The organism is Prevotella sp. HJM029, from assembly GCF_000599605.1.
Classification (GTDB): Bacteria; Bacteroidota; Bacteroidia; order Bacteroidales; family Bacteroidaceae; genus Prevotella.
On sequence record NZ_AZHT01000019.1, the window covers coordinates 1 to 57,671 of the forward strand.

A 57,671-nucleotide genomic window follows, 5' to 3' on the forward strand; every position below is an offset into this window, starting at 1 on the left:
TTGGATTGACCAAATAAACAGGCATAAAAAAAGCGGCAGAAGAGAAATTCTTTTGCGCTGCGAAGGTTGCATTATGATGTAAACTATTCATCACTTCACTTTTTTGTTTCACGAGCGCAAAGTTATAAACTTTTGACGAAAGCGAGAAAACTTTTTGTAGGAAAAATTGCGAAATGGTTTAAAAGAGCGGTGAGAAGGGTGGCAACGAAAAGCGCCTCTACCTTTTAAAACTGTTGGGCAGAGGCGTTTGTTGGTCATCGCATAAGCAGTTAGGACTCTTTGTCTTCCTTTGCTTTTGCATGCTTTGTGCCATAACGATCGATGAGCACATGTTTGCGGCCGATGATTCCTTCAAAGTAAGGTGGTTCGGAACGGAGCTGCATATCATCGTAGATGAATTCGGCGATGACGGTGTCTTTTCCGTCGGGCAGAATGAGTCCCATCTTTTTATTCTTCTCGGCAATGACGGGCATGAGGCACAAGTCGTCGATATAGACATAGGGTGTGCGCAGGAAGTCGTATAATGGGTGAACGAGAATTTTTCCTTCATGATTGCGAATGCCAAACTTTCCATTCTGCTCAAAAATCTCATGGAAGCGGATGTACTTCTTTTTAATGCGTTGCAGATAGGCCACGATGCGCCGAGGATTGTTAATCATGCTGTGCCAATAGCTATAGGTGTCGCAATAATTGGCTGCAGCACGCATGATAACCATCTTCCAATCCAATCCGCTAATGGCTTTTCGGTTGCGGTCGATGTAGTTGGCAATCGCTTCTTCGCGTTGTGGAATACTAAGCTTGGCCAGCGAAGCTTCAAACTTCTCCATCATGACTTTCGATCCCGACATCCCTTTGATGTAACGATGAATTTGTCTACTCATTTCGTTACAAACGAATTTATCGATTTCTGATAACTCTACTTTGTCTACATAGCGTTCATCAAAATTCTCAGCAGTTATTTTACACATGGTGAACTTGTTTATGTTTCTCCCAAAAGTAATAGTTTTTTGTGGAATGGCGAAAAAAGTTGCTCGAAAATCTCAAGAATGCCTGTAAAAAACGCTCGATTAACCTCTCTTAACCCCATTTTGGGCACATTTGTGCTGTAGGCGATGATGGTTTTATTGTAAATTTGCACCATAATATTAACAAAAACAAAGAAAAGATGAAAACGATTTATGCATTTGAACAATGGCCATTAGACTTGTTGGTTGATTATGTGTTGAAGGTGCATCATCGGGGCATTCGCGAAGATGGGCCGATGATTTTAGATAAGCTCATTGCTGTAGCTGAAGCACATCGCAATGATGCTCCGAATTTATTGAAGGTAGCCGACCATTTCCGCAATTCGCTCTATGATTTAGACACGCATTGCCACAAGGAGGAACAGGTGCTTTATCCTTATATTATGGAGATGTGGCGTGCGCATGATTTAGGTCAGCAGGTTGCAGCGTTCCACTGTGGTTCAATTCAAGGGCCAATCCAAGTGATGATGGCCGATCATGACGATGAGTTGGCTCGTCACGCGCGTATTGCTGAACTGACAAACAACTACACGGCACCAGCTGAAGCCGATGAGGATTGGCGTGAGGTGCTGGGCTTGTTGCGTGATTTCCGTGCGGCTTTGGAGGAGCACACGGCGATGGAGAATGAGGTGGTATTCCCCATGTCTTTAAAATTGGAGCAGTTAGCTGTGGAGTAAAGGTATCTGCACGTCGTTTTAAAAACGATCAAATCGTGCTATAATCTGCTATAGATTGTGGCACGATTTGCATTATTTTTCCTTGTGATGTGGTTGCTATTGCAGCGCTATGGTGCAAGCTTTATGTTTTATGCAAAAAGTAGTGAGCCAATTTTTGCGACCAGCCAAGCTAATAAGGCAATCATTAAGGCGATAAGTAGGACGAGCACAACAAGTGTTATAGCAGCTTGTCGAGCCTTGGTGTTCACTTGGTGCATGATGAAGGGGTCGTCGTTGAGAAAACCATCGATAAGAATCATGTTCTTTTGGTTTGAGCGATAGAGGAAGTCTATCACGTTGCCAATATAAAAAGGAAGCAGTCCCAAAAGCACGTCGCATAGCATATTATTGAGCAGAGCCAGTGTGAGGGGAATAGACCGTAGCTTGAAAGCCCCAAAAAAGATGTGAGCAAGGGCAAAGAATGCGGCCACGAAATCACCTATCCCTCCAGGGATGAGTCCCAAGATTGCATCTAATTGATAGGTGTCTGTGAGGCGTGTTAGCGTCACAATCTGTTGGTAAAGTCGACTCTTCTTGAGTGCTTCTTTTTCAGTTGGCTTGGTCATCAAATGCTATAATATGATCCTCGGTTGCTAATTCTCGATATATCTCCGTCATGGCATTGTAGGTGACGTTCATGTTAACTTCGTTCCCACATGCCATTTTAAAGAGTTCATAGAGGTCGTTGGGCATCTCTTTGATTTGTGTTTCTCCACGCATAACGAGCAGGTTGGTGAGAATGAGCCTATAGACAGATGCTTGATCAAGGCTGACTTTTTGTGGATTAGCCAATTGGAGAGCCTTGACATAGGTTTTTATAATAAGCCTTACCAAAAGGTGAATGGCTGTGGGCTCATCGATGAATGCAAGCTGAATACCTTTGTTGTGCATAGTATAGCTGTTTCCTTTTACATTTAAGCGTCCCTGTAGAAGCAGGGCAAAGTTGTGCTGATATTCGCTGACAACAGCTTCATAAAGTCGGGGCGTCCTACACACAATTTTGAGATATTGTTTGGCATCTGGAGCTTTATCTTGAAATGCTTCGCACAGTTTCTCGGTTAAAGTTTCAGCCTTTCTATAGGTGAGTTTTGCCAATACAGGAGCCACAAGCTCCATAAATATGGGATTTAGGTGTTGATAAAAAGCAATCATGAAGGTTTTTTCTTCTTGAGTTGTATATTGCTTTTTTTTGTTATCCGTAGTCTTTCCATCAAGGATGCCTGTTGCAAAGGCTTCGAAAAAGGCTTTCACGTAGGAAAGAGCCGCTTGATAGCAGTTAATTTTCTGTGTCATGTTCCCTCCTTTTTGGGGGTAAAGATAGTTTATTTTTTTGTGATGCGCAAGCAGCGGCCTTGATATTTCGCATGAGGCCTTGATATTTTGCTCTTTTCACAGCGCTTCCTTTAAAGAGTTTACGATATTCATCTTCAGTTAAATTTTGCCATTGTTCTTGTGTCATGGCCATCAGTTCGGGGCGTGGTTGCAGTTCGGGGATGTCGTTGGGTATGGCAAATCGATTCCATGGGCAGGCTTTTAAACATTCATCGCAACCATAAATCGTGTTGCCTAATGCGGCAGAAAAGGGCGCTGCAATATCAGAACGATTTTCAATGGTCTGGTAGGAAAGGCAGCGAAAGGCATCTATTTCGTTGTCAGATGTGATGGCTTTCGTGGGACAGGCTTGCAGACATTTGGTGCATTTCCCACATCGATTTTTAGCCGGTTCGTCGTAGAGGAGTGGTTGGTCGACGAGTATCTCGCCCAAGAAAAACATGCTTCCTGCGTTCGGAATAATCAGTTGATGATTTTTTCCTATCCAACCTAAGCCTGCATGTTCTGCCCAATAGCGCTCTAAGATGGGGCCTGAATCAACGAAGATGCGGCAGCGTTTTGCTTGTGGATTTTGACTGATGAGGTCGTCTTCAAAACCACAACTCGCCGCCAGCTGGCGCAGTTTGTGTTTCATAATATCGTGATAGTCTTGCCCAAGGGCATAGTTTGCAATATGATATTCCTGTGGCGCAAAGGTATGTTTAGGCGCATAGTTGAGTGCCACACAAATGATGCTCTGCGCATTTTTGAGTAACAACCGCGGGTCAAGCCGCTTGTCAGTGTTGTTGTTCATGTAGCCCATGCCCGCAAACTTCTCATCATTGAGCCATTGTTTCAGGTGTTTGGCTGTCTCTTCGTCTACGGGTTTAGCTTGCGCTATGCCACAAGCAAAAAAGCCGAGGCGTTGTGCTTCGGCTTTGATGTGTAGGGTTAGGGTTTCTATGTCATTCGAATGTTTTAAATTCATAACCTTCTTTGATGAGCCATTCAAGGGCTTGTGGGAGTGCTGTTTTCAGCTTGTCGATGCTCTTGAGTGAGTCGTGAAAGGTGATGATAGAGCCGTTTCTGGCATATTTTTTCACATTGTCGACAACATCTTTAGCTTTCATCCATTTAGAATAATCACGTGTAACGAGATCCCACATGATGATTTTATATCTTCGCCTGAGCCACCAATAGGCTGTGTAGCGCATCCATCCGTGAGGTGGACGGAAAAGGTGTGAGTGGATAAGCTCGTTGGCCTTTTCAGTGTTAATGGCATAGGTGATGACCCAATGCTTGAAGGCTCCGATGTGATTGAAGGTGTGATTGCCCACTTGGTGTCCATCAGCAACAATTTGATTATAGAGATCGTGATAGCGCAACACATTCTCACCAACCATGAAAAATGTGGCTTTCACATTGTAGTGACGGAGTGTTTCGAGAATGAAGGGGGTAGACTCAGGAATAGGACCATCGTCGAACGTGAGGTAAACCGCATGTTCGTTCTTGTCCATTCTCCAAGTCGCACCGGGATAAAGCCAGCGCAACCATTTTGCAGGTTGTTCTATGAACATGGTTGCGCTGTGTTTTTATTTTCCTTTCTGTATGGGTACATAGCCACCTTTTTCGCGATAATTGACGAACTTATTTTGGAGAATCTTGTCGGTCTTTCTCGCTAACGTCTTACTGATGAGCGGTGCAATTTTGCTGCATTCCTGCATGATGGTAAACTCACGCAGACAATCGTTCATTGATATATCGAAGTTGTTGCCAGACAAAGCAAGATAAAAGTCCACGTATTGTTCGCTATTTTTCCATACTGCGTTGAAGAGTTGCTCAGCTTTTTGCTGCTGCCCTAAGATGGCATAGCATTCGGCCAAGTCAAGGCTTCCACTGACATAGTTATGCGGAATATTGTAGGCTGGTAGAACTTCGAGACATTTGTCGAGTACTTTCTTTGCCTTTTCATATTTGCCTTCCTTGATAAGTTCTTGTGCCAATTGTGCGAACAGCCTGCGGTGGGTGTAGCACATGCGCATGACAGTTTCGTCCACATAAAGGCCTTTCTTTTGTAAACCGCCAAACTTATAGCGTGTCATCACATTGCGATAAGTTTTTTCGGTGTCGAAGTTCTTAACACTGCCGTTCTTGCCATTGTTGGTGGTAGTGAAGGGTGTGATACGATTTGCCAGACCTTCTTGTACAAAGTTATCGCCCAGATTCATATAGCTGCTGGCACCAACGGTGAGTGCCACATAGACAGGACGCGTCCAGTTGCTACGCGAGATGATCTCGAGCATCATCAAATCGTTTTTGTAAAGGGCATTCTTTCCCGAGAGTGAAATCACCATTTGGTTGGGTATTGAGTCTGAAGCCAACATCATGCCGCTCTTTTTTACTGCCGCTTTGTCGATGGTTACATACACCGTGTCGGTAGGAATGACATGCATGTTGGCATCTTTTGAGCGCACCCAATATTTCATGATGTTCTTCAACTCGAATGGATTGTCACCAAATTGTGCCTTCGCCTCTGCAGGATGGTCTTTGTAGAACGAAAGAATCTGCTGCTTCAATTCGGGCTGCACGGTGATATAGTCGTTCGTTCCCGCACAGAAATCCAAGCGTGGCCAGCTAATAGGCAAGCTGGGTGAGTTGTAGGCCGGACGCTTCATTTGGTCAATATACCAGTCGGTGGCTAAATAACTTAGATTGCACACACGTGCATCGCGGCGCACACCCTCGACTTCTTGGTTGTACCAAAGTGGAAAAGTGTCGTTGTCGCCGTTAGTAAAGATAATGGGATAACCTTTATCTTGTAGGGTCATGAGATAGTTCTGACCGAAGTCGCGGCAAGTGTAACGTCCGCTTCTGTCGTGATCATCCCATGTTTGGCTGGCCATTTGAATGGGCACTAAAAGTGCGAGTACTGAAAGACCTGCTGCGACAGATGTACCTTTTACATGCAGGTAGCGCTTGGCAAGATCGTAGAGCGCAGCAACGCCCAGGCCACACCAGATAGCAAAAGCATAGAATGAACCAGCATAGGCATAGTCTCGTTCTCGTGGTTGCACTGGAGTCTGGTTTAGATAGATGACAATGGCGAGACCCGTCATGAAGAACAAAAAGAATATTACCCAAAATTGTCGAATGCCACGTTTGCCTTTGAACGCTTGCCAAAGTAATCCGATGACGCCGAGTAGGAGTGGTAAGCAATAAAAAACGTTGTGCCCCTTGTTGTTTTTCAGTTCATCGGGCATTTTGCTTTGGTCACCCAACCGCAAATTGTCGAGGAAAGAAATACCTGTTATCCAGTTGCCATGCTCCAGTTCACCATTGCCTTGGATATCGTTTTGCCGACCTGCGAAATTCCACATGAAATAGCGCCAATACATGAAATTGCATTGGTAAGTAAGGAAGAATCTTAGATTTTCCAATTGGTTGGGCATTTTTACATTTATGGTTTCGCCACATCGATCATAACTCACATCGTGTCCATCAATGCCCCCCATCCATGCTTCATAGTCTTCTGCATGGTCGTTATCATACATACGTGGGAAGAGCATGTTTTGAGCATATTTGTATTTGCTCTTGTGGCTCACCACAAAGTAAGAATCCTTTTCGCTGGCATTAGCTTTTTCCTTACGTCCATAGATGGGCGCACCCTCGTCCATATCGGGAAGACAGCGATCACCATTAATTTTTAAAGCAACTTGTGAACTATAGGCTTGTCCGTAGAGTAGTGGGCGATCGCCATATTGATCACGGCTCAGATAGCTGCCCAAGGTGAAGATATCCTCGGGCGAATTTTGATCCATTGGGGGATTGGCCGTGGAGCGAATCACGATGACGGCATACGATGAATAACCAATCATGATCATGAGCAGGCAGAGCAACGAGGTGTTCTTGATGCGTGCGGTGACCAAGTTCACCTTTTTACCATCCACCACATGTTTGTAGTTGAGCACAAACCATAATGCTGCTAACACAACAATGCCTATGCAGACGGCCGACCAGCCATAACCATAGAATGGGATGCCCAGCATACCTACAGCAGCCACAAATGAAATATTACTACGTTGGTTACTCTTGTTAGCATAGCTTTCGTAGATGGCCCAAAGCACGATGCCCACCAAAAGAATAATGTAGATGATTTCGCCTGTATTGAAAGGACAGCCGAGGGTATTGACGAAGAACAGTTCAAACAATCCGCCTACGGTGATAATACCTGGCACAATGCCATAGAGTACGCCAGCCACAATAACGAAAGAAACAATCAAAGCAATGAGTGATCCTTTGAGTTCTATGTTGGGGAACTTGCGATAGCAGAACACCAGCACGATGGCGGGAATACAAAGTAGGTTCAACAAGTGCACGCCGATACTCAAGCCTGTCATATAGGTGATGAGGATGAGCCAGCGGTCGCTGTGAGGCTCATCAGCATGATCTTCCCATTTCAAAATGAGCCAGAAAACAATTGCTGTGAAAGCCGATGAATAGGCATACACTTCACCTTCAACAGCCGAGAACCAAAAGGTGTCGCTGAAGGTGTAAATCAATGCTCCCACCAAGCCCGATGCTTCAATGATAATCCATTTTGAAAGGGTCAGCTGACTCCAATCTTTCAAGATGAGCTTGCGAGTGAGGTGGGTGATGCTCCAAAAGAGGAACATGATGGTGGTGGCACTCAGCAGAGCACTCATCGTATTGACCATGCGTGCCACATTCGATGGGTTGCTCACAAATTGTGAAAAGAGATTGGCTGTGAGCATGAAGAAAGGTGCCCCAGGGGGGTGACCTATTTCGAGTTTATAACCTGTAGTGATAAATTCTGGGCAATCCCAGAAGCTTGCTGTCGGTTCAATGGTCGAACAATACACGATGGCAGCAATCAAGAATGCGAGCCAACCTAGCGCATTGTCCACTAATTTGTAGTGTCTCATTTATTTTAATTAAAATATTTCTATTCTTGAAACTATGCCTGCAAAGGTAATACATTTCAAGAAGAATGGTTAATCTACACCATAGAAATTTGTTGCTGTGTGATTGTAGCAATGTTTTCTTGCTACAATTTTCTTAAAATCTGTTTGTTTTGAATGTTAGTAGTATTTCTACAAGTACACAGAAATGTGACGCGAACCATGCAGGAATATTCACAAGCAATTTGCAAAAGATGAAAAAGAAAGCAGTCATTCTGTTTAGAATGGCTGCCTTTTGTTTCGAGGTACCTAGCAGAGTCGAACTGCTCTACACGGTTTTGCAGACCGTTACCTAACCGATCGGCCAAGGTACCATTGTTTTTGTGGTTGCAAAGGTAGGGTAAATAATCAATCTAACCAAATATATTGCTTATTTTTTTGATTTCTTTTTGCATTTCTCATATAATCCACATCCTGCACAATGGTAATCTTTACAAGCTAAATTTTGCTTAATACTTTTGTAGATGCGCCATGTGGCATAACCTATGGCTGTGATGAGAATTAGGATAATGATGAGATATTGGATGTTCATATTATGCTCTTTTTTTATTATCATGTTGAAAAGACACGACGTTTTTTTATAGAATTGTTGTTGCAACAGTCTATTTCTTTTTGCAATATTCGTCATTTTCTATGGATTGAGCAAATAAAAGCTTAAAAATGATTTGTGTATTCAAAATTATTCTCTATCTTTGCCCATGTATTTTTCATGGTATTAGATTATTAAGGTTAAAAAGGTTAGATTGGTTGTCGCGAGATAACCAATCTTTTTTTTATAATTGTAATTGTAAATAATTAATCGGTATTGCTTTTAGCTCTTTTCTTTTTTATACCTTTGCAGCGTGAAAGTAGTGCTCCAGCTTTACCGCTGATACATTCGTGTATGAGAGGAAAGTCCGGGCAGCGCAGGACGCTCCACTTCCTAATATAGAAGCTATTGGTGACAGTAGGAAATGACAGAAGAAAATAACCGCTTTTCGATGCCGCCCTCTTTTTAAAAGGGTTGCGTGCGAGGAGTAAGGGTGAGAAGGTGGTGTAAGAGACCACCAGTCGGTTGGTGACAATCGGGCTGTGTCATCTGGAGGCTGCAAGTTCATGTAAACCACAGTTTGAGGGCTGTCCGCTCGATGCGTTTCAATGCAACTGTGGAGGGTAGAATGCTCAAGCCTTGGGGTGACTCATGGCTTAGATAAATGGTAAAGCGCCATCTTTGGATGGTTACAGAACCCGGCTTATTAGGGCACTACTTTCGTTTTTCATTCTTGAAATGATTTCATGCGATAGGCCTTGCGATCGAGTTTCCCGTTGAAGGTGCGTTTGATGGCCGTCACTTCTTCGTATTGCATGGGCACTTGATAGGTTTCTAACCGTGTTTGCAGCCATTGTGCTAAGGCACGTTTATCCAATTTTGCACCAGGTTTGCACACAACCAGCAACTTCAGTGCTGTGTCGGTGATGGGATGGGGAGTGGCAATGCAGATGCAATCAGAGACGCCGGGATGGGCAAGTGCTGCGGCTTCTACATCAGTAGGCGCCACTTTGTAGCCGCCAATATTGATGACTTCGCTGTGACGACCATCAATGAAAAGTCGACCTTGGGCATCAATATGGCCCAAGTCTTCGGTGAAGAGTTGCCCATCGTGTTTCACTTTCTGCGTAGCTTCCACATCGCCGATATATTCAGTCATGAGTGTTGGCCCCGCACAGGCAATCGTGCCTTGAGGCGTTATGGAAAAAGATGCGTGTTTCATCGCTCGCCCAACACAGCCTGGTAAGCACTGAACTCCGTTGAAATTGTGGGTGGCAATGATACCTGTTTCGGTAGAAGCATAGGTGTTATAAAGGCGTGTAGTGGGTAGCAAATTACATAGTTCTTCCATGTCGCAAACTTGTATGGGTGCAGCCCCCGTTTCTATGAAATCGAGTTTATGAGCTACTTGTCTGAGCTGTTTACGTGCAAGATGAATGAGCATACGCAAATGCGCCGGTACCATGAATGTAGCAAACTTGTTGGAAGGATAATCGAAGGCATTGAAAAAGGCATTGAGATCATTCAAACCCTCAAGCAAATAGATAGTAGCACCTTGCATGAAGGTCGGATAGAGTTTCGACAAGCTACCCAAATGATTGATAGGTCCACAAATAATAAAGACGGTATCGGCCGTATAGCCTTGCGCCGTGATTAAGTTCTCCGCATTGGCGATGATAGCTTCATGACTGATGAGTACTCCTTTCGCTTGGCCTGTGGTGCCCGTAGTATAGAGCACGTCTGCACTATTAGCGGGAAAACTAGTCTGTTCAAGTTGCTGTTGTAGGGCTTTTCGGGTGTCGTTACCAAGGCTATTACTCACGGGAACGGCTACAACGCCTGCACGATGCAAGGCAAAATAGTTGATGAGAAAGTCGGGTGTTTGGCTGCTTTCAAAGAGTTGTGCCTTATTAGCAAGTGCTTTGAATGCGTCTGCGCGCTGGTTAATGGCCTCGTTGAATGCCGCATAAGTAAGCTGTTCGTGGGGGGTTGCAATCGCTATTTTTTGGGGATGTGTTGTTGCGTGTTGTGCAATCAGCCTTTCAATTGTAGTTATCATGAGTTTGATGTTTAAACTTGCATGCACCAATGATCAATCATTTTACGTGCAATGCTCAATTTATCTGGCAAGGCAGGTAGATTATTTTTATCGAACCAAGCACCATGCGATAATTCTTCCTTTTGTAGATGGATATTTCCTGCAACGTAGTCGGCTTCGAATCCCACCATAATTCCACTTGGATAGGGCCATGGTTGGCTACCGAAATAGCGTAGGTTAGAGATGGCTATGCCCGTTTCTTCTGCTACTTCGCGATGCACAGCCTCTTCAAGTGTTTCGCCAGTTTCGACAAAACCTGCCACCAAGCCATAGTAATTGCCTTTAAAATTGCGTGCATGGACGAGTAAAGCCTCATTACCTTTGTGCACCAAAACGATGATGGCAGGACTTAGGGAAGGCCAAACCTCCCTGCCACATTGTGGGCAGTATTTGCTGATTGATGTGTTCATGCGTAGCGGCGTGCCGCAAGTCCCACAATATTGTGTATTGTTATCCCAATAAATTAGTTCGTGACACTTCCCTGCTTTGAGATAGTGTTCGTATGGAAGTAGATGGAAACTTTCTCGCAAATCAATCCATTCAAGTGTAGACCCTTTGATAAAAGGTGCATAGAGAGCAAAGGTTTTGATGGGGGTGCCATCATCCATTGTTCCAACTTCCATGACAGACGAAGATTTACTAAGTTCAACTGGAGCCTCTCCACCAGTGGGGACGGAAAAATTCTCGCCTTGTTTTGTCAATAATAGCTTATCTTTATAGAATATAAACCAAAGAGGTTGCATTATTTCAAATCTTTAATATCTCTGGGATGTTCAAACAATAAAAGACTGTCGCGCTGTGCTGCAGGCTTAGTCCATGCCTCAGGAATAAATTTCCAATTATGGTTGGCTTGTGGATGAACCGTGCCCAACTTCTCAATTTCCTTCATTAGATAGTAGCGTTGGTCACGCGGACTTCGATAAACAATACGTGTTTTTAGACTGTCTTTAGCTATACCAGCACCCTTTGTAAGCAGTTCGCCCCCACCATTTCCACGATAACTGTTGATGGCAACATTATACCAGGCGTGCTCATCGAAGGGTTGTCCGTTACTCATACGCAGAATTTTTACCTTCTCACCATTTGGCTTTGTCACATCAACCACGTAGTCGATGCCCGTTGCAGCATCGAAGTTAAAGGTGAAATTCTTGAAACCCAAACGTTGTGCATCGCCACGTGTGTTAGCTAAGAGCAGTAAGTGGTCGGTAGGCGATTGCATGGTGTTAACCCATTGATCGTAACTCATCTCAAGATGCTTGCGAATTTCCTCGCCCGTGAGCCGCATCACATAGAGTTGATTCTCATACTTATAGAGTTTGAACATATCGCCTACGCAAACAGGGCCAGCCTTGATGGTTGCATCGAATTGCAAGGGTGCGTTGAAAGCGATGTCGGCGTGGGTGATTTGCAGCATGAGATTGGCGATGAAATCGTTGAAAGCCGACGAGCCAAAGTAACTATCACGCGTGGTGATGGTATTGGTGAAGGTGCCGATGTTGCGACTGACGAATTGTGCTACCTGTTCAAAATGCGGTGTGAAATGGGTCATATAGGCTTTGTCAATAGGCAAATCGCTCACATCAACGAGTGTTCCAGTAATGGTTTTGTGGGTGACACGCCCCTTTTCAAACGTCAGTTGTACGTTGGCCTGCGCCACAGTTAACGCATTATTTGCCGGATTGATGCACAACACCTTCTTCCCAACCTTGTTGGTAAGTGTTTGGTTGTAGCGGGTATGGTCGTGGCCAAACATGACAATATCAAAGCCAGGTACCTCGCATGCCACTCTTAAACTGGCATCTTCTTGATAACTCTTTGTGGTAATTCCACCTTCACGTCCGCTATGAAAAAGACCGATAACTAAATCGGGATGCTCTTTTTCTTGTACAATCTTCATCCATTTTCGTGCCGAAGTCACCATGTCGTCGAAACGCAACCCTGCCCAAATATCTTCTGTGAGCCAGTTGGGTATGGCGGGAGTGAGCATACCAATGATTGCGATTTTCACGCCATCACGGTGTAGTATGGTGTAAGGCGAGGTGTAAGGACGCCCCGTTTTCTTGTTAATGACATTACAAGCCAGCATGGGACATTTTACCTCTTTCATCCATTTATCATACACTTCGTGCCCTGGTTCGATGTCATGGTTACCGATGGTTTCGGCATCATAACGCATATAGTTGATAACTTCGGCAGCGATATTAGGCTTTTTCGTTGCTACAAAGTTGTAGTAATAGCTTGTGGGTTGGCCTTGCAAAATGTCGCCGTTGTCAAGCAAGATAACATTTTTCCCCGTTTGCTGGCGCAACTGATTTACATAGTAACAGATGCGTGCCATCGAACCTTTCCGTGTAGCATATGGTGCAAAAAGGTCATCATTCTTTGGAGAGGCATCGTGCAGAGGCGTTACTTCGTAGGGAAAGAAACTGCCATGCACATCGCTGGTCTCAAGAATACTGAGATTGATAGTTCTCTTTTGTGCTGCTACAGGCAGGGAAATGCAGACAGATAGGAATAGGGTTATGAGTTGTTTCATTGTAATGGGTGAATAAAATGAATGAGTTTATTGCATAATATCTTCTGAATTGTGATATAATTTGCAGTGTTTTATATTGAAATAGCGCAAGATTACAATAAGATTAGAAAAGGGTGCATCTCATTTTGCGATGCACCCTTTAAATATTTTGATTCTCTATAGCGCTTCGTCTTCGGGTGGTTGAGGAGCAACTCGATTGAACTTTGTGAGATGCCTTTTATTCCTTAACCAGGCAGCCTTACGTGCTTCATAATCTTGCCGTTTACGTTCTAAAAAGTTATCGGCCATGCTAATCCTCTTATTTAAAACGGCTATAAATCACCGTGATTCGCAGAGGGGTATTACCACCGACTAATTTTGTGCTGCGAATGTTAAGGTCGTTGTAGACTCCTGTGATGACCATGTTATTGTAACCATTATCTTGCACATTCATGGTCGTGGTCGTTACAGGAATGATGACAACTTTATTCCAATTGGGTGATGTACTTCCATTTTTCCGTTTGGTATACATGCTACGCACTAATGAGCCAATGTTGCTAAAAGTGTATCCATTGTTGCTTAGTGTAGTTGTAAACGAGTTCTTATAGTCTGTCACCTGATGATGGCTGAAGAAACTCTGTAAGCTGTCACTCTCCACCATAAGCACTTGTTGTGGAGCTTGCAATGCATAACCATTAACCGATGTATTATTGATGCGTTGTAACGTAATCTTGGCTGCATTGATGCTATCATTTTCATGTCCTAACATGATATCATTGATAGGTAGTGTTAGCTCAGTCAAGATTCCTGATGGTGTCTTTAAATAAGTTCCAGTGTTGTCATTGAGTAAAGATGTGAGCGCAGCAGGCTGATTGATGATTTGTGTAACCTGTTTCACTTCTTGTGTACCACCGAATTTTGCAACGCCTGTGTGAACAACTCCGTCAACGTTGTATCGATAGTAGACCTGCAACACTGCATTATAAATTTTTGCTATAGCTCCTGTACCATTTGTAATTTGGAAATAGAATCCAGGCACCACATGATTTACGAAATAATAAGTATTTCTAAAATACTCTGGATGCTGATAATATTGTCGCATTAAATAAGTACCATAATTATTATAGGTTGTTCCTGTTGCATCCTGATAGGGTTGACTGAGTTGGAAACGAATGCTGGGTGAATAGTCCTTTTTTGCCCGTTCTGTAGCTGAGACGGACTGATCTTCCAGGGTGAATGTCTTTGTTGTCATGGGCACAGATGTGTTGACAACCCCTGCTGTTACGGGATTGAATGCAGTAGTATAGGTTTGACTTTCATTGAGTGGTTGGCTCATTTCAAACATGCTTATGCGCAATGGTGCCAAGCTATCGCCTACTCCATTCTCATAGAAGAGTAACAATTCGCACGAGTCAGCAACAACCATTCCACCAACTTTCGATACGATTTTATCTGCTGTGGGCATCGAGAAGTTTTCCAAAGTGGCAAACTGTGCCATGAAGTTGGCAGTGATGGGCGTATTGGTCTCAGGATCTGTGAATTGCCCTAAATAACCATTGGAATTGCGAGCAATGGCAGGAGCTGCGGCTACAGATTGTGAATGAACAACGAACGAGTCTGTGCTGACACTGAGAATGTCGCTTCCGTCGGTAATGTCAAGACCCATATTACCTGTATTATCGTCGCAAGCTATAAAAGCCATGGCAACGCATACCCCTGTTACAATATTTCTAAATTTCATTTGTGGGTTTCGTTTATTCTTCAGCCGTGGGGTAGATTTTTTCGTAGAATGCAGCATAAGCATCCATAAAATCGTCACCAGGGAAGTTGAGTAAAGGTATATTTTTATTTGTGGCATGCGCTAAGAGCTCTGGGGCGACGCCCGTATTTGCTTCAATGATGCCATCACTATAATCGATAGCTAATTTCCCCAATTCTAAATAATCAAATTTGTCGTCATAGGCTTTTAAGAATTTATTTTTAGCCTCCTTATAAACGACACTTGATTTAAATTTCTTTCCGAAATTGCTCTTAGGTTGTTCGCTAAAGAGTGAAGTGACCACTTTTGCGTGCGCAAATGTAGGTTCTTCTTTGTAGGTCGTTTTGAGATAGAAAGGAATAACAGCACTCATCCAACCTTGACAATGAATGATATCGGGTGTCCAGCGCAATTTCTTTACTGTCTCGAGCACGCCGCGTGCAAAGAAAATAGCTCGTTCGCCATTATCTTCATATTCGGCTCCGTGCTCGTCTACGGTCATTTGGCGGTGGGTGAAATAATCATCATTATCAATGAAGTAAACTTGTATGCGCGATTGTGGAATTGAAGCCACCTTAATAATCAGCGTATGATCGGTGTCATCGATGACGAGGTTTATGCCCGAAAGGCGAATGACCTCGTGCAACTGGCCACGACGCTCATTGATGTTGCCCCATTTTGGCATAAAAGTTCTGATTTCTAAACCAGCTTCTTGTGCTTTTTGTGGCAAGTCAAGCCCCATTGTCGACAGCAAAGTCTCGGGGACATATGGTGTAATCTCTTGATTGATGAATAATACTTTTTTTGCCATTATTTCCAAATTTGAATGCCGCAAAGGTACGAAAAAAAAGTGTAAAGCAGCCCAAAAAGGGCTATCTTTCAAGTTTTTAAACCCTATTTAGCAGCTTTACTTGAGCTGTTCGGCAAACCAGTTGGCAATTTGGCGCAAGAGATGCGTGCGTGTGTTGCCGCCATAAATGCTATGGTTGCGGTTGGTGTAGAGGTTCTCTTTGAAATCCTTGTCGGCCTGCACCAACGCCTCGGCATATTCGGCTGCGTTTTGAAAGTGCACATTGTCGTCGGCTAATCCGTGGCAGAGCAACAAAGCACCATGAAGTTTGTCGGCGCGTGTGATGGGGTTGGTAGCGTAGCCCGACGGATTTTCCTGCGGCGTGCGCATGTAACGTTCGGTGTAGATGGTGTCGTAGAAGCGCCAGTTGGTGGGTGCGGCCACGGCTACACCAGCTTTGAACACACCACGGCCTTCGCTCATGCTCATCAGCGTGTTGAAACCGCCGAAGCTCCATCCCCAAATGCCGATGCGACCAGCATCCATATAAGATTGCTTGCCCAACCACAGCGCAGTTTCCACTTGATCGCGCGATTCCAATTGCCCTAAGTTCAGATAGGTGGCTTTTTCGAAAGCTACACCGCGACCGCCTGTTCCGCGACCATCAACGCACACGACAATGAACCCCTGCTGTGCCAAGTAGGCATCGTAGAGACCGCCGTTGCCCATCGAACCGGCCGACCACGCATTGATGACTTGCTGGCTGCCCGGACCGCTATATTGAAACAGAATGACAGGATATTTCTTGCCGGGATTGAAGTTGGCGGGCTTCATCATCCAGCCGTCCAATTTCACTTGCTCCGACGTGGTGAACGAGAACGCTTCGCGCTGGGGCAACTGATAGGGCGCGAGCTTTTGGCGCAGCGCCGCATTGTCCTCGAGGGTAGAGAGCAGATTGCCGTTGCGGTCGCGCACGGTGAAGACGTAGGGCGTGTGATAATCGCTCCACGTGTTGACGAAATATTGGAAATCGCCCGAGAAAACGGCCGTGTTCCACCCTTCGGTCTGCGTGAGCCGCGTTGTCTTTCCGTTTTTGTGGCTCACGAAAATCTGCCGGTCGTGGGGGCTTAAGGCCGCCGCCTGATAATAGATGTTGCCCGTGGTTTCGTCGTAACCATAGACCTTGGTGATGTCGTAGTTGCCGTCGGCCACCTTGCGCACGAGGCTGCCGTTCATGTTGTAGAGATAAAGGTGCATGTAGCCGTCGCGGTCGCTGGGCAGCAGCAACGTCGATTGCCCCACCTGCATCTCTTCCATCACCTCTTCCTTGATATATTTTTCGCTCTTCTCGCGGATGATGAGCTGCGCCAGCGAGGTGCGCGGATTGGCCGCATAGAAATTGAGTTCGTTTTGATGGCGATTCATGGTGAGCACCAACACCTTCGACGGGTCGGCCAGCGTTTTGATGCGCGGAATGTAGCCATCGGCGGGCAGCGGCACGTTGATTTGAAGCGTTTTGTGGGACTGAATGTCGTAGCTCCACACCGACACTTTCGCGTTCTCCTCGCCCGCTTTGGGATATTTATAGGTGTAGAAATGCGGATAAACGGCGTTTTCGCCCAACGCGGGATGGCTGCCCATGAACATCTGCAGCGCATATTCCTTCACGTTGCGCTCGTCGTATTTCACCCAGCACAGCATGGTGCCATCGGCCGTGAAGCAAAGCGACTTGTTGGTCGAGAATTCCTCCTCGTTCACCCAGTCGGGGATGCCGTTGATGATGGCATTCTCGCGGCCGTCGGTGGTGACTTGGCTCTCGGCGTTGTCGTAGAGCAGTTTCACGAGAAAGATGTTGCCGCCGCGCACAAAGGCCACCTGATTGCCGTCGGGCGACCACGTGGGCACCTGCTGCGGTCCGCCTGTGGAGAGGCGCTCGAGCTTGTTGCTTTGGATGTTGAAAAGATAATATTCGGCGGTGAACGAACGGCGGTAGCGGCGTTGCGTCTGCGTCTGAATGAGCAGCCGTCGGCCGTCGGGCGAAGGAATGTAGCCGTCGATTTGCGCAATTTGCTCGCCCTGTGTGTGGCCTACGTCGATGAGCGTGCGTGTGGGCTTGCCCGTTTTAAACGCATATTCCACGATGCGCTTGCCGTCGCTCGAGATGCTGGCATAGCGGTCGGTGCCTTGCATGGGGCGCATGCCCGCGATGATTTTTGGAGTGAATGTCTGTCCGGTCACGTCGTTGAGCGTGAGTTTTTGAGCGGCTTGTAGCGGCGCTACCGAAACGAGCGCGGCCAAGCATAGCGCATAGAACTTCTTCATATTTAATAATGTAATAAGATGGTTGATGTGGAGCAAAGTTAATAAAAACTCGCGAAACGCCGATGGGCTGAGCCCTTTTTTGTCGTTGGCATCGAAATTCTATATGGCGATTGGGGGTATCGCCCCTCGCATTACATGGGAAATTTTTTTTCTCGTGCGAAACACCCTTGATTGTTACGGGAAATTTTTTTTCTCGTGCAAAACACCCTTGATTGTTACGGGAAATTTTTTTTTCTCGTGCGGACGACCCTTGATTGTTATGGGAAATTTTTTTTTCTCGTGCGAACGACCCTCGATTACACAAAAAAAGGGGGCATTTCTGTCGCAGAAACACTCCCCTAAAACAAATCAAAAAAATGAGGTTCTATTTCAATGTCATGCACCGCAGCAGAACAGCACGATGAGCTGTGCGGTGAAGATTCTTAGAAACATGCTCAGCGGATAGACCGTGGAGTAGCCGATGGCTGGTTCTTCGCGCGAGCAAATGCTGTTGGCATAGGCCAGCGCGGGTGGGTCGGTGTAGGTTCCGGCCAGCATGCCCATGATGGTGAAATAGTTGAATTTGTAGCGCAGTCGCGCAATGGTTCCCATGATGAGGATGGGGATGATGGTGATGAGGAAGCCCGTATAGACATATTTCAGTCCGTCGCCCTGCACCACGGTGTGCCAGAAACCAGCGCCAGCCTTGATGCCCACTGAGGCCAGGAAGAGCACCAACCCAATTTCGCGCAACATCATGTTGGCCGAGGTGGTGGTGTAGGTGACGAGCTTCAGCCGATAGCCAAAGCGGCCGATGAGGATGGCAATGATGAGTGGGCCACCAGCGATACCCAATTTCAGCGGTACGGGCATGCCTGGGATGGCCAAGGGGATGCTGCCGAAGAGGATGCCGATGATGATGCCAATGAAGATGGTGCCGATGTTGGGCGCGTCAAGCCGGCGCACACTGTTGCCCATCATTTCGGCTACGCGATTAACGTTCTCTTCGGGGCCAACCACCATCAGGCGGTCACCAATCTGAAAGCGGTGGTCGCGGCTGGCAAAAAAGTCCATGCCTTGGCGGGTGATGCGTGTGACGTTGACGCCATAAACACTCGAGAAATGCATTTTGCCCAGCGTTTTTCCGTTCACCGATGGGTTGGTCACCACAATGCGCTTGCTGATGAGGGGCTGCTTCTCGGCTTCGGTGTGCCAGGGCGTGTTGATTTCGGGGCCAATAAATGCCTGAATAGCTTGTGCATCGCCTTCGGTGCAGACGATGAGCACCTCGTCGCCCTGCGTGAAGATGGTGTTGCGCGTGGGAATGGTCACGTTGCCATCGTGTAGCAGGCGCGAGCAAATGACATCGCGGTTGAGGAAGTCTGAAATCTCGCCCAGCGTGCGGCCCGAGATATATTCGTTGCTCACTTTGAGCACCATCTGGTGGGGTTTACCATGCGGATTTTTGTCTTCCAATTCGGCCAAATGTTGTTCCTCGCGCTCGAGCTTCACACGTGTGATATAGCGCACGGCAATCGTAGCTCCGATAATGCCCAGCACGCCTAACGGATAGGCGCAGGCATAACCCGATGCAATCTCGGGCACCTTGCCTGCCGGAAACACGTTGGTGAGCGCTTCATTGGCCGCACCTAAACCAGGCGTGTTGGTCACTGCACCATAAAGTGTGCCCACCATCATCGGCAGGTTGTTAGCATTTTGAGTGTCGAAAAACAGCCAGTAGCACGCAAACATCACAGCAATGTTGAGCAAAATAGTGACCGTGGAAAGCACGTTGAGCGTGACACCGCCCTTGCGAAAACTCTCGAAAAAACCAGGGCCAACCTGCAAACCAATGCAGAAAACGAAAAGAATGAGACCGAAGTCTTGCACAAAGCCCAGGATGTTCGTGGGCGCAGTGAAGCCAATGTGTCCAGCGATGATGCCTGCAAATAGCACAAAGGTCACGCCGAGCGAAATGCCGCCCACTTTCACCTTGCCCAAAAGCACGCCCACCGAAATGACGATGGCATAGAGCAGCGCAATGTGCGCCACCGAGTTAGTTGTTGTGAATAGATTTATTAACCACTCCATAATATTATATTAGGGATGAAAATTCGGCTGCAAAAGTAATGAATTATTGCAGGGTAGCAAAATAAACCCCATTTTTTTTATCTTCCGGCAGCGAAACCCCATTGGCGACAATCCCTGTGGCGATAGAAAAAAACAGGTCAGTTTGCCAATACTAAGTTTTTTTATTATCTTTGCGCCCATTAAAAATAGAACAACAATTCATAAATAACGATATAAAATGGCTAAGAAATTCGCCGAGCATCAAGGCTTAGATCTTGTGAAAACCAATCAAGATGTACTGACTTATTGGCAAGAGAATAACATCTTTCTGCGTTCGATAGCAAAGCGTGAGGGGCATCCTCAATTTGTGTTCTTCGAAGGTCCTCCTTCAGCTAATGGTCATCCAGGTATTCACCATGTGTTGGCACGTTCGATTAAAGACACGTTTAATCGTTATAAGACGATGCGTGGTTATCAGGTACTTCGTAAGGCAGGTTGGGATACCCACGGCTTGCCTGTGGAACTTGGTGTGGAGAAGGAGTTAGGCATCACGAAGAAGGATATTGACAACAAGTCATCAGACAAATATATCTCTACGGAAGATTACAACCATAAATGCCGGGAAAACGTGATGAAATTCACGGCCGAATGGCGCGAATTAACCGAGCGTATGGGCTATTTTGTGGATTTAGATCATCCTTATATCACCTATGATAATAAATACATTGAGACGCTTTGGTGGTTGTTGAAGCAGCTCTATAACAAGGGGCTACTTTATAAAGGCTACACCATTCAGCCCTATTCGCCAGCAGCTGGCACGGGTTTGTCGAGTCATGAGCTGAATCAGCCAGGCTGTTATCGGGATGTAAAAGATACGACGGTGACGGCGCAGTTTGAAATAGTAGATGGTAAGGCTGCGTGGGCACAACATGGTAAGCCCTATTTTGTGGCGTGGACGACGACTCCTTGGACATTGCCTTCGAATGTGGCACTCTGTGTGGGGCCGAAGATAGATTATGTGGTCGTTGAAACCTATAATCTTTATGATGGTACGCCTCTGACGTTAGTGATGGCTGAGAGCCGTCTTTCGGCTTATCTAAATCCCGAGCAGGAGGTGAAGGAGGGCGCTTTAGGCGCTTTCGATAAGGTGAAGAAGCAGTGTCCTTGGCGTGTGATTGAACGATTGAAGGGTGCTGATTTAGAAGGTTTTCACTATCGTCAGCTGATGCCTTGGGTGAAGCCTTGCGAAAAGGTTGACGACTTTGCGGCTCCTTTCGTGAAGGCTTTTGCGCAGACACATCCTGAGAACTGCTTTGATAGTGCTGATGGACGTGAACATTATGTGGAAATGGCGAGTGAGGCGTTTCGTGTTATCTTGGGCGATTATGTAACAACAGAAGATGGTACGGGTATTGTGCACATTGCACCAACTTTTGGCGCTGACGATGCGAAGGTGGCCAAGGACGCACATATTCCAGCGTTGTTTTTGATTAACAAACAGGGTGAGACACGTCCGATGGTTGATTTGCAAGGAAAATATTATGGCATCGACGACTTGGATGCCAACTTTGTGAAAGCCTGTGTTGATATTGCAGCCTATGAGCATCATGCGGGCGATTATGTGAAAAATTCGTATGCGCCGAAATATAATCCAGGTGGCGTTTGGAATAAAGCAACCAGCGAGAAGGACGAAGATTTGAATGTGGTAATCTGCATGGAGCTGAAACAGCAGGGCATGGCCTTCAAGATTGAGAAGCACGTGCACTCTTATCCGCATTGCTGGCGCACCGACACACCTATTCTTTATTATCCGCTTGACAGTTGGTTTATTAAAGACACGGCGAAGCAGGAGCGTATGGTGGCGTTGAATAAAACTATCAATTGGCAGCCTGCTTCGACTGGAACGGGTCGTTTTGGCAACTGGTTGGAGAATTTGAACGATTGGAATTTGTCGCGCTCGCGTTTCTGGGGAACACCTCTGCCGATTTGGCGTGATGCAAAGAAGAATGAGAAATGTATAGGTAGCGTTGAGGAGTTGTATGCCGAGATAGAGAAGAGCGTCGCTGCTGGTGTGATGAAAACTAATCCATTAAAAGAGAAAGGATTTGTGCCCGGTGACTATTCGGCCGAGAATTATGACAAGATAGATCTGCACCGCCCCTACGTGGACAACATTGTGTTGGTGAACAATGCGGGCGAACCGATGATGCGCGAAACCGATTTAATTGATGTTTGGTTTGACTCGGGTTCTATGCCTTATGCACAACAGCATTATCCCTTTGAGGGAGCAATTAATGCCGAAGGGTTGAAGGCTACAGGAATGACTGAAGTCGATTATCGTGCGCAATTGATTCATTCGTCATACGAAGGTATGCCTGTTCCACCTGCTTATTATCCAGCCGACTTTATTAATGAAGGCGTCGACCAAACACGAGGCTGGTTCTTTACATTGCATGCCATCGCAACGTTGGTGTTTGATCAGGTTGCTTTCAAGAATGTTATTTCAACAGGGTTAGTGCTGGATGCAAAGGGCAACAAGATGAGCAAGCATGTGGGCAACGTAACCAATCCTTTCGAAATGATTGACCAATATGGAGCCGACGCTGTCCGGTTCTATATGATGACCAATTCGGAGCCTTGGGACAATCTCAAATTCGATCCCAATGGTGTGGACGAAGTGCGCCGAAAGCTTTTTGGTACGCTTTATAACACCTATAGCTTTTTTGCACTCTATGCTAATGTAGATGCGTTTGACGTTGAAACCGCGCAGATTGCTTTAACAGAGCGTCCCGAGATTGACCGCTGGATAGTTTCTAAAGCGAATTCTTTGGTTGCGAATGTTACGCGGGAATTAGACGGATATAACCCGACGAAAGCAGGTCGTTTGATTGATAGTTTTGTGAACGATGATTTGAGCAACTGGTATGTGCGTCTCAATCGTAAGCGTTTCTGGGGAACAGACATGAGCCATGATAAACTATCGGCTTATCAGACCCTTTATACTTGCTTGATGACGGTGGCTAAGCTGTTGGCACCTTTTGCTCCGTTCTATGCTGATGAACTTTATCATGACTTGGGCGGTAAGTGTGATAGTGTGCATTTGGACACGTTCCCAACGGCTGATGTCGAAGCCATTGATAGTGATTTAGAAGCGCGCATGGATGTGGCACAGAAGATTACCTCTATGACTTTGGCGCTTCGTCGCAAGGTAAATATCAAGGTGCGTCAGCCTTTAGCACAGATTATGATTCCTGCTATCGATGAAGAGCAAAAACGCCATATTGCAGCTGTTGCTGATTTAATCAAGAGTGAAGTGAATGTGAAAGAACTCACTTTTGTTGAAGGCGTAGGCATCTTGGTAAAGAAGGTTAAGTGCAATTTCCGTGTCATGGGTAAGAAGTATGGTAAGCTGATGAAGCAAGTAGCCCAACACATGGACACTTTGAGTCAAGATGAAATTTCTGATTTTGAAGCAAATGGCAGACTTCAGTTTATGTTGGAAGGCCAGGATGTTGTTGTTGAATCCGATGATGTTGAGATTATCAGCGAAGATATTCCCGGCTGGTTGGTGAGCAATGAAGGAAATCTCACAGTAGCACTTGAAGTAGAATTGACCGAAGAGCTGAAGCAGGAAGGTATTGCACGTGAGGTGATTAATCGCATTCAAAATCTGCGTAAGGAGTGTGGTTTGGAAATAACCGATCGCATTGTTGTGACGATTAGTCCGAATGTTCAAAGCGATGATGCTATCAAGGCATTTGCAACAATGATTAAAGGGCAAGTTTTGGCCAATGATTTGATTCTTGCAGACAATGAAGGCTCACTTGTTGATTTTGATACATTTACGTTAAAGATAAGTGTGCAAAAGGCAAACTAATGTTGTCTTGGCACTTAAGTTATAGTATTAATCCACTTAGAAACATTGATCTATGGAGAAGAAAACACGTTATTCGGATGAGGAGTTGGAGGAGTTCCGCACCATCATTAATGAAAAGTTAGACGTTGCACGCAGAGAATATGCCGCAATGATGAGTCAAATCATGAATAGGGATGGCAATGGTGTTGATGACACGTCGCCCACCTATAATAAAGTGCTCGATGATGGTAGTGCCAATCAAGCGAAGGAAGAGCTTATTCAAATGTCTCAGCGTCAGCAGAAGTTTATCCGGAGTTTGGAAGCTGCTTTAGTTCGTATTGAAAATAAAACGTATGGTATAGACCGCGTCACAGGTGAGTTGATAGCCAAAGAGCGGCTTCGCATTGTGCCGCATGCAACGTTGAGTGTTGCATCGAAGAATGCACGAAAGAAATGAATAGAAATGAAACGTTAAGAAATGGGTGTTTATCTTTGCTTTTAATCTTGGTTATCTTAGTGATTGATCAACTGATTAAAATCGAAGTGAAGACCCATTTTTCCCTTGGTGAATCGGTTCGCGTAACCAATTGGTTCTATCTTAGTTTTGTTGAAAACAATGGCATGGCCTATGGCATGACGTTCTTCAACAAGATTGTTCTGAGTTTGTTCCGTATCATTGCACTGATTGCTATCGGTTGGTACATGTGTCAAGTGGTGCGACGCAAGCATTCAAAGGGCTATTTGATTGTGCTGTCAATGATATTTGCTGGTGCTGCAGGAAATATATTGGATTCCATGTTCTATGGGCTCATCTTTGATGCTTCTTCGCCCTATACTGTTTCACAGTTCGTGCCCTTTGGTACAGGCTATGCTTCGTTTCTGCATGGAAAGGTAGTCGACATGTTCTACTTTCCACTCATTGTGACGACTTATCCCGACTGGATGCCTTGGAAGGGTGGGGAAGAGTTTGTGTTCTTTGCGCCGGTGTTTAATTTTGCAGACGCTTGCATTTCTGTTGGAATTGTTATCTTTTTCTTGTTTTATAGGCATGAAATGGAAGACATTTCAGCTTCTTTTAAGAGCTATTTTAAGAGAGATTCGCATGATAAGCGTGCTTAAAGCGATACGTGTTGGGCAGATGCTTTGTGGGCTTTGCTTTGCACTCTTGTTCTTGATGGCTTGCAAACCCTCTATCCCGAGCGAATATTTGCAGCCCGATGAGATGACGAATATACTTTATGACTATCATCTTGCGAGTAGCATGGCAGAGCTTTCGTCGAATGATGCGGCTAACACGCAGCAATATCGTGCCGCTGTATTGAAAAAATATGGTGTGACACAGCAACAGTTTGACGCCTCTTTGTCCTATTACATGCGACATACTGAGCAACTAAAAGCCATTTACGAGCAGCTTAATGAGCGCTTTACCAACGAAGCCTCAGCTTTGGGTGCATCGGGAGGTGCGAGTGATATGAATCAGTTCTCGGCCAATGGTGATACAGCCAATGTGTGGCATGGTGATGCTGGGTATGTGTTGAGCTTGCAAAAGCCATTTCAGCTTTATTCTTTTGCGCAGCAGGCAGACTCATCCTTCCATAAAGGCGACATGCTGATGCTTAATTTCGATGCCAATTTCATTTTCCAAGATGGCAATCGTGATGGTGTGGCTATGTTGTCGGTGCAATTTGCCAATGATAGTATTGCCTCGCAGGTGGTGCACATCACGACGGCCAATCACTATAGCCTCATGCTGCGTGATGATGCTCGTTTGGGCATCAAGGCCGTGCGCGGGTTCTTTATGTTGTCGCAGGGGCAGACTGAAGGTGAGAGTGAAACAACGATGAAGATGATGTTTATCACACGCATTAGCCTGTTGCGCATGCACACCAAGGCTCAACCTGCCGCAGCACCTCCCGATTCGATTGCCAACCGGCGCGACTCGGTTTTGCCACCCCCACAGCCCACACCACCTCTACCAATGTCCACGCGGTGAAGCAACGTTTCGCTTTTCATGCCGTTACATGCGACGACGGAACCATTGTTTCGCCTGCGCTTGTTGAATTGGAGGACGGCTATGTGGTGGCTTGTCAACCATTCGCCTCAGAGCCTGCCATGACCATTTGGGTGGGTGGAGAGGCCTTCATTTACAAACATAGATTACGATTTAAACCCCATAAAAATGAGACACACTTCTAAGCATTGCGCCCGTTTGAGTGGCGCCCTGATTTTCGTTGCACTCCTTGTGCAAACCTTGTTTCCACTTCGCAGCCGAGCTTGCACCAACCTCATCGTGGGCAAGAAAGCCAGCGTTAACGGAAGCGTCATTTGTTCCTATAATGCCGACGACTACGGCATGTTCTTAGGGTTGGCACATTATCCGGCAGGCACACATGCCAAAGGCGAGATGCGCCAGGTTTATGGTTGGGATAACCACGTTTATCACGGCCAGATACCCGAGGCGCCCGTCACCTACAACGTGATTGGCAATATCAACGAATATCAACTGACGATTGGCGAAACCACCTATGGCGGGCGCGAAGAGATGATCGACTCGACGGGAATTTTAGATTATGGCAGCCTCATTTATATCACATTGCAGCGTTCGCGCACGGCTCGCGAGGCTATAAAGGTGATGACGACGTTGGCCAACACCTATGGTTTCAATAGCAGTGGCGAGACGTTCACGCTCTGCGACCCCAACGAAGCTTGGATCATGGAGATGATGGGTTGTGGCCCGGGTAGCAAGAAAGTGGTTTGGGTGGCGATGCGCATTCCCGACAATGCCATTTGTGGGCATGCCAACCAGAGCCGCATAGGAAAATTCAATCAGCACGACAAGCAAAATGTGCTCTTCAGCCCCAATGCCATCACTTTTGCGCGTTCTAAGGGATGGTTCACGGGCAAGGATGCCGATTTCTCTTGGAAACAAGTCTATGCTGCGCCCGATTTCTCAGGTCGTCGTTTCTGCGATGCGCGTGTGTGGAGCTTCTTCAATCGTTTCTCCGACGATTTCTCGCGCTATCTGCCTTGGGCTTTGGGCAAAGATGCAGAGGCTGAGGAGATGCCGTTGTGGATTGTGCCCAACCGCAAACTCAGTGTGCAAGACGTGCAGGCTGCCATGCGCGACCATTATGAAGGCACGCCGTTGGCCATCGATTCAACCGATGTGGGCAGTGGCATTTGGCAGATGCCCTATCGCCCCACGCCGCTGTTCTATGAAGTCGATGGCAAGCGCTATTTCAACGAGCGACCCATCAGCACGCAGCAAGCCGCCTTTGCCTTTGTGAGCGAGATGCGCGCATGGTTGCCACGCGAGATTGGCGGCGTGTTGTGGTTTGGCAACGACGATGGCAACATGGTGGCTTACACGCCCGTTTATTGCGGAAACACCGTGCAGCCCGAGTGTTACAACACGCCGGGAGCCGACGCGGTGACCTTCTCGAATAGGAACGCTTTTTGGGTGTGCAACTGGGTGAGCAACATGGTTTATCCGCGTTATGCGCAGCTGTTTCCCACGTTGCGCGCCGTTCGCGACAGCCTTGAGCAGAGTTATTTTGCGCAGCAACCCGAGGTGGAGCGTCGGGCGCAAGCCCTATATGCCACCAACAAGGCGGCTGCACTGCAACAGCTCAACGGCTATAGCAATGAGCAGGCGCAGCGCATGCTTGAGCGGTGGAATCAGTTGGCCGTCTACCTGATTGTGAAATACAACGACATGGTGGAGAAGCCCACGAAGGATGGCCAATTTTTACGCACCAAGGCGGGTGTGGGTGCTCGGACGAAGCGGATGGGCTTTCCCGCTCCTTTTGCCAAGAAATTGGTTGACGAGGCTGGCGACCGATACCGCATGCCGCAGCAATAGGCGTTGGAGCCACCTTTCTATCGCAATTTGGAATGAAGTTTTTAGGCCGATGCTTGTTGAGTGCATGCGTTGCATTTGCCATGGTTCTCAGCTTGTTTTTTTGTTTCGACAGCCCCAGTCTTGCCACCAATCTTGTTTGTCTCGCGGGCTGGGCGGCTCTTTGGAGCATAGCGCTTTATGCGTGGTGGCTCAGGCGTTGACACCATTGTTTGACACCATCATAAGGCAGGCGTGCTAACGTCTGCCTCATTTTTTGGCTTGCTGGAGTTCCTGCAGCCCCATTTTTTTGCTTTTTCGCCGTGACTTACGCGTAAGCAACCCTGCTTTTTGATTTTTCGCCTCGACTTACGCGTAAGCAGCCCTTCTTTTTGATTTTTCGCCTCGACTTACGCGTAAGCAGCCCTTCTTTTTGATTTTTTGCGTCGACTTACGCGTAAGCAGCCCTTCTTTTTGATTTTTTGCATCGACTTACGCGTAAGCAGCCCTTCTTTTTGATTTTTGCGTCGACTTACGCGTAAGCAGCCCATCTTTTTGATTTTTTGCGTTGACTTACGCGTAAGCAGGCCATCTTTTTGATTTTTCGCGTCGACTTACGCGTAAGCAGTCTTGCTTTTTGATTTTTCGCATCGACTTACGCGTAAGCAGCCCTGCTTTTTGGTTTTTTGCCGTGACTTACGCGTAAGCAGCCCATCTTTTTGATTTTTCGCCGTGACTTACGCGTAAGCAGCCCATCTTTTTGATTTTTCGCTTAAATGCGCTGTTGCACCTGCTTCAGCTTGAGCATGTCTTTGGGAACGGATTGCTGAATTTCGGCAACGATGAGCGCGCGCAGGTTTCGGCGCACAAAGTCTTTGGTGTTGATCATGGCGATTTCGCGCACGGGGATGGGGATGGCGAAGGGCCGAACCAGTTTTTTCTGTTCTTCGCTCAGTTGTAGCACGGCCAGCTCCGGTATGAAGGTCACGCCTTTTCCGCTCTCCACCATGCGCATGAATGTCTCGATGCTCCCCAGTGAATAGGCCTTTTGGCTCTCTTTCGCCTCTTTGAGTTGGCAAAATTTCACTAACTGGTCGCGAAAACAGTGGCCCTCATCGAGCATCCACAGGTATTCGCCTTTGAGGTCGGCCGTGCGGATGACATGGTGCTGCGCCAATGGATCGCTCTCGGCCACATAACCAAAAAACTGCTCAAAAAACAGGTGTGTCAGTTCAAATTCGTCGCGCATGCCGTCTAATTCGGCCAAAATTCCCACATCGATGCTGCCTTTTCCGAGCGCCTCTTTAATTTCGTGCGTTTTCATTTCGCTAATTCTCACGTCCATCTCGGGGTGTTTCTGCATGAGTTGCGGAAAGAAACGCGGGATGAGATAGGGCGCGATGGTGGGCAGGATGCCGATGCGGAAAGTGCCCATGAGCGAATATTTCTCTTCTTCAACAATCTCTTTGAGCTGTTTGGCCTCTTTCAAAATCTTCCAACTCTGGTCGATGATGCGCTGCCCAATCTCGGTGGGCGTGATGGGTTGCTGTTTGCGGTTGAAGATTTTCACCCCTAGCTCATCCTCTAATTTCTGAATCATTGAACTCAGTGTGGGTTGTGTCACTTTGCAGCTTTCGGCCGCTTTGGCAAAATGCTGCTGGCGATAGACGGCCATGATATATTCTAATTGTTGTAGCGTCATAGGGCGTGTGATGTTTTTAAATTCCACCCAAAGGTACTAATTTTTGGGGAGGCGGAGGGTGGGGCAGGGCAATTTTACAAAAAAAATGCAGCAAAATACCTACTTTTAGGTATTGCAGGGAAGCCTTTTCTACTGCGCATTTAAGCTTTCTTATAGATTTATTCAATCGAAATATAGATGGAGGCTCTTGCGTCTCTCCATATTTTGCCCTATCTTTGCACTCGTAACAAGATAACATTTATACAAAAACATTATGAAGAAAAAATTTATTTGCACCGTTTGTGGTTACGTTTACGAAGGCACTGAAGCTCCTGCAGAGTGCCCCATCTGTCATGCTAAGGCTGACAAGTTTAAGACATTCGACCCTGCAGCTTTGAAGGGTACCAAGACCGAAGAGAACTTGAAAGTTGCTTTTGCAGGTGAGAGTCAGGCACACACGAAGTATCTTTACTATGCTTCAAAGGCAAAGAAAGATGGTTATGAGCAGATTGCTGCCATCTTCGAGGAGACGGCTCGCAATGAGAAAGAGCATGCAAAAATGTGGTTTAAGTTCTTGCACGAGGGCGATATCCCTACAACAACAGCCAATCTTGCCGATGCTGCGAATGGTGAAAACTATGAGTGGACCGATATGTATGCTGAAATGGCCAAGGTAGCTTTAGCTGAAGGCTTCCCCGAGATTGCAGCAAAGTTCCGCGGAGTGGGTCAGGTAGAGAAGCACCACGAGGAGCGTTATCGCAAGTTGTTGGAGAATATCGAGGAAGGTATTGTGTTCTCTCGTGACGGCGATCGCATTTGGCAGTGCCGCAATTGTGGACATATTCACATTGGTAAGACTGCTCCAGAGAAGTGCCCTGTGTGCGACCATCCTGAGAGCTTCTTCCAGCTTAATCCTGAGAATTATTAAGCAGCGGATGATAGGAAATAAAAGAAGGCTGGGCATGTTGCTCGGCCTTCTTTTTAAAACAGGCATAGATTGTGCGCCAATCTATGCCTGTTTGTTTGCAAACCACGCTGTTTTTGTTTTGTAATAGCGTGGTGTTTGGCAGCGCAGTTTATTCAGCTGCTTGGCGGTTGTCAATGTTGTCGCCCTCGGTCGGTGCCAGCACTTCTTCAAAATTAGTGATGCCCGCCTTCACCAAGAGGTCATACCATTGCAGCAATTTTTTGATGTCGCTGTCGTGAACGCGGTCTTCATCGAAATTAGGAAGCACTTCGGCAAAGTAGGTACGCAGTTCCTTTCCGTTAGCTTTACGATAGTTCAGCGAGCTTTCCTTTCCTTCTTCCTTTTTGCAAACGCTGTCGAGAACTTTCCAAAGTGGAATGTCCTCTTCGGTTGTATAAATGGCAATGTCGCCCAAACTGGTTACACGATCGGTTGCAAAAGCCGGAATGCGCTTGTGCGTTTCATCCAATGCTTCAACAATCAAGTTCATTTTTCCTCGTGAAACGAGTTTATACAAGCCAGGTTTCCCTGCGATAGAGAGAATTGTTTCCATATTCTTTATTGTTATTTTATTGATGTGATGAATAAATCTAAATCCATTGTAATAGGGAGCGAAGCTGTTGTTTCAAGTCTGCTTGCCCATCATTTCTAATGATATAGTCGCATTGTGCGATGACTTCTTCTTGCGCCATTTGGCTTGCAATCCATGCTTCGGCTTGTTCGCGTGAAATGTGGTTGCGTTGCATGATACGTGCAATACGCACGTCAAGCGGAGCGGTTACGCCAATGATTTTGTCGATGTGAAGGCGGCGATAGAAGCCACTTTCAAAAAGGATAGCACTTTCAAACCAATGCAGCCCACTGCTTAGAAAATCGGCAGCAACAGCAGGATGAACAATGTTGTTGACGGCCATTTTATGTTGTTCGCTCTGCAGAATGAAAGTGGTTAGCATTTCCTTTTGCAACTTACCCTCTTTAAATAGGCAGTCTCCAACCAATTGTTGTAATTGAGTTTGGATGGCAGGCTGTGTCAGAATGATGCGTTTGGCTGCAGCATCGCAGTCGTATACCTCGATGTTCTCTTCGAGCAGTAGCTGGGCTACAAAACTTTTTCCGCAGCCAATGCCTCCGGTGAGAGCTATAATAGGGGTTGCATGCATGATTATTGTTGTTCGATGAGGTAGTCGACTTGCTGAATTTCTAATGTGGGGCGCGCTACGTCTGTCGGATATTTCTTTATCCTAATGTTACATTTTTCAGCAGGATGTGCCATAATATCTTCGTAGTCGGCAGTAACAATAAACTGGTCTGCTCGCAATTTTCGGAACTTACTTACGCCAATAGTGAAATTCACTTTTACCTTTGAAGGGAAAGTCCTGAGAACCTTTCCTGCAGGCATATTAATGGCTGTGATAGGTACTTCGATGCTTTCTTCTGTGAGGATATCAGGATAGATACCCATTTTAATGCGCTCAGGAACAATTTTGACTCCTCGAATGCGCTGCACATCAATAGTCTGCATGATAGTATCACCAATATTTTTAATATTTAGAGGTACTGTCGTTAGCCACTGAATACTGTCTAACAAATGTTTGTTGGCGTAGATGGTGACATAGCTTGGCCAGAATTTGATCTGCGCAATATGATAGCTTTTTGCCGCTTCAATCGTACCTAATAACTTTATGGGTACTCGTTTGGCTTGTCCGTAGTTAAAGAAAAAAGTAAGTTGGTCGGTCTTGATAGATGTTATCTTTGAAGAACCATACAAAATTGCGTAAAGACTGCGGTGAAGATCGCCCACCATGATTTTTCCTACACCTGTTGCTTTATTAGCATATTTATTGAAATCGATATTAATAGGTTGCAGCCTCCCCCCATATGTGTAGCCTAAAAGTGCAAAACCCTTATCGCGCACGGTGATATCTAATGTGTTAGTAATGTTTTGGGTGATAACAACATTCTGAGGTACATTGACTATCTTTATGGGGATATGGATTTCCTTATCATAGTTTTGGTTGAGTGTTAAAACGAGCCAAAACATGCTGCTTAGGAAGAGAAAGAAAACAAAAATGAGAAACTCCCGATTGAAATATTTCAATAAGAAGTTTCCCAAATCTTTTATATGTGTGGTGTATTTACGCATTAGGTATAGGCGCAGAAGCGTCCTCAAAAACGTAATTCTTGTTAACGGTTACAATGGTACCGCGTGCAATCTCTAAATCAATTGTGTTGTTTTCGAGGTTGACGTGTTTAATGGTGCCATAAATACCACCAGCAGTGACGACTTTTGTTCCTTCTTGAAGTGAATTTTGGAAAGCCTTTATCTTATTTTGTTTCTTTTGTTGTGGGCGAATCATGAAGAGCCAAAAAATAACTAACACGGCACCCATCATGATGAAGATGCCCATTCCGCCTCCTTGTTGTTGCATGGCTGCTGTCAATAAAAATGTGTTCATTGCTTATCTTGTTTATTATTATTGTTTACTTTTACTTTTGTCTCTTTCGCTCTAATGGGCTTCAGCATGAGTCTGTTGTCAACCAAGAAGTGTGCAATCGCATCGAGCATGCCATTGATGTATCCGCCACTACGTGGTGTGCTATAGATTTTTGCTAAATCAACATATTCATTGATAGTGACACTTACGGGAATGTTGGGACATGTTAGCATCTCTGCGATAGCAATTTGCATAATCACAACATCCATGTAAGCTAATCTACTAAAGTCCCAATTGCGACTGGCTTCACTCATATATTGTTGATATTGCTCAGCATTGAGCAACGTTGCTCTGAAAAGTTTGCTTGCAAAATCTCTGTCTTCTTCATCTTTGAATTCAGGTAACAACTCTTGGTTGGCACCATTCTCGGGTTTGAAACGCTTAATCGTCTTGAGTACAAAGGTGTCGACCACTTCACGATCATCATTCCAATATAGGCTCTTCTCTTCTAAGACTGCATCAATATCAGGGTTACCTAAAATAAGTTGCTTATAAATCTTTCGCCACAATTCCTGGTCATCCTCGTAGCTACTATCAATAATGCCCATATATTCGTTGTAGGGCTCGAAGGCTTCGATTTTATCGCATAAGCTACGCACTACCTCAATATTATCTTCCCAAGAAAGTTTTTGTGTTTCAATATTCTTGAGTAATGCCTTGTTCTCTTCGAGTTGTAGTGCAAATTTATTATCAATAAACTTGGTTGAGGGTGGCACAGTTCCTTCACGTTCTGCACGTTGTGAAGCTACTTCTACGCGTTTGCGTTCCTCTTTCGCAATAGCGACAATCAACTGTAGCAAATGGTTGTACAAGTCATAAGCTTTTGATAAACTAAAGAAAAGTTCCTTTTCCGCTGTATCAATATTTCTATTTCCATTTTGATAGAACGCATAGGTTAGTTGCACAACCTTTATTCTGATAAGTTCTCGATTAATCATTCTCTAATAATTATATGTTTTCTGTACCTAAAAAATCTTTTCTGCAAAATTAGTTAATTCGCTTTGTCTTTGCAAATAAAAGCATTCCTTTTCGATGTTTTTTAAAAGAAATTTGCATAGTCAATAAATTTACTATACCTTTGCATGGCTTTCCGAGAGCAATCTCGTGTGATGGCGAATTAATAATAATTTTTAATTTAGAGTAACACAATTATGAAAGAGATTAATGTGGCAGGTCAGAAGCGTGTAGACCTTGGTAAAAAAGCTTCTAAAGAATTGCGTAAACAGGGCTTTGTTCCTTGTAATTTGTATGGTGAGAAAAAGAACGATAAAGGTACTCCTGAGGCTCTTTCGTTTGCACTTCCGTTCAGCGAACTTCGCAAGTTGATTTATACTCCTCACATTTATGTGATTAATCTTGAGATTGAGGGTAGTCATCACACTGCTATTTTGAAGGAGGTTCAGTTCCATCCAGTTACTGATGCTCCTTTGCATGTAGACTTTTACGAGGTAAATGATCAGAAGCCTATCACAATAGGTATTCCTGTGAAGTTGGTTGGCTTGGCACAAGGTGTACGTGATGGTGGTCGTATGAATCTTTCTATCCGTAAAATTAGTGTGACTGCTCCTTATCAGCAGATACCCGAGCACCTTGATATTGATGTAACTGCATTGAAGATTGGTAAGAGCATCAAGGTTGGCGAATTGTCATTCGAGGGCTTGGATATTGCAACGAGCAAGGATGTTGTTGTATGTTCAATTAAGATGACTCGTCAGGCGCAACAAGCTGCGGCAGCTGCTACAGAAGCAACTGAAGGATAGTGAGTAGGCATGGATAAATACTTAATTTGTGGCCTGGGAAATCCTGGAGATGAATATCAGGAGACTCGCCATAATACAGGTTTTATGGTATTGGACGCTTTTGCTAAAGCGTCCAATATTCTTTTTTCCCCTCAGCGTTATGGTGATATAGCAACGCTGATGCTCAAAGGGCGGAAAGTGTTTTTGCTGAAGCCTACAACTTTCATGAATTTGAGTGGGAATGCCGTTCGTTATTGGCTTAACAAGGAGAATATTGATGAAAGTCGTCTCTTGGTAGTGAGCGACGACCTTGCGTTACCTTTAGGCACATTCAGGCTGAAGGCATCGGGTAGTAATGGAGGCCATAATGGCTTGGGGCATATACAGCAGTTGATAGGTGATAATTATGCTCGTTTGCGCATGGGTATCGGTAGTGATTTCTCTCTAGGGCAGCAGGTGGATTGGGTCTTGGGTCATTATGATGATGATGACAAAAAGCTGCTTGCACCAGCGATAGAAACGGCAGTGGCTATCATCCAATCATTTGTGTTGTCGGGTGTCACAATTACGATGAATCAATATAACAAATTAGGAAGGAATAGAACTTGTAAACATGGAGACTCAGCAAGCAAGAATTGATAAATGGCTTTGGGCGGCTCGATTGTTTAAGACACGTTCGATGGCTGCTACAGCGTGTAAAAATGGGCGTGTGCAGATAGGCAATCGTGCGGTGAAACCTAGCTATATGTTAAAAAATGGCGATGTTGTGCAGGTGAGAAAACCACCTGTAACATTTTCCTACAAGGTACTACAATGTATCGAACAACGCGTGGGTGCAAAACTCATTCCTGAGGTTTATGAGAATGTGACAGACTCCAGTCAGTATGAGCTTTTGGAGATGAATCGGATTAGTGGATTTGTCAATCGCGCTCGAGGCACAGGTCGTCCAACAAAGAAGGAACGGCGTGCCCTTGATGCTTTTATCGATGAGGATGACGGACTGTTTGATGGGGAGGAATTTGACTTTTAAAATTACAAAAGGTCAAATACTAAATCTTGATGATAATGGCATGCAAATGAGTAACCTAACAATGGGAGCGTGAACGCTTTCAAGCAAAATAATATAGGTAATTGCCGATTCTATATCGTTTTTATTATTATGTAAAAAACGTGTTTGTATTTATCCTTCCTTCTAAAGTTCTCATTCCAAGTGTTCAAAAATAAAGGATAGAAAAAGGGTTAAACTCCTAACACTTGAGAAAGGGCTCTTTTTTGTTTTACCCTTAGCTGTTATTTCCATCAGCTGAAATGGTCTTTTAAAAGTGTATTGCTTTTAGAATAGTACATGTTAATACAAAAATTGAGGACTTGCACAAGCCATGTGTAAGTCCTCAAAATTATAGTGGGCATAAGTGTTGATGCCTTATGTATTAAGCTTCTTCGCTCCAGTCTTCTTTACTCTTGCGAACATAAGTCTGGTAACGCAACTTAGCCATCTTCTCTGCTTCAGCAAAGAGCTCTTCGGCCTCTGCGGGATAAGCCTTTGCTACTGAAGAGTAGCGTACTTCGCCCAGAAGGAATTCGCGGAAGTCAGCAAAATTTGGCGCTTTAGAATCTAATTGGAAAGGATTCTTTCCTTCATCGGCCAAACGTGGGTCGTAGCGCCATAAGTGCCAATAGCCGCAATCTACAGCGAGTTTCTCTTCATTTTGGCTACGTCCCATGCTACGTTTCATGTTTTTCGTACCCTTGATACCATGGTTGATACAGGGAGAGTAAGCAATGATAAGTGATGGTCCAGGATAAGCCTCAGCCTCTCTAATGGCTTTGAGAGTTTGGTTGTTGTCTGCACCCATAGCTACCTGTGCTACGTAAACATAACCATAGGTCGTTTGCATCAAGCCTAAATCCTTCTTGCGAATGCGCTTACCCCGTGCAGCAAACTGTGCAATGGCACCCAATGGGGTTGATTTAGAGCTCTGACCACCTGTGTTAGAATAAACCTCAGTATCGAGTACGAGGATATTGACATCTTCACCAGTTGAGAGTACGTGGTCAAGACCGCCATAACCAATGTCATAGGAAGCACCATCTCCACCGATAATCCATTGACTGCGTTTAACGAGATAGTGGTTAAGAGTCTGCAGCTCTTTGCAGACATCACAACCTGCAGCTGCCCCCTTTTCGATGAATGGCTTCAAAGCTGCAGCTGCTACTTTCGACTCGTCAGCATTGTCTTTATTGTCAATCCAGTTTTGTGCAGCTGACTTGAACTCGGCAGGAGTCTTGTTGTCTGCTATGAGATTGTTGAGCAACTCTACGATGCGCTCACGCATTTTCTTGTTACCCATAGCCATACCTAAGCCAAACTCGCAGAAGTCTTCGAACAATGAGTTGTCAAATGCGGGACCTTGTCCTTTTTCGTTTGTGGTATAAGGCGTTGAAGGTATAGAGGCAGAATAGATAGATGAACAACCAGTTGCATTAGCAATCATTTCGCGATCACCAAAGAGTTGTGAAACCAATTTTACATAAGGTGTCTCACCACAACCCGAACATGCGCCTGAGAACTCAAACAAAGGTTGAGCAAACTGGCTGTTCTTTGGACTCTGTTTGATGTCTACAAGGTCTTGCTTGCTCTTAACACTCTTCACCATGTATTCCCAGTTGGCTTCTTCCTTCTTCATATTAGGATCGTCAACATTAAATGGAGCCATAACTAAAGCCTTTTCGCCTTTCTTACCTGGGCAAACGTCTGCACAGTTTCCACAACCTAAACAGTCAAGCACATCAACCTGAATGCGGAATTGCATACCTTTGAGCTGTTTAGGTGCAAGAATATCCATGGTAGTTCCTTCGAAGCCAGCCTTTTCGTTTTCATCCAACACAAATGGGCGGATGGTTGCGTGAGGACAGCTGTAGGCACACTTGTTACACTGAATACAATTATCAGCATTCCAAACAGGAACGAATGCTGCAACACCACGCTTCTCGAATGCAGCTGTACCATTCTTCCATGTTCCATCGACAGTGTTGTACTTTACAAAGTCAGAAACCTTTAAAAGGTCGCCAGATTGTGCATTGATAGGACGTACAATCTCTTTAATAAATGCAGGAACATCGCCATTCTTATTTTCGTCTATGGGCAAATTACTCCATGCAGAATCAACAGTAAGCTCTTTATATTCCCCACCACGATCTACAGCTGCATAGTTCTTATCGATGACATCTTGTCCCTTCTTTCCGTACGACTTCACGATGAATGCCTTCATCTGCTCAACTGCAAGATCAGTAGGTATAACCTTTGTTATGCGGAAGAATGCAGATTGAAGAATGGTATTGGTACGATTGCCCAAACCAATCTCTTGCGCAATCTTGGTTGCATTGATATAATAAACCTTGATATTGTGCTTTGCAAAATAAGCCTTCACTTTGTTGGGAATGAAGTTAACGAGCTCATCGCCTTCGAAAATGGTATTCAGCAGGAAAGTCCCATTGTCGCGTAAACCACGTGTAACGTCGTACATATGGAGGTAGGCTTGAACGTGGCAAGCTACAAAGTTAGGTGTATTAACCTGATAGGCTGAATGGATGGGCTCATCTCCGAAGCGAAGGTGTGAGCAAGTAAATCCTCCCGATTTCTTAGAATCGTAGCTGAAATAAGCCTGACAATATTTATTAGTGTTATTACCGATAATCTGGACAGAGTTCTTATTTGCACCAACAGTTCCGTCTGCACCAAGACCATAGAATTTTGCCTCATACAAGCCGTCGCCACCAAGAGGAATTTCTTCTACTTCGGGAAGTGAAGTGAAAGTAACATCGTCAACAATGCCCACTGTAAAGTGATTCTTAGGCATCGGCAATTCGAGGTTATTGAACACGGAGATAATCTTTGCAGGCGTTGTGTCCGACGATCCCAAGCCATAACGGCCTCCAACAATTAGAGGTTTCCGCGGGTCTTCGTAGAGTGCGCTCTTCACATCGAGATACAAGGGTTCACCTTCAGCACCAGGTTCCTTTGTACGATCGAGTACAGCAATACGCTTCACGGTCTCAGGAATAGCTTTACGAATAGCTTCAACAGAGAATGGGCGATATAGGTGTACTGCAACCATACCTACTTTCTTACCTTGTTTTACAAGATAATCGATAGCTTCACGTGCAGGCTCTGTTGCCGAACCCATTAGGATGATGATATTCTCAGCATCCTTTGCACCATAATAATTAAAGAGATGGTACTCACGGCCTGTAATCTTAGAAATCTTCCCAAGATATTTCTCTACGATTTCAGGGATGCAATCGTAATACTGATTCGAAGCTTCGCGATGTGTAAAGAATGTCTCTGGATTTTCTGCTGTACCACGTGTCACAGGGCGTTCTGGTGTTAAAGCGCGGTCACGGAACTTTTTGATAAATTCTTGATTTACCAAAGGCCGAATATCTTCCATATCCATCTCCTCGATTTTATGATATTCGTGAGAGGTACGGAAGCCATCGAAGAAGTTGATAAATGGGACTGAACTTTCCAAAGATGCCAAATGAGGTACAGCAGAAAGATCCATAACCTCTTGTACAGAACCAGAACAGAACATGGCAAAACCTGTCTGGCGGCATGCCATAACATCTTGATGATCGCCAAAAATACAGAGTGAATGAGAGGCTAATGTACGTGCAGAAACATTAAATACGCAAGGTAGTAATTCACCTGCAATCTTATACATGTTAGGAATCATTAATAGCAATCCTTGTGATGCAGTATAAGTCGAAGTTAAAGCACCAGCTTGTAATGAACCATGAACGGCACCTGCAGCACCACCTTCCGATTCCATTTCCTGTATTGAAACAGTCTGACCAAACAAATTTTTACGGCCTTTTGCAGACCATTCGTCTACATGCTCTGCCATTGGAGATGACGGAGTAATAGGGTAGATGGCTGCAACCTCTGTGAACATATAGCTGATATGCGCAGCGGCTGTGTTGCCATCACATGTGATAAACTTTTTTTCTTTAGCCATTTTATTGAAAATTAAATGAATGTTTTTGTATATCTAAAATCTATTTGTTATTATTTAATATAAGAAGCCGAATAACCATAGCGGAATAGAATTACCTTGTCCGACTTCAATATTATAATCTGCATAAATTGTGTCTGAATGGCGACGATGTTTTTGCTCGTTCAGCACGTCTTGAATTTTAAATTTGTATCTATTGTCTACAGTAAAATAGTGGTCGTGTGAAGCTTGATTTACATGGTGGTCTTTCCAAAGTGAATTTACAAAAAAGGTGTTCATAACCTCTTGTTCATCAAATAATAAGGGATAGATAGCATAAAGTAAATTTGGATTATGCATCATTACCTTACTTGGTTTCTTAGGAAAATCTTGTCCAACAGGATAAATCATATTAATAAGACGAGCATCAGCTAAATACTTGATATAATTCATTACTGTTGCACGACTAGTATCTATCTCCTCTGCTAAGTTACTTATGTTGGGGGTCTTTGAACCCTCAAGAGCCAATAAATAAAATAATTTCTTTATTTTTGTAAGGTATTTTAAATCAATCTGCTTGATGAGTAGTATATCTACCTCAGTCATCATGTTCATCGTCTTCAATAAATTTTCAGAAAAATTACGCTGTTCTAAGAAAAATGGATAAAAACCATGATGGAGATATTCTTTAAAATAATCTAATAAGGTGGTGCTTTGCAATATTTCTTTAGCGATGTGCTCATGTTGTTGTAAAATATCCTCAAGCGTATAAGCATGGAATGTTTTACCCGTGCGAAGATTTAGAAATTCGCGAAATGAAAAACCTCTGAGATTATAGCTTCTAACTATATTATTCAGTTCTGGATTCTCTTCTTTTAGGCGCATTACACTACTACCTGTAAAAATAATCTTCAATTGAGGATAGCAGTCATAGCAAATTCGTAATTCCTTGCTCCAATTCGGTTGTTTGAAGACCTGATCTATAAGCAAAACCTCTCCGCCACGGTTTACGAATTCACCTGCAAATTCTGCAATACCTTTACTTTGAAAATAAAAATTATTCATATTAACATAAAGGCATCGATAATCGTTTGCGCCAAATTTCTCTTTCGTATATTGCAATAAAAATGTCGTCTTCCCTACGCCACGCGTACCCTTTATCCCTATAAGGCGATCATTCCAATCAATTTCATCCATGAGAGAACGTCTTACGGCATCTTGGGTATGTTCTACCAAATAAGTATGTGTCCGAAAGAAAGCTTCCATTATCTTGCCACTATTTTGTTAATTCTAAATGTGCTGCAAAGATAACAATTATTTTCTTATTTGCAAACTCGGCTTAGCAAAATTTGCATAATAAATTAGTTCAGCTATTCTATTGTAAAGGATTGCTATATTATTTGTAATAAGCATTCCAATCATGCTCTTTTATTTAATAGGTATATTCGATAGATTTTGTTGAAACAGATGATAGGTTATGGTGTAAAAACTTATTGCTTGAGTAGTTCGTTTATGGTTAGCTTGTCGTGCTGTTTCATGTATTTTTCTATAGCTTTCACACCATTTGTGTTGAAGGTCTTGCGCCCAACAAGTCTATTTGTAATGTACATGAGGCGTGCTGTGTGCATATCCTTTGCATATTGGCTACTATCTTCTATATTTTTCATGGGGTAAAGACTCATTAAATAGAAAAAGATGCAATCGGGTGTGATGTATTTGCGTGCCATTGTTGATCGTTGGTTTGCATTATAATATTTTTGATAAAGGGGGTAATTGGAGCCAAGATATTTGTCTAATGATATTCCAATGAGTTGGTCACCAACAATAATGCTTTGATCAAAAGCGCCAATTTGTGTGTAAATAGTGGGAATAGTAAAGCCTTTTACTTCTTTTTGGGCTTTTGCAAATGCTTTTGTCATTTCTTGTTTGATATCATCCATATTACTATATTGTTCCTCCACATCTGCAATTAATTTTTGCAATATGGTGTCTTGATAGTAATTGAGAAGCTTGCTATTAATGTCGGGTTCGTAAACAGCGCCTAAATTTAAAACATTTTCTATGAGCATTTTTGTTTCTACAGGGTATTCGGTGTTCATTTCTTGTAAGGCAGAGAAATCTCCTGTTGTAAGATAGCGACTTTCTAAACGATCATAGCGAACGACTTCTACAGTCTTTCCTATGGTAGAATTATCTTTCAGTGCCCAGTCACACGCTGCGCAGAGTAAAACAAAAGCGAATAATATGTATTTTAAATTTTTCAACAATAGATGCGTGTTTTAATTCTTTTTGCAAAAATACTAATAAATATTATTTTAAGCAAACTTTCCAATAAAATAATTTAAAATACGATATTCTTATCCTGTTTTCTCATATAATCATCATGGGGAAGTTTATGTTTGTCATGGTTATGATGTTTTGGTGCAGAATTTTAATAAAATTGTATCTAACAACGATATCGATAGAGGGTATCTTCGATATTGTTGTTAGATGAATAAGATTACAGCGCAGAAGTAAATTGCTTTAAGAAACGCACATCATTTTCAGAGAATAGTCGCAAATCATTAACGCGATATTTTAAATTTGTAATTCGTTCTACCCCCATACCAAAAGCATAGCCACTATAAATAGAACTATCAATACCGCAGGCTTCTAATACATTAGGATCCACCATGCCGCAACCTAATATTTCAACCCAGCCTGTATGTTTGCAAAAACTACATCCTGTACCACCACAAATATTGCAAGTGATATCCATTTCAGCACTTGGTTCTGTAAAAGGAAAATAACTCGGACGTAAGCGAATTTTTGTATTTGTACCAAACATCTCGCGTGCGAAGGTAAGGAGTACTTGTTTTAAATCAGCAAAACTTACATTTTTATCCACATAGAGTCCTTCAACTTGATGGAAGAAGCAATGTGCGCGAGCACTAATCGCTTCATTACGGTAAACGCGACCAGGGCAAAGTATACGGAATGGAGGTTGATGAGTCTCCATATAATGAGACTGATCACCAGATGTATGTGAACGTAGCAAGATATTTTTTGTAACATCGTTAGGATTACTTTGTTCAATAAAGAATGTATCTTGCATATCTCGTGCAGGATGGTCTGGAGCAAAATTGAGCATGGTGAACACGTGCTTATCATCATCTATCTCAGGGCCATCTGCCATAATAACCCCCATATGCTGGAAAATCGAAATAATTTCATTCTGAACAACAGTGAGTGGATGACGTGTGCCTATGGCTATAGGGGCTGGTGTACGTGTGAGATCATATGTGTCATGAAGTGACTCGGAACAGGTAAGAGACTCTTTTAGTGTATTAATCTTTTCCGTAGCTACTTGCTTTAGTTCATTAATTTTCATGCCGATGGCCTTTTTTTCATTACCAGCTACGTTTCTAAAGTCAGCCATGAGTGCATTAATTTCACCCTTTTTACTGAGATATTTTAATCTCAATTTTTCTACATCTTCGGCATTCTTAGCCGTTAATTGATTCACTTCGTTAAGAAGCGATGCTATTTTTTCTAAAAGCATATTGTTGTATATCGTTGTTGTTTCAAAAACTATTGATGCAAAGTTACGTATTTTACCTGATACTTGAGAATGTTAATCTGTAAAAATCCAACTGTGTTCTTTTTTTCAATCACTTTATTGTTATAGTCGGAATAATATTGTAATTTTGCACATAAGAATATAGCAAAAAAGATAACTAATATTGTTATGAGAAAAGGAATACTCTATGGTTCTGGATTACTAATTTTATTGTTTTCCCTGTTTTCTGCTGAGGCATGCTCTGATAAGAAGACAATCAAGGAGGATAGTGTGACGATTGATACAGGAAAGACAGATTCAACTTCTGCGGATACATTAGAAACCTTGCTTAGTGAGCAGCCTATGCCTAAAGCAGCAGATGAATTGTTTGATGATTTCTTTTTTAATTTTTCCGCTAATAAGAAATTGCAGAGAAAGCGTATCTCTTTTCCTTTACCTGTTTATGAAAACGGGAAAGTCGTCAAGACCATTACAAAAAGTAATTGGAAGATAGATAATTTCTTTATGCGCCAGGACTTCTACACATTGATATTTGACAATGTAAAACAAATGAAAGTTGTAAAGGATACAACGATTAATCATGTTGTAGTTGAGAAGATATATTTAAAGAATAAATCTGTCAAGCAATATTTGTTCAATCGTATTCATGGAGAATGGAAACTAACTTCTCTGAATATCCATCCAATGGGGCAAAACAGCAATGCTTCATTTTTGCATTTTTATCAGCGCTTCACAACAGATTCTGCATTTCAGATGCGTAGTATACACGATCCCTTGTATTTTGTTGGACCAGATCCAGACAATGATTTTAGCAATACTTCTGGAACGTTATTGCCAGAACAATGGCCATCTTTTGCCCCAGGATTGCCACATGCCCTCATCTATAATATTATTTATGGGCAAAAATACACGGAGAGTAACCAAAAGATTTTCGTCATTCGTGGTATTGCGAATGGGTTGGAGACAGAATTAACATTCAAAAGATTGGGAAAAACTTGGAAGCTGATGAAGCTTTCTATGTAATGCGTAATCAATGGTTGATAAGAGAAACTATTGTTTGTTGGCACACAACACTTTTGGCATTTCTGCCAGATGTAATCGGTTTTTAGAATACGAATCTATAGCCGAAGCACAGGCTATAGCCCATATTTTAAATATTTCAACAGAGCCTTTGCTATTGTTGGGTGCAGGTAGTAACTTATTATTAAAGGCTGATTTCCAGGGTATTGTAGTTCATTCTGCTATTAAGGGGATTGCTGCTACAACAAATGGTGATGAGGTTATCGTGCGCTGTGGTTCTGGAGAGCTATTTGATGATGTCGTGAGTTTTTGTGTAAAACATGGCTATCATGGAGCTGAGAACTTATCTTTGATACCAGGTGAGGTTGGGGCAAGCGCTGTACAAAATATTGGTGCCTATGGAAGTGAGGTTAAAGATATAATAGATTCTGTAGAGGCCGTTAATTGCAATACTGGCGAGGTTGTAACTATCGCATGTGCTGATTGTGGTTACTCTTATCGAAATAGTAAGTTTAAGCATGAATGGAAAAATCATTTTCTAATTACGCATGTATCTTATCGTTTTTCAAAGATATTTCAACCGCATTTAGATTATGGTAATATCCGACTTGCTTTGGCTAAAAATAATATTATAAATCCATCAGCGGAAGAATTGCGTCAAACAATTATTACAATTCGCAGAGAGAAGCTTCCTGATCCTAAAGTACTTGGTAATGCAGGAAGTTTCTTTATGAATCCTCTTGTTGATAAACATTTTTTTAAGCGTCTACTCGCATTGTATCCTGCGATGCCCTTTTATAAGGTTGAGGAAGCTGTCTATAAAATTCCTGCAGCGTGGCTTATTGAGCAATGTGGTTGGAAAGGAAGATCTTTAGGACCTGCATGTGTTTATGAGAAGCAGGCACTTGTCTTAGTAAATTTAGGTGGTGCAAAAGGTTCTGATATTGTTGCTTTGTGTAATGCAATTGTCAATGATGTGGAAAGAAAGTTTGGTATAGTTATCCATCCAGAAGTGAATATTGTATGAAGATAACATTATTGGGGACAGGAACATCTCAAGGGGTTCCTGTCTTAGGTTGTCAGTGTGAGGTGTGTAGGAGCAGTGATAGTCGTGACAAGCGTTTAAGAACTTCAGCCTTAGTAGAGATTGGAGATACACGTATTTTGATAGATTGTGGTCCCGATTTCCGACAGCAGATGCTGAGATTACCATTTAAAAAACTCGATGCAGTACTGCTTACACATATCCATTATGATCATGTTGCAGGGTTGGATGATTTGCGTCCCTTTTGTTGGATAAATGCTGTTAATGTTTTCGCGCAGCAAGATGTAGTAGATTCTTTGCACCAGACAATGCCTTATTGTTTTCCTAAGGCAGGAACGCTCTATCCTGGCGCTCCCGAACTTTATTTACATACTATCGTTGCACATCGCTCTTTTAATGTAGGTAGAGTGTCAATTACACCCATTCAGGTGATGCATGGCAAATTACCTATTTTAGGGTTTCGTATAGATTGTATGGCATATATCACTGATATGAAATCAATGAGTGAAGCAGAGTATTCTCTATTGGAAGGTGTAGAATTCCTAATCATAAATGGTCTACGTTGGGATGGTTCTCATCATAGTCATCAACTTATAGGTGAGGCAATTGCCTTTTCAAGACATTTCTCTGATATAAAAGAAGTTTATATCACCCATGTGACCCACGAGGTTGGTTTGCATCACACTGCACAACAACTATTACCCGAACATGTGCATCTTGGATATGATGGCGAAGAGATTGTCATCTAAACTTTTTATATAATTTCCATCCTAAGATAGCGCCATCCAAAATGTTTGTCCCTACATTAAAAAGGCCTATAAGACGTTTAGATGTGGAGGCATTTTTTTGAAAGGCTTCTGCTGGTTTGAGTAACTCTTTCCAAAGGTAGGCTATTTGCTGCTCATTTTTATGCAAATCAATTTGTAGCATTTCTTTTTGGTAGCGAATGTCCTCTAATGAATTATATTTTTGAGTTAATTTCATACCTTTTTATCTAAGAGTAAATTTGCAAGGAACCTAACCAAGGGTTTCTCTATCCATTGATGGCGGAAGATAAAGCAAATGAAAAGTAATACGAGGTAGCTTCCTCCGACAATACTGAAAGCTATAACGTTCCCAACAATAGATGATAAAGAATAGGATACAGCAAAGCTTAAATAGATGCAGGCCAACATCAATAGCACTACTATAATGGCTGCAATCGTTATAGCAGTGATAAGTTGAACAATCTTATCCACTACATCAAGCTTTATATATTGTTGTTGTAGCCCGATGTAGTGTTTAAGTGACTCGATAAGTTGTCCTATTGTTTCTATATTTCTGTCGTTCGAGAACATAAATATTAGTCAACTATCGCATCAGTCGATGCATCTTTGATGTCTTCAACGAAATCGTTAACCTCTTTTCTGGTCAATTTGAGATTATGCTTTTTGCAAAAATCATCCAAAGTATCAGCGATACGTTCACGTGTATCAGTACCTTTTTCAGGTGCTACTAATAAACCTAATGTGGCACCAGCGATGGCTCCTCCTAAGAATGCACAAATGTAACCTAAAGTTTTCATAAGCTAATTTTTTATATTTGTTCAACAATGAATATAAGTGCTATATTATATAGCGTTAGAAATATGAAGCAAATATACAATATTATTCTAATTCTCCCAAGTATTCGCTGTTCATTTTTTGTTAAATATGGCGTAAATATCTTATTTAACAAACTTTATGCGCTATAGCGTAATCTTTTTATAAGATATTTTGTACTTTCGCAAAATCTAATTAGAGATTATAAGTTGAATTTTTTAACAAATAAGAGATGATGAAAAAAACTCTTGTATTCTGTTTAAGCTTGTGTGCCTTAGCTGCATTTACGAGTTGTGGCTCCAGTGAAAGTGCATATAAAAAAGCTTATGAGAAGGCGAAGGCGCAGGAGGCTGCGCAACAATCAGAAGAGCCTCAAACAACAGCTCCTGTAGTAACACCTTTAGAACAAAAGAGTTCTACGGAAACAACCGTTGTGGACAATGTGGATAATGCTGTCGTACGGCAGGAGAATTATAGCGTGGTCTCAGGCCCTGTAGTTAAAAACTTCGGTGTAGTTGTTGGGTCGTTCTCTTTAAGAGCAAATGCAGAAGGGGTACAAAACACATTGCGTAACGCAGGATATAATCCCTCTATTGTTTTCAATCAGGAGCGAAATCTCTATCGTGTGGTGGCAGCATCTTACGATAGTAAGGCTGATGCTGTGAATAGTCGTAATACTTTGCGTGCAAAGTATGCTGATGCATGGTTGCTTTTCAAGAAATAAAGGAAAGTATCCTTCGGGTAATTTGAAATTGAACAATGGCACGCGTCCTTTCCATTGATTACGGTAAGAAGCGTACAGGTATAGCAGTGACTGATTCGTTGCAGATTATAGCTAACGGGTTAGTCACTGTTGCAACTCCTGATTTGATGACATTTCTTTTGCAATATGTTGTAAAAGAAAGTGTCGAGGAGATTGTCGTCGGATATCCAATGCAGCCTAATGGTGCACCAAGTGAGAATCTTCAACGGGTAGAACAATTTGTAAAACGCTGGCGAAAGCTGCAACCTACTATTCCTATTGTTTATTATGATGAGCGCTATACTTCTGTATTAGCCCACAGAGCAATTATTGAGAGTGGAATTAAAAAGAAAGTGCGTCGTGAAAATAAAGGACTGGTAGATGAGATTTCTGCAACGATTTTATTGCAAGATTATTTACAATATAAGCAGCTTTGTCAAAAGCATGGTTAGAAAGTATCCATGAGCTTGCATAAAAGTAATGCTTTTGGTTTTTAATATAGTGTATTTTTCTATCAAAAGTGATGTATATGCTAACTTAAAAGTATCTGTTTTTGTGTAATATGAAAAATAAGGAATAAAAGAATGGTATTACCTATATATATATACGGGCAACCTGTGCTACGCAAGGTGGCACAGGATATAGATGAGAATTACCCAAACTTGAAGACTCTCATCTCTGATATGTTTGATACTTTAGCAGAAAGTAATGGTATAGGTTTAGCTGCACCACAAATAGGGTATGATATTCGCGTCGTCGTAATGGACTTAGATGTGATGAAAGAAGATTATCCTGAATATGCGGGTTTGCGGAAGGTTTATATCAATGCACATATATTGGAATTTGATGAAAATGCACCAACAGAAACAATGGATGAGGGTTGCTTATCTTTGCCAGGATTGGCAGAGCGTGTTGAGCGTTATACACGTATTAAAGTGCGTTATCAAGATGAAGATTTTCAGGTGCATGAAGAATGGGTTGAAGGATTTCTTGCTCGTGTGATGCAGCATGAGTTTGATCATTTGGAAGGGAAAATGTTTATAGATCATTTGCCTGTTTTGCGAAAACAGATGATAGCGGGTAAATTAAAAGCTATGCTAAAAGGGAAATTCCGTTGTAGCTATCGTACAAAGATTGTGAAAAAATAAGGAGTTTTTATTTGCGTAGAATTCTACTCATCTGTAGTCTACTTGTAACCTTTATAGCTAATATTCATGCTCAATACAATATTGAGCGGTTATTGGAAGCTTGTGAAACAGCTTTGGGTTATCAAGATTATGTTGTTGCTATTCAGTATTGTAACAACATAATATCTAATCGCCCCAATCTTTATCGTGCATGGTTTTACAGAGGTGTTGCAAAGCAGAGCCTGGGTGATTATCAAGGTGCAGCTAATGATTACGACAATGCCATACAGTTAAATCCTTATGTCCATGAACTATTTCGGGCGAGGGCTGCTAATAATTTGAGCTTGAAGCAATATGGAGCCGCTGTGAAGGATTATACTAAGGCAATAAGCTTGCAGCCTGATGAACGCGAATATTGGTTCAATCGTGCATTAGCAAAGTTCTATCAGGGTGAAATTATGCAATCTCGTTTGGATTTAAATGGGATTATGAAGCGTTGGCCTGATTTACCTAATAGCTATTCTCTAATGGCTGAAACCTATCTCAGAGAGAATAAGGTGGATAGTGCCAAATTATGGTTGGAGCGTACTTTAAAGCGTAATCCCTATGATGGGAGTTCATGGTCGGTATTGGGAAGAATATATTTGCAACGTAATTCTTGGTCGCAGGGGAATGATGCTTTTTCTCAAGCTATACATTACCTGCCAAAGGTGGTTAATAATTATACTTATCGTGCTATGTGTCGTGTGAATCTTAATCAACTGCGGTTGGCAATGGAAGATTTTGATAAGGCAATAGATATGGATCCCAATAGTTTTTTGGCTCATTATAATCGTGGTCTCTTGCGCATTACTGTGGGAGATGATAATCGTGCTATACAGGATTTTAGCTTTGTCCTGCGTCATGAGCCACGGAATCTCCAGGCTCGTTATAATCGTGCGCTTTTGTTAGATAGAGTAGGGGATTATAGGTCTGCGATAGATGATTATACAGCTGTTTTAAAACAGTTTCCTAATTTTTGGATAGGTTTACAGAACAGGGCACGTTGCTATCGTCGACTCGGTATGGTAAATAAGGCCGAAATGGATGAATTTCGTTTGCTCAAGGCGCAGTTGGATAAACGGAATGGAGTGCAACAACGCTGGAGTAAAGCTAAGCTGCGGAGTGTGCGTCGATTGAATGATTTTGATATTGAAAAGTATGATCAATGGATAGAATTGCCCGATGAAGTATCGACAACAGAATATACAAGTAAGACAAGAGGGTATGTACAAAATATAAAAGAAAGTGCAGATTTAATGCCTATGTTTACATTATCTTATCACAAATATCGTAATGGACTCACAGAGTTATCCTTAGGAAATAGTGATGTAGAGGTTTTTAACCAGAATAAGTTGGTAGGGCAGTCTATTTATATCTCATGTAGGCGGAATCGTTTGGAAGGAGATAGAACTTCATCAGCTTTCAGTATTCAAGCTAAATTGACACAACAATTAGCTTCTTATCTTTCTCCGAAGGATCGGAGTGTATTGTTGTTACAGCGTGCCATTGCCTACATGGATGTTTATGATTATACTGCTGCGCAACGCGATTTAGATTCATGTTTAGTCGCAGATTCAACTATGGGGTTGGCATATTGGCAGCAGGCAGTATGCACAATGGAGTTGCTCAAACAAAAATCAATAAGAGGCGAGGAACAGAATTTGTTGAGAAAGAAAGCAATTAGTGGACTGCAAATAGCCAAAAAATTGTGTAAGGAGTCATCTTATATCATTTATGATTTAGCTAATATTTATGCTGACTTAGGTGATTATCAACAAGCAATAAGTCTTTATACGCAGGTACTATTGACACATAATAAATTGGCTGAGGCTTATTACAATCGAGGTATATCATACATTTTATCTAACCAGAAAGCTAATGGGCTTGCTGATTTGAGCAAAGCTGGTGAGGAGGGTTGCTATGAAGCCTACAGCCTCATGAAGCAATATGGAAAATAGCGTTAGTCGAAGAGCTAGAATGGGAAATATAAAAATAGTAGATTCAATTTTAATGTTTATAGAACTTACTTAGAATTGTCTCCTGCTCGAAGGATGATACTGGTAGCACCGATTGTAAAAAGAGTTCCATCTTCAATTCTTCTACGTTCCTTGTCTCCTAAAATCTCGTTATTTACAAAAGTTCCTGTATAGCTTGGACCATCTTTTAGCGTATAAACGAGCTTTCCTTTTTTATCTTTAGCAACATTGATGGTGCAATGGGTCATGTCGATGCTGGGGTCGTTGGTTTCAATGGGACAATTGATTTTACTGCCTTTCATATAGCGACCAATCGTATTGTCGCCCATTTGTAAAGGAATAACTTGTTTATAATGGAACACATTCTCAATGACAACAATTGCGCCACCCCCAGTCTCATTCGCAAATTCATCATGCATTTCTTGCTTTTGTAGGTTGCGCAATTTTGAAACACCTATGCGAATGCCAAACTCTTTCCCACAATTACTACATTGAAAGACAAGCGATTGCCCATCACGATATTTTGTTTCATCAAATGTGATATAATTGTCACATTTAGGACATCTAACACGTTTCATCTCAATGAAAAAAGTTTATTGGAAATGTGCTATCCAGCTTTCTTTAAATTCTGGATATTTTCGTAGACGATTCATTGCCTGGCGTGCAGCAATTTCTGAAGAGTATTGCCCAAAAACTACCTTTACATTCCTTTTGGTTTTCATAACCTGTGCGTCTGTAAAGCCTTTTTTGTGTAAAAGATGCGTATAGGCGATAGCATTTTTATGTGTCACCCTACTTGCGAGCACGATGCCATAATAATCTTTTTGCTTTGTTAAAGCTGCTTCAATCTTATTTTGCGAAATAGCTTTTTCTAGCAAATCTGTACGATGAGCGGGCTGCTTTTGTATGTTTGAAGCGGCGTATTTCTTCACCATATCGTGCGGTGCAATGTGCATCAACAAGTTCGTATCAATATTGTTGCCAGCAATGTTTCTTATTCCGCTATTCCCTAATGGTGTCGGAATCAGCATACATACCAGGAGAGCGATGCATGCTACAGCGATATTCCGCACGACACTACGCTTTATGATATAAGATTTCTCCTCTTGTTCTTCTTCTTCAAATAAAGGGATTAATTTATTATTGCGTTGTGCGAATGGCTGTTCAATGTCTCTTTCTGCATTTCGTTCGGCCTCTATGTCTGTAACTTCATTTAGTTTTGGAAGTTCAAGTCGACCTAAACCATAAAGTTCAGGGGTGAGTAAACCAGCCTCACAAGGCTCGAAAACATAATTATTTTCACCATTTAAGCGAAGTGTTCCTAAATCATTGAGTTCATAACTCCCTTGTTGATTTAGGATTTGTTTCAACTCCTCTGTTTCTGATTCTATTCGTCTGATAGCTTCTGGGTAGCTAATATCATAACCTTCGACATAGGATTGTGCCAATAATGAATCATTAATTTGAAGTTGAGGATTAAAGCCAATAGAGCGAGTTGGCGGGAGAAAAGAGTGATCTCTCTCGTCATAGTGCGCCGACATGTGGTGCGCCATAAATCCCCCAAAGTTTGGAATAATGACGCAATCATTTGTAAGCAATAGTATCTCTATATGTCTTTCCAGTTCTATCACGTTTGCAAAATTAATATTTTTCTTTGAAGAAAATTCTATTTCTGATAAAAATTCTATGGATAAATTTATTTGTGTTCTTTTGTTTTGCGAACACTTATAAATATATTATCTTTGTGGCAAATTACAGACTAAACACAAATAAAATGGAGTATAAAGAAACGAAGTTATCAGGTGTTTACATCCTTGAGCCACGCATTTTTAATGATGCTCGTGGTTATTTTTATGAAGTTTGGAAGGAAGAAGATTTTAAGGAACATGTAGGTGATGTGCATTTTGTGCAGGATAACGAATCGAAATCATCTTATGGCGTTTTACGTGGATTGCATTATCAGAAGGGGGATTATGCCCAGGCTAAGTTAGTGCGCGTGTTGAAAGGGCGTGTTGTCGATGTGGCTGTGGACTTGCGTCGTGATAGTGCAACCTTTGGGCAGTATGTTATGGTTGAACTCTCAGATGAGAACAAACGACAGTTTTTCATTCCACGCGGTTTTGCTCATGGTTTTTTGGTGTTGAGTGATGAGGCTATTTTCACCTATAAGGTAGACAATAATTATGCACCTCAGCAGGAGGCCAGTATTTTGTGGAATGATAAAGATCTGAATATTGAGTGGCCCATTGCGGCAGAGGATATTCAGACGTCAGAGAAGGATTTAAAAGCGAGCACCTTTAAAACAGCCGAATTGTTTTAATCAATGCAACACATTCTTTATAAGGTCGCATGGGGTGTAGTGCTTTTCGGGGGGCTGTCTGCTTGTCAGCCTAATAATCGTTCTGCTCAAAATAGTCGCGTTGCTGAAGATGTTTCAGCTAAGAAGATGTTGCAAGGTATTTGGCTTAACGATGATGAGGAAGAGCCTGCTTTTCGGGTTGTAGGTGACACGATTTTCTATCCTGATAGTACTTCGCAGCCTGTTTATTTCCAGATTATCCATGACACGTTGATGTTGCATAGTGCCAACCTTGCTAAATACATCATTGTGAAGCAGGCACCTCACCTGTTTGTGTTCAAGAACCAGAATGGTGATGTGGTGCGTTGTATTAAGACGACAGATAAATCTTATTTGAGTTATTTCGAGGCTTCTCGGCCACAGGCGCTCAACCAAGGAAAACTCATAAAGAAAGATTCTGTCGTGATTTATGGGAAAGACCATTATCATTGGTATATTCAGGTAAATCCTACCTCTTACAAAGTTGCGAAACCCACGTATAATGATGATGGGGTTGAGGTGGACAATATTTATTATGACAATATTGTGCATTTGAGTTTGTTCAGGGGAGCAGAGAAGCTCTATAGTCGCGATTTTCGCAAGCATGACTTCAGTCAGCATATTCCAGCGAGTGTACTGAACCAAAGCATTTTGAGTGATATTGTTTATTCTGGTGCTACACCAAAAGGTTTTCATTTTGCAGCGAATGTAAGTGTGCCCGATAGTCCTACGAGTTATATTTTGAATGTAGTGATAGACTTTCAGGGCAAAGCCAGTTATTAAAACAATCGCATAAAGATAAATAAAATAAAAGTGGCAAGCTTGGGTTTCAATGCCCGAACTTGCCATTTTTGTTTGTTTACCTTGCTGCAAAGTTATTCCACCACTTTCGCCATGTTGAATGTGCTGATAAGGTCATCTGGACTCACCTTTGCCGTAATTTTATAAACGGTTTTGTCGTTTTTCGATGCATCGTTGAACTCCCTTATCTGCAAGGCCGAGAACTTCACGGTGTATTCATATTCACCATCGCCCACTTCTTTCTTCGTGATGGCATAATCGCGGTTGCTCTGCCAAGTGATGTTTTTCACGTCGTCTTTCCATATTTTGTGCAGGAAAGTTGTCACATCACTTTTTGTTGCATCTGATTTGCCCAAGAATGAGGTAAGAATGCTTTCGCAAGCATCTTTCATCGCCCCTTCATTTTTCGTGTTGATGGCCTGGAAGAAGTTATTGAAGAGTGTGCTCACCATGGCTTTCTCTTCGGGCTGTACGGTGTTGGCATTGACGTTTCTGATGCCATCTTTGGCCTCGTCCACATGCTCGCCGTTGGGATGATCTTCCAAATAGCTGTTGAACGCGTCTACTGAATTGGAGCGTTGCGCTGCCGACCAGTCGATAGAGTCGATGAGATGTTCGGCTTCGGCTTTGTGGGGCGAGTTGGGATGCGCCTGCAGGTAGGCTTCGAATGCCGTCTTCGAGTTGCTCACCATGGCGTTAGTCCAGTCTTTATCGCCTTGCATGAGCAGTTGCAAATGAGCTTGAATGCTGTCGACGTGAGCCTCGGGCGCATCGGTATATTTATCGAGGTAGGCCTGCAAGATGGCCGGATCGTTGGCCGTCATGGCATATTCGTAGGCCTCTTGCTCTTTTGCACTTTGTGCATCGCGATAAAAATAAGTGATGACGCCAACGGCCACAGCGATGAGCACCAGACAAACGATGATGATGTTGCGCGCGCCGTTCTTCTTATCTTTGGGCGTTTCGGGAGGTGTCGTCGCCGTCTCAGGTGCTGGTTGCGGCTGAGTCGTTGTGGGTTGTTGCTGTGCGGTTGCTACTTTTCCTGCTATTTCTACGCCGCAGTTGGGGCAAAATGGCGCCTTGTCGCTGACCGGCTTTCCACATTCGGGGCATTTGATGAGTGCCATATTCTTTTTATGTTTTAAGCGTTAATGTCGGAATTTAATTTCGCGCAGTCCATGATTGCGCATAAATCGGCTCTTGTCCACATAGCCGTTGATGCCGTTGATGCGTCCTTTACCCGTGTATTGCCACATGGTGAAGTCGCGTCCATCGGCCAGCACTGGTTCGCGCTGTGTATATTGTGCCACCATGAGTGGGTAGCCGTCAATTTTTCCAATGAGGTTTTGATTGTAGAAATTCGTAAACGTGTAGAGTAGCGGCTTTTGTCGGTAGGCCGTTTCCACGAGCTTGATGAATTTCAGCAATGAGTCGCAAAACTCCTCGGTCGACAGTCCACCCTTTGTTTCGATGTCAATCATCGGCACGAGATCTTGCTCCTTGGGGCGGCATTGCGCCATGAAGTTCACCAACTGCTTGTTTAAATCGGTGCGTGGCCGAAAAAAATGGTAGGCGCCCACCTTCAGCCCATATTGATGTGCCAGTTCGATGTTGCGTTCAAATTTCTCGTCGATGCGGTCGCCACCTTCCGAGGCCTTCAGGTAGACATAGGCCATGTTGGTGTTGTCGCCGATGATTTCCCAAAACACATTACCCTGATAATGGCTGATGTCGATGCCGTGGATGTGGGTGCAAGTGTCCTCGCATTGCACAATGTTTTGGCCGACAGCCATGGGGAATGTAAAGAGAGTGAAAAACAGGATGAAGTATAGTTTTATCCGACTCATGCGTGCAAAATTAGTGTAAAACGGCATAAGCCCCAAATAAATTAGCTTTATTTTGCTTTATTCAACCCACGCGCACATGGGGTTTCGATGCGCACTGCCCGATTGCAACGCGTGTTGACTTACATTCGTTCCACCTGAGGGTCGTTCCAACGCGTGTAAACTTACATTCGTTCCACCCGAGGGTCGTTCCAACGCGTGTTGACTTACATTCGTTCCACTCGAGGGTCGTTCCAACGCGTGTAAACTTACATTCGTTCCACCCGAGGGTCGTTCCAACGCGTGTAAACTTACATTCGTTCCACCCGGGGGTCGTTCCAACGCGTGTTGACTTACATTCGTGTAAATCGAGCGTGGCCGCGCGGTTATTCTTCGATTTCGGCTAATCCCTTGGAGAAATTCACGAAGAAACTGCTGGTGGTTTCGATGGGCGCGTAGGGGAAATAGCGCATGCAGTGGCTGAGATTGCGGCGCAAGGCCTTTTGGTTGTTGTGCACGAAAACGCTTTTTCCTTGTTTGAAGAGCCATGCCTGTGCCGCTAATTCCATGCGGTTGATGGAGCGCAGGGTGAGGCTTTCGGCGGCCGGTTCAACCTGCTTTAAAAACGGAATCTCTTCGGCCTTAAAACCAAAGAACTTGATGAGCACGCTGCCTTGCAACTGCGCCATGCGGCTGATGTGGAGCCGTCGCAACCATTGGGTGGCTTCGTTGGCATCGATTTGTTCGCGGCGCGAGCGCAGGTATTGCCCTAATTGAATGATGCCGCGCACGGGGATGCCGTGGGTGAGCGTGGCGTTGAGGTTGCTAATGATGATGCGCACCAGGTAGATGGTTTCGCGCGAGGTGGTGTGCTGGGTTGCGGCGCGTTGCTGCATACGTTTGAAACGTTTGTTGAGCATGCTGTTGTTCAGTTCCACCTCGCCGGCGGGCATGTCGGCAATGTTCTTCATCAGGCCCATGAGCTTTTGCATTTTGAAGGCCGACATGGGCTCCAACTGTTCGTGGGTGTCGAAATTGTCGCTGCGGAGCTTGGCAAAGAGGTTGCGATAAATGATGTTCATCGTGCGTCAGGAGTTATGAAAAACGGCGGGGCAGGCGCAGCACAATGGCCAGTAGGGCGCAGATGCCGATGCCGAAGGGATAGAACAAATAGGGAAGAATTTGCATGGGGCTGATGTGGGCTAAGCCTGCGGCCAACAGCATCTGCACGCCATAGGGGATGAGCCCTTGCACGGCGCACGAGAAGGTGTCGAGGATGCTGGCCGATTTGCGTGGGTCGACGCCATATTGTTCGGTAATCTTTCGGGCAATGCTGCCCACGGTGAGAATGGCTACCGTGTTGTTGGCCGTGCACAGGTTGACCAGCGACACCAAGGCGGCAATCGATAGCTCGGCACCGCGCTTGCCATTGATGTGTCGGGTGAGCTTACTGATGATGAAATCGATGCCGCCATTCTCGCGTATGATTTCCAACATGCCTCCAGCCATCATGGCAATGATGATTAATTCGCCCATCGACAGCACGCCGTCGCCGATGATGGCAAACCAGCCGTAGAGGGTGTAGTCGCCCGCGCATAGACCGATGATGCCACACAGCACCAAACCGATGGTGAGCACGGCCATGACGTTGATTCCTGCGATGGCCGTGATGAGCACCAGCAAATAGGGCGCTATCTTGAGGTAATCGATAGGAGGCGTGGCGTGTGAAGCTGGTGTGTGCGCCCCCAGTACGGCGTAAACGGCCAGCACAATCATCGCGGCCGGTGCCACAATCATGGCATTCACGCGGAATTTATCTTTCATGTTGCAGCCTTGTGTCTGAGTGGCTACGACTGTGGTGTCGGAGATGAATGAGAGGTTGTCGCCGAAATAGGCGCCTCCCACAATCACTGCCACCATGAGGGGTGTGGAGAAACCGATGGAGTTGGCGATGC

At 43.7% G+C, this 57,671-nt stretch carries 54 protein-coding genes, 1 tRNA gene and 1 other RNA gene (1 of these 56 running past the window's edge); 21 read left to right on the forward strand and 35 right to left on the reverse strand.

The window, feature by feature from the left end; all coding sequences use genetic code 11:
* Positions 1-269 precede the first annotated feature (269 nt).
* A complete protein-coding gene (locus tag X919_RS0101805) occupies positions 270-968 on the reverse strand; it encodes a hypothetical protein (RefSeq protein WP_028898780.1) in 699 nt (232 codons plus the stop codon).
* Between the two features lie 197 nt (positions 969-1,165).
* Here X919_RS0101805 and X919_RS0101815 point away from each other — a divergent pair, with 197 nt between their 5' ends.
* Positions 1,166-1,702: a hemerythrin domain-containing protein gene (locus X919_RS0101815; protein WP_028898781.1), complete on the forward strand. Its 537-nt coding sequence runs from the start codon at positions 1,166-1,168 to the stop codon at positions 1,700-1,702.
* 128 nt (positions 1,703-1,830) lie between these two features.
* Here the strand turns inward: X919_RS0101815 and X919_RS0101820 are convergent, their stop codons facing one another.
* The 7 genes from X919_RS0101820 to X919_RS16385 all read right to left on the reverse strand — a co-directional run bounded on the left by X919_RS0101820 (position 1,831) and on the right by X919_RS16385 (position 8,563).
* Positions 1,831-2,307 carry a DUF4112 domain-containing protein gene (locus X919_RS0101820; protein WP_028898782.1) on the reverse strand — a complete coding sequence of 159 codons (477 nt, stop codon included), beginning with the start codon at positions 2,305-2,307 and terminating at the stop codon, positions 1,831-1,833.
* Complete coding sequence (locus X919_RS0101825; protein ID WP_028898783.1) at positions 2,291-3,034, reverse strand: hypothetical protein; 744 nt, start codon at positions 3,032-3,034, stop codon at positions 2,291-2,293. Before X919_RS0101825 ends, X919_RS0101820 begins: the two co-directional genes overlap by 17 nt.
* On the reverse strand, positions 3,018-4,040 hold the full coding sequence (gene queG, locus X919_RS0101830; RefSeq protein ID WP_028898784.1) for a tRNA epoxyqueuosine(34) reductase QueG: 1,023 nt from the start codon (positions 4,038-4,040) through the stop codon (positions 3,018-3,020). Before queG ends, X919_RS0101825 begins: the two co-directional genes overlap by 17 nt.
* A complete protein-coding gene (locus X919_RS0101835) occupies positions 4,018-4,629 on the reverse strand; it encodes a polysaccharide deacetylase family protein (RefSeq protein WP_028898785.1) in 612 nt (203 codons plus the stop codon). The genes queG and X919_RS0101835 overlap by 23 nt, the downstream gene beginning before the upstream one ends.
* A 15-nt stretch (positions 4,630-4,644) precedes the next feature.
* A complete protein-coding gene (locus tag X919_RS0101840; RefSeq protein WP_028898786.1) occupies positions 4,645-7,995 on the reverse strand; it encodes a protein O-mannosyl-transferase family in 3,351 nt (1,116 codons plus the stop codon).
* A gap of 279 nt (positions 7,996-8,274) precedes the next feature.
* Positions 8,275-8,345: transfer RNA gene (locus X919_RS16380), tRNA-Cys, on the reverse strand.
* A 56-nt stretch (positions 8,346-8,401) separates the two neighbouring features.
* Positions 8,402-8,563, reverse strand: coding sequence for a FeoB-associated Cys-rich membrane protein (locus tag X919_RS16385; RefSeq protein ID WP_155949635.1), 162 nt, complete (start codon positions 8,561-8,563; stop codon positions 8,402-8,404).
* Positions 8,564-8,879: 316 nt separating this feature from the next.
* Between X919_RS16385 and rnpB the strand changes: the two genes are divergently transcribed.
* Positions 8,880-9,282: RNase P RNA component class A (gene rnpB / locus X919_RS15620), an RNA gene on the forward strand.
* Between the two features lie 5 nt (positions 9,283-9,287).
* On the opposite strand, the gene X919_RS0101855 is transcribed toward rnpB, so the two are convergent.
* The 8 genes from X919_RS0101855 to X919_RS0101890 all read right to left on the reverse strand — a co-directional run bounded on the left by X919_RS0101855 (position 9,288) and on the right by X919_RS0101890 (position 20,114).
* Positions 9,288-10,619, reverse strand: coding sequence for a class I adenylate-forming enzyme family protein (locus tag X919_RS0101855; protein ID WP_036916745.1), 1,332 nt, complete (start codon positions 10,617-10,619; stop codon positions 9,288-9,290).
* Between the two features lie 11 nt (positions 10,620-10,630).
* Positions 10,631-11,401, reverse strand: a complete 771-nt coding sequence (nudC, locus tag X919_RS0101860) for an NAD(+) diphosphatase (protein WP_028898788.1) — start codon at positions 11,399-11,401, stop codon at positions 10,631-10,633.
* Complete coding sequence (locus X919_RS0101865; RefSeq protein ID WP_028898789.1) at positions 11,401-13,194, reverse strand: bifunctional metallophosphatase/5'-nucleotidase; 1,794 nt, start codon at positions 13,192-13,194, stop codon at positions 11,401-11,403. The genes nudC and X919_RS0101865 overlap by 1 nt, the downstream gene beginning before the upstream one ends.
* A 156-nt stretch (positions 13,195-13,350) precedes the next feature.
* Entirely contained in the window at positions 13,351-13,482 is a 132-nt protein-coding gene (locus X919_RS0101870) for a hypothetical protein (RefSeq protein ID WP_028898790.1), read from the reverse strand.
* Between the two features lie 10 nt (positions 13,483-13,492).
* Positions 13,493-14,914 carry a DUF4270 domain-containing protein gene (locus tag X919_RS0101875; RefSeq protein ID WP_028898791.1) on the reverse strand — a complete coding sequence of 474 codons (1,422 nt, stop codon included), beginning with the start codon at positions 14,912-14,914 and terminating at the stop codon, positions 13,493-13,495.
* A gap of 13 nt (positions 14,915-14,927) precedes the next feature.
* On the reverse strand, positions 14,928-15,743 hold the full coding sequence (locus X919_RS0101880; RefSeq protein ID WP_028898792.1) for a glycogen/starch synthase: 816 nt from the start codon (positions 15,741-15,743) through the stop codon (positions 14,928-14,930).
* Positions 15,744-15,839: 96 nt separating this feature from the next.
* Positions 15,840-18,044, reverse strand: coding sequence for a S9 family peptidase (locus X919_RS0101885; RefSeq protein WP_028898793.1), 2,205 nt, complete (start codon positions 18,042-18,044; stop codon positions 15,840-15,842).
* A gap of 375 nt (positions 18,045-18,419) precedes the next feature.
* Positions 18,420-20,114: a putative transporter gene (locus X919_RS0101890; RefSeq protein WP_028898794.1), complete on the reverse strand. Its 1,695-nt coding sequence runs from the start codon at positions 20,112-20,114 to the stop codon at positions 18,420-18,422.
* Between the two features lie 217 nt (positions 20,115-20,331).
* Between X919_RS0101890 and ileS the strand changes: the two genes are divergently transcribed.
* Genes ileS through X919_RS0101920 form a run of 6 tightly spaced genes read left to right on the forward strand, consistent with a single transcriptional unit; the run spans position 20,332 to position 27,811 of the window.
* A complete protein-coding gene (gene ileS / locus X919_RS0101895; RefSeq protein ID WP_028898795.1) occupies positions 20,332-23,970 on the forward strand; it encodes an isoleucine--tRNA ligase in 3,639 nt (1,212 codons plus the stop codon).
* Positions 23,971-24,022: 52 nt separating this feature from the next.
* The gene (locus tag X919_RS0101900) at positions 24,023-24,406 is read left to right on the forward strand and encodes a TraR/DksA family transcriptional regulator (RefSeq protein ID WP_028898796.1); all 384 of its coding nucleotides are present in this window, start codon (positions 24,023-24,025) and stop codon (positions 24,404-24,406) included.
* On the forward strand, positions 24,403-25,068 hold the full coding sequence (locus tag X919_RS0101905) for a lipoprotein signal peptidase (RefSeq protein ID WP_028898797.1): 666 nt from the start codon (positions 24,403-24,405) through the stop codon (positions 25,066-25,068). The genes X919_RS0101900 and X919_RS0101905 overlap by 4 nt, the downstream gene beginning before the upstream one ends.
* Positions 25,052-25,942: a DUF4296 domain-containing protein gene (locus X919_RS14575; RefSeq protein WP_081759395.1), complete on the forward strand. Its 891-nt coding sequence runs from the start codon at positions 25,052-25,054 to the stop codon at positions 25,940-25,942. The genes X919_RS0101905 and X919_RS14575 overlap by 17 nt, the downstream gene beginning before the upstream one ends.
* Positions 25,939-26,145, forward strand: a complete 207-nt coding sequence (locus X919_RS0101915) for a hypothetical protein (protein ID WP_028898798.1) — start codon at positions 25,939-25,941, stop codon at positions 26,143-26,145. Before X919_RS14575 ends, X919_RS0101915 begins: the two co-directional genes overlap by 4 nt.
* On the forward strand, positions 26,129-27,811 hold the full coding sequence (locus tag X919_RS0101920) for a dipeptidase (RefSeq protein ID WP_051502366.1): 1,683 nt from the start codon (positions 26,129-26,131) through the stop codon (positions 27,809-27,811). Before X919_RS0101915 ends, X919_RS0101920 begins: the two co-directional genes overlap by 17 nt.
* Before the next feature lie 748 nt (positions 27,812-28,559).
* Here X919_RS0101920 and X919_RS0101930 read toward each other — a convergent pair.
* A complete protein-coding gene (locus X919_RS0101930; protein WP_028898800.1) occupies positions 28,560-29,489 on the reverse strand; it encodes a hydrogen peroxide-inducible genes activator in 930 nt (309 codons plus the stop codon).
* A 253-nt stretch (positions 29,490-29,742) separates the two neighbouring features.
* Here X919_RS0101930 and rbr point away from each other — a divergent pair, with 253 nt between their 5' ends.
* The gene (gene rbr / locus X919_RS0101940; protein ID WP_028898802.1) at positions 29,743-30,396 is read left to right on the forward strand and encodes a rubrerythrin; all 654 of its coding nucleotides are present in this window, start codon (positions 29,743-29,745) and stop codon (positions 30,394-30,396) included.
* Positions 30,397-30,544: 148 nt separating this feature from the next.
* Here rbr and X919_RS16390 read toward each other — a convergent pair whose 3' ends face one another.
* The 5 genes from X919_RS16390 to nusB are packed head-to-tail and all read right to left on the reverse strand — an operon-like array spanning position 30,545 to position 33,868.
* Positions 30,545-30,988, reverse strand: a complete 444-nt coding sequence (locus X919_RS16390) for a DUF5606 family protein (protein ID WP_004379320.1) — start codon at positions 30,986-30,988, stop codon at positions 30,545-30,547.
* A 37-nt stretch (positions 30,989-31,025) separates the two neighbouring features.
* Positions 31,026-31,595: a dephospho-CoA kinase gene (coaE, locus tag X919_RS16395; protein WP_028898803.1), complete on the reverse strand. Its 570-nt coding sequence runs from the start codon at positions 31,593-31,595 to the stop codon at positions 31,026-31,028.
* Between the two features lie 2 nt (positions 31,596-31,597).
* The gene (locus X919_RS0101955) at positions 31,598-32,578 is read right to left on the reverse strand and encodes a CdaR family protein (protein WP_028898804.1); all 981 of its coding nucleotides are present in this window, start codon (positions 32,576-32,578) and stop codon (positions 31,598-31,600) included.
* Entirely contained in the window at positions 32,571-32,891 is a 321-nt protein-coding gene (gene yajC / locus X919_RS0101960) for a preprotein translocase subunit YajC (protein ID WP_028898805.1), read from the reverse strand. The genes X919_RS0101955 and yajC overlap by 8 nt, the downstream gene beginning before the upstream one ends.
* Positions 32,888-33,868 carry a transcription antitermination factor NusB gene (gene nusB / locus X919_RS0101965; RefSeq protein ID WP_028898806.1) on the reverse strand — a complete coding sequence of 327 codons (981 nt, stop codon included), beginning with the start codon at positions 33,866-33,868 and terminating at the stop codon, positions 32,888-32,890. The genes yajC and nusB overlap by 4 nt, the downstream gene beginning before the upstream one ends.
* 213 nt (positions 33,869-34,081) lie before the next feature.
* On the opposite strand from nusB, the gene X919_RS0101970 reads away from it, so the two are divergent.
* The 3 genes from X919_RS0101970 to X919_RS0101980 are packed head-to-tail and all read left to right on the forward strand — an operon-like array spanning position 34,082 to position 35,699.
* Positions 34,082-34,690 carry a 50S ribosomal protein L25/general stress protein Ctc gene (locus X919_RS0101970; RefSeq protein WP_028898807.1) on the forward strand — a complete coding sequence of 203 codons (609 nt, stop codon included), beginning with the start codon at positions 34,082-34,084 and terminating at the stop codon, positions 34,688-34,690.
* Between the two features lie 9 nt (positions 34,691-34,699).
* A complete protein-coding gene (gene pth / locus X919_RS14580) occupies positions 34,700-35,308 on the forward strand; it encodes an aminoacyl-tRNA hydrolase (protein ID WP_036916730.1) in 609 nt (202 codons plus the stop codon).
* Complete coding sequence (locus tag X919_RS0101980) at positions 35,283-35,699, forward strand: RNA-binding S4 domain-containing protein (RefSeq protein WP_028898808.1); 417 nt, start codon at positions 35,283-35,285, stop codon at positions 35,697-35,699. Before pth ends, X919_RS0101980 begins: the two co-directional genes overlap by 26 nt.
* Before the next feature lie 400 nt (positions 35,700-36,099).
* On the opposite strand, the gene nifJ is transcribed toward X919_RS0101980, so the two are convergent.
* From nifJ to pheS, 4 genes are all read right to left on the reverse strand, one after another.
* Complete coding sequence (gene nifJ, locus X919_RS0101985) at positions 36,100-39,687, reverse strand: pyruvate:ferredoxin (flavodoxin) oxidoreductase (protein WP_028898809.1); 3,588 nt, start codon at positions 39,685-39,687, stop codon at positions 36,100-36,102.
* A gap of 54 nt (positions 39,688-39,741) precedes the next feature.
* The gene (locus X919_RS0101990; protein ID WP_028898810.1) at positions 39,742-40,929 is read right to left on the reverse strand and encodes an ATP-binding protein; all 1,188 of its coding nucleotides are present in this window, start codon (positions 40,927-40,929) and stop codon (positions 39,742-39,744) included.
* Positions 40,930-41,153: 224 nt separating this feature from the next.
* Positions 41,154-41,927, reverse strand: a complete 774-nt coding sequence (locus tag X919_RS0101995; RefSeq protein WP_028898811.1) for a gliding motility protein GldB-related protein — start codon at positions 41,925-41,927, stop codon at positions 41,154-41,156.
* Between the two features lie 236 nt (positions 41,928-42,163).
* Positions 42,164-43,204 (reverse strand): phenylalanine--tRNA ligase subunit alpha, encoded by a 1,041-nt coding sequence (pheS, locus tag X919_RS0102000; RefSeq protein WP_028898812.1) that lies wholly within the window; start codon positions 43,202-43,204, stop codon positions 42,164-42,166.
* 186 nt (positions 43,205-43,390) lie between these two features.
* On the opposite strand from pheS, the gene X919_RS0102005 reads away from it, so the two are divergent.
* From X919_RS0102005 to X919_RS0102015, 3 genes are read left to right on the forward strand one after another with little or no spacing between them, the layout of a single operon-like run.
* Positions 43,391-44,245 carry a DUF4348 domain-containing protein gene (locus X919_RS0102005; protein ID WP_028898813.1) on the forward strand — a complete coding sequence of 285 codons (855 nt, stop codon included), beginning with the start codon at positions 43,391-43,393 and terminating at the stop codon, positions 44,243-44,245.
* A gap of 10 nt (positions 44,246-44,255) precedes the next feature.
* Entirely contained in the window at positions 44,256-45,269 is a 1,014-nt protein-coding gene (gene murB, locus X919_RS0102010; RefSeq protein ID WP_028898814.1) for a UDP-N-acetylmuramate dehydrogenase, read from the forward strand.
* Positions 45,266-46,036, forward strand: a complete 771-nt coding sequence (locus X919_RS0102015; protein ID WP_028898815.1) for an MBL fold metallo-hydrolase — start codon at positions 45,266-45,268, stop codon at positions 46,034-46,036. The genes murB and X919_RS0102015 overlap by 4 nt, the downstream gene beginning before the upstream one ends.
* On the opposite strand, the gene X919_RS0102020 is transcribed toward X919_RS0102015, so the two are convergent.
* The 3 genes from X919_RS0102020 to X919_RS0102030 are packed head-to-tail and all read right to left on the reverse strand — an operon-like array spanning position 46,029 to position 46,851.
* A complete protein-coding gene (locus X919_RS0102020; protein ID WP_028898816.1) occupies positions 46,029-46,271 on the reverse strand; it encodes a hypothetical protein in 243 nt (80 codons plus the stop codon). The genes X919_RS0102015 and X919_RS0102020 overlap by 8 nt on opposite strands.
* On the reverse strand, positions 46,268-46,624 hold the full coding sequence (locus X919_RS0102025) for a phage holin family protein (RefSeq protein ID WP_028898817.1): 357 nt from the start codon (positions 46,622-46,624) through the stop codon (positions 46,268-46,270). The genes X919_RS0102020 and X919_RS0102025 overlap by 4 nt, the downstream gene beginning before the upstream one ends.
* A 5-nt stretch (positions 46,625-46,629) precedes the next feature.
* Positions 46,630-46,851: a YtxH domain-containing protein gene (locus X919_RS0102030; protein ID WP_028898818.1), complete on the reverse strand. Its 222-nt coding sequence runs from the start codon at positions 46,849-46,851 to the stop codon at positions 46,630-46,632.
* A 251-nt stretch (positions 46,852-47,102) separates the two neighbouring features.
* Between X919_RS0102030 and X919_RS0102035 the strand changes: the two genes are divergently transcribed.
* The 4 genes from X919_RS0102035 (at position 47,103) to X919_RS0102050 (ending at position 50,736) form a co-directional block, all read left to right on the forward strand.
* Positions 47,103-47,591 carry an SPOR domain-containing protein gene (locus X919_RS0102035; protein WP_028898819.1) on the forward strand — a complete coding sequence of 163 codons (489 nt, stop codon included), beginning with the start codon at positions 47,103-47,105 and terminating at the stop codon, positions 47,589-47,591.
* A gap of 35 nt (positions 47,592-47,626) precedes the next feature.
* Positions 47,627-48,061, forward strand: coding sequence for a Holliday junction resolvase RuvX (gene ruvX / locus X919_RS0102040; protein ID WP_028898820.1), 435 nt, complete (start codon positions 47,627-47,629; stop codon positions 48,059-48,061).
* Between the two features lie 132 nt (positions 48,062-48,193).
* Positions 48,194-48,757: a peptide deformylase gene (def, locus tag X919_RS0102045; protein ID WP_028898821.1), complete on the forward strand. Its 564-nt coding sequence runs from the start codon at positions 48,194-48,196 to the stop codon at positions 48,755-48,757.
* A gap of 11 nt (positions 48,758-48,768) precedes the next feature.
* Entirely contained in the window at positions 48,769-50,736 is a 1,968-nt protein-coding gene (locus X919_RS0102050; protein ID WP_028898822.1) for a tetratricopeptide repeat protein, read from the forward strand.
* 65 nt (positions 50,737-50,801) lie between these two features.
* Here the strand turns inward: X919_RS0102050 and X919_RS0102055 are convergent, their stop codons facing one another.
* Positions 50,802-51,332 (reverse strand): FHA domain-containing protein, encoded by a 531-nt coding sequence (locus tag X919_RS0102055; protein WP_028898823.1) that lies wholly within the window; start codon positions 51,330-51,332, stop codon positions 50,802-50,804.
* A 15-nt stretch (positions 51,333-51,347) separates the two neighbouring features.
* Complete coding sequence (locus X919_RS0102060) at positions 51,348-52,385, reverse strand: HU domain-containing protein (protein WP_028898824.1); 1,038 nt, start codon at positions 52,383-52,385, stop codon at positions 51,348-51,350.
* 143 nt (positions 52,386-52,528) lie between these two features.
* Between X919_RS0102060 and rfbC the strand changes: the two genes are divergently transcribed.
* Both rfbC and X919_RS0102070 read left to right on the forward strand, forming a co-directional pair.
* On the forward strand, positions 52,529-53,074 hold the full coding sequence (gene rfbC, locus X919_RS0102065) for a dTDP-4-dehydrorhamnose 3,5-epimerase (RefSeq protein ID WP_028898825.1): 546 nt from the start codon (positions 52,529-52,531) through the stop codon (positions 53,072-53,074).
* A gap of 3 nt (positions 53,075-53,077) precedes the next feature.
* Positions 53,078-53,875, forward strand: a complete 798-nt coding sequence (locus X919_RS0102070) for a DUF4738 domain-containing protein (protein WP_051502368.1) — start codon at positions 53,078-53,080, stop codon at positions 53,873-53,875.
* A gap of 92 nt (positions 53,876-53,967) precedes the next feature.
* Here the strand turns inward: X919_RS0102070 and X919_RS0102075 are convergent, their stop codons facing one another.
* From X919_RS0102075 to X919_RS0102090, 4 genes are all read right to left on the reverse strand, one after another.
* The gene (locus X919_RS0102075; protein WP_028898827.1) at positions 53,968-55,020 is read right to left on the reverse strand and encodes a zinc ribbon domain-containing protein; all 1,053 of its coding nucleotides are present in this window, start codon (positions 55,018-55,020) and stop codon (positions 53,968-53,970) included.
* Positions 55,021-55,041: 21 nt separating this feature from the next.
* Positions 55,042-55,740 (reverse strand): glycoside hydrolase family 25 protein, encoded by a 699-nt coding sequence (locus X919_RS0102080; protein ID WP_028898828.1) that lies wholly within the window; start codon positions 55,738-55,740, stop codon positions 55,042-55,044.
* A 362-nt stretch (positions 55,741-56,102) separates the two neighbouring features.
* Entirely contained in the window at positions 56,103-56,798 is a 696-nt protein-coding gene (locus X919_RS0102085) for a hypothetical protein (protein WP_028898829.1), read from the reverse strand.
* A 13-nt stretch (positions 56,799-56,811) separates the two neighbouring features.
* A protein-coding gene (locus tag X919_RS0102090; protein WP_028898830.1) for a Na+/H+ antiporter NhaC family protein crosses the window boundary here: on the reverse strand, positions 56,812-57,671 show its 3' portion. It continues 433 nt past the right edge of the window; only the last 860 of its 1,293 coding nucleotides appear in the window; the start codon falls outside the window, past its right edge; its stop codon occupies positions 56,812-56,814.

Excerpts from the sequence above, each read along its gene's own strand:
- X919_RS0102085 (WP_028898829.1), bottom strand. The coding sequence starts at position 56,798 with ATGAACATCATTTATCGCAACCTCTTTGCCAAGCTCCGCAGCGACAAT.
- X919_RS0101875 (WP_028898791.1), bottom strand. The coding sequence starts at position 14,914 with ATGAAATTTAGAAATATTGTAACAGGGGTATGCGTTGCCATGGCTTTT.
- X919_RS0101930 (WP_028898800.1), bottom strand. The coding sequence starts at position 29,489 with ATGACGCTACAACAATTAGAATATATCATGGCCGTCTATCGCCAGCAG.
- rbr (WP_028898802.1), top strand. The coding sequence starts at position 29,743 with ATGAAGAAAAAATTTATTTGCACCGTTTGTGGTTACGTTTACGAAGGC.
- X919_RS16390 (WP_004379320.1), bottom strand. The coding sequence starts at position 30,988 with ATGGAAACAATTCTCTCTATCGCAGGGAAACCTGGCTTGTATAAACTC.
- X919_RS0101840 (WP_028898786.1), bottom strand. The coding sequence starts at position 7,995 with ATGAGACACTACAAATTAGTGGACAATGCGCTAGGTTGGCTCGCATTC.
- X919_RS0101825 (WP_028898783.1), bottom strand. The coding sequence starts at position 3,034 with ATGACACAGAAAATTAACTGCTATCAAGCGGCTCTTTCCTACGTGAAA.
- nifJ (WP_028898809.1), bottom strand. The coding sequence starts at position 39,687 with ATGGCTAAAGAAAAAAAGTTTATCACATGTGATGGCAACACAGCCGCT.
- X919_RS0101970 (WP_028898807.1), top strand. The coding sequence starts at position 34,082 with ATGAAAGAGATTAATGTGGCAGGTCAGAAGCGTGTAGACCTTGGTAAA.
- X919_RS0102035 (WP_028898819.1), top strand. The coding sequence starts at position 47,103 with ATGAAAAAAACTCTTGTATTCTGTTTAAGCTTGTGTGCCTTAGCTGCA.
- X919_RS0101865 (WP_028898789.1), bottom strand. The coding sequence starts at position 13,194 with ATGAAACAACTCATAACCCTATTCCTATCTGTCTGCATTTCCCTGCCT.
- X919_RS0101885 (WP_028898793.1), bottom strand. The coding sequence starts at position 18,044 with ATGAAGAAGTTCTATGCGCTATGCTTGGCCGCGCTCGTTTCGGTAGCG.
- X919_RS0102070 (WP_051502368.1), top strand. The coding sequence starts at position 53,078 with ATGCAACACATTCTTTATAAGGTCGCATGGGGTGTAGTGCTTTTCGGG.
- yajC (WP_028898805.1), bottom strand. The coding sequence starts at position 32,891 with ATGAACACATTTTTATTGACAGCAGCCATGCAACAACAAGGAGGCGGA.
- X919_RS0101955 (WP_028898804.1), bottom strand. The coding sequence starts at position 32,578 with ATGCGTAAATACACCACACATATAAAAGATTTGGGAAACTTCTTATTG.
- X919_RS0102030 (WP_028898818.1), bottom strand. The coding sequence starts at position 46,851 with ATGAAAACTTTAGGTTACATTTGTGCATTCTTAGGAGGAGCCATCGCT.
- X919_RS0101890 (WP_028898794.1), bottom strand. The coding sequence starts at position 20,114 with ATGGAGTGGTTAATAAATCTATTCACAACAACTAACTCGGTGGCGCAC.
- X919_RS14575 (WP_081759395.1), top strand. The coding sequence starts at position 25,052 with ATGATAAGCGTGCTTAAAGCGATACGTGTTGGGCAGATGCTTTGTGGG.
- X919_RS0101900 (WP_028898796.1), top strand. The coding sequence starts at position 24,023 with ATGGAGAAGAAAACACGTTATTCGGATGAGGAGTTGGAGGAGTTCCGC.
- ileS (WP_028898795.1), top strand. The coding sequence starts at position 20,332 with ATGGCTAAGAAATTCGCCGAGCATCAAGGCTTAGATCTTGTGAAAACC.
- X919_RS0101880 (WP_028898792.1), bottom strand. The coding sequence starts at position 15,743 with ATGGCAAAAAAAGTATTATTCATCAATCAAGAGATTACACCATATGTC.
- X919_RS0101835 (WP_028898785.1), bottom strand. The coding sequence starts at position 4,629 with ATGTTCATAGAACAACCTGCAAAATGGTTGCGCTGGCTTTATCCCGGT.
- X919_RS16385 (WP_155949635.1), bottom strand. The coding sequence starts at position 8,563 with ATGAACATCCAATATCTCATCATTATCCTAATTCTCATCACAGCCATA.
- X919_RS0101820 (WP_028898782.1), bottom strand. The coding sequence starts at position 2,307 with ATGACCAAGCCAACTGAAAAAGAAGCACTCAAGAAGAGTCGACTTTAC.
- X919_RS0101805 (WP_028898780.1), bottom strand. The coding sequence starts at position 968 with ATGTGTAAAATAACTGCTGAGAATTTTGATGAACGCTATGTAGACAAA.
- X919_RS0101905 (WP_028898797.1), top strand. The coding sequence starts at position 24,403 with ATGAATAGAAATGAAACGTTAAGAAATGGGTGTTTATCTTTGCTTTTA.
- rfbC (WP_028898825.1), top strand. The coding sequence starts at position 52,529 with ATGGAGTATAAAGAAACGAAGTTATCAGGTGTTTACATCCTTGAGCCA.
- X919_RS0102005 (WP_028898813.1), top strand. The coding sequence starts at position 43,391 with ATGAGAAAAGGAATACTCTATGGTTCTGGATTACTAATTTTATTGTTT.
- X919_RS0101990 (WP_028898810.1), bottom strand. The coding sequence starts at position 40,929 with ATGGAAGCTTTCTTTCGGACACATACTTATTTGGTAGAACATACCCAA.
- X919_RS0102080 (WP_028898828.1), bottom strand. The coding sequence starts at position 55,740 with ATGAGTCGGATAAAACTATACTTCATCCTGTTTTTCACTCTCTTTACA.
- nudC (WP_028898788.1), bottom strand. The coding sequence starts at position 11,401 with ATGCAACCTCTTTGGTTTATATTCTATAAAGATAAGCTATTATTGACA.
- X919_RS0101980 (WP_028898808.1), top strand. The coding sequence starts at position 35,283 with ATGGAGACTCAGCAAGCAAGAATTGATAAATGGCTTTGGGCGGCTCGA.
- queG (WP_028898784.1), bottom strand. The coding sequence starts at position 4,040 with ATGAATTTAAAACATTCGAATGACATAGAAACCCTAACCCTACACATC.
- X919_RS0102025 (WP_028898817.1), bottom strand. The coding sequence starts at position 46,624 with ATGTTCTCGAACGACAGAAATATAGAAACAATAGGACAACTTATCGAG.
- X919_RS0101815 (WP_028898781.1), top strand. The coding sequence starts at position 1,166 with ATGAAAACGATTTATGCATTTGAACAATGGCCATTAGACTTGTTGGTT.
- X919_RS0102075 (WP_028898827.1), bottom strand. The coding sequence starts at position 55,020 with ATGGCACTCATCAAATGCCCCGAATGTGGAAAGCCGGTCAGCGACAAG.
- X919_RS0102020 (WP_028898816.1), bottom strand. The coding sequence starts at position 46,271 with ATGAAATTAACTCAAAAATATAATTCATTAGAGGACATTCGCTACCAA.
- pheS (WP_028898812.1), bottom strand. The coding sequence starts at position 43,204 with ATGCTTTTAGAAAAAATAGCATCGCTTCTTAACGAAGTGAATCAATTA.
- X919_RS0102015 (WP_028898815.1), top strand. The coding sequence starts at position 45,266 with ATGAAGATAACATTATTGGGGACAGGAACATCTCAAGGGGTTCCTGTC.
- X919_RS0101855 (WP_036916745.1), bottom strand. The coding sequence starts at position 10,619 with ATGATAACTACAATTGAAAGGCTGATTGCACAACACGCAACAACACAT.
- pth (WP_036916730.1), top strand. The coding sequence starts at position 34,700 with ATGGATAAATACTTAATTTGTGGCCTGGGAAATCCTGGAGATGAATAT.
- coaE (WP_028898803.1), bottom strand. The coding sequence starts at position 31,595 with ATGCATGCAACCCCTATTATAGCTCTCACCGGAGGCATTGGCTGCGGA.
- X919_RS0101920 (WP_051502366.1), top strand. The coding sequence starts at position 26,129 with ATGAGACACACTTCTAAGCATTGCGCCCGTTTGAGTGGCGCCCTGATT.
- murB (WP_028898814.1), top strand. The coding sequence starts at position 44,256 with ATGGTTGATAAGAGAAACTATTGTTTGTTGGCACACAACACTTTTGGC.
- def (WP_028898821.1), top strand. The coding sequence starts at position 48,194 with ATGGTATTACCTATATATATATACGGGCAACCTGTGCTACGCAAGGTG.
- X919_RS0101870 (WP_028898790.1), bottom strand. The coding sequence starts at position 13,482 with ATGGCCGATAACTTTTTAGAACGTAAACGGCAAGATTATGAAGCACGT.
- X919_RS0102055 (WP_028898823.1), bottom strand. The coding sequence starts at position 51,332 with ATGAAACGTGTTAGATGTCCTAAATGTGACAATTATATCACATTTGAT.
- ruvX (WP_028898820.1), top strand. The coding sequence starts at position 47,627 with ATGGCACGCGTCCTTTCCATTGATTACGGTAAGAAGCGTACAGGTATA.
- nusB (WP_028898806.1), bottom strand. The coding sequence starts at position 33,868 with ATGATTAATCGAGAACTTATCAGAATAAAGGTTGTGCAACTAACCTAT.